The following is a 57671-nucleotide window of genomic DNA, read 5'->3' on the forward strand; positions in this document are numbered from 1 at the left end:
CTTTTTATAAAGAAGTCTTGCGGTATCTTTATCAGTTCCTGGAGCTCTACCCAAGCCTAAATCAATCCTATCTTTGTAAAGATTATTAAGACAGGCATATCTTTCTGCCACTTGGAATAGGCTGTGGTTGGGAAGCATTACACCGCCTGCACCAATTCTTATATTTTTTGTATGTGCCAAAATATATGAAATAACAACTTCTGTTGCTGAAGAAATTACTGCGGGAGAATTGTGATGCTCTGTTAGCCAATATCTCTGAAAATTATTTTTATCTGCAAATTGAGCTAATTTTAAGGCTCTGTCATAGGCATCTTTATAACTTTCACCTAAATATTTAGGAACTAAGTTTAAAATTGAAAGTTTAGTCATAAATCCTCCTTAAATAAGTATAGTTAGCCGGAATAATCCGGCTATTAATAAAATTATGAAAATTTTGCAAGTGAGCCCATTGGGTCCCATGGTTCTAGTTCAATAGGTTTTTCATCAAGTGCTTTTAAAATATCTTTTGATAGATGTTTTTTGTTTATTAAAACTTGGTATAAATATTCATCAAACCACTCATCACTCATCACATAAAATCCCTTGCAACCGGCATCTTCTCCCCAGGAATTTTCAACTTTATATCTATCTATTTTATTTTCTTTTTCATCATAGTTAAGACCCATAAATACCATAGCATGAGTCATAAGAGATTCGTGGGCATCAAGTCTTGTTGCTTTATCCATTTTAAAGTCAATGCCAAATAAATCGTCAACTCTAACTGAAGTTAAATCCATTCTGCCATTATCTCTATCTAAAAATTGTGTTACATCACATCCAAACCAAACTGGCTCGTTATCTTTTAATTGATTTAAAACAGCCTTTTTCAACTCTTCTATTGGTAGATTAATATAAGTTACAGGATGGCCTTCTAATACATTTCCTAAATATTTTACAGTATAAGATTTATAGAAAGGCTTATCTTTTGTAGGAGAATTAATTAGTGATACATAATCATCTAAATTCATTTTCACATGGTCTTTTAAAAATTCTTGTGGGCTTATATTTTTGTAGGAAATAAATTTGTTGTCTTTATCTCTACATTCAAAATCAAATTTTTCTGGCGGAGTTCCCAAAGAAATACATAAAACTTTAAATATTTCTTCTACATATGCTTCAACCATTTTTTCAAGTTCTGAAGAAGATTTTCCATTTTTGTGAGCTCTTCTAAGTTCCATTGCATCATTTCTTAACAATTTTTGCAGATATTCATCAAGAAGAGCAGTGTTTGATGAATTGTAACTTTCTACCATAGCGTATTCAGGAACTAAACCATATTTATTTATTATATTTTTTAACATGTCCCATTGTCCGCCGTCAGATAATAAGTCAGTGGACATCAAATGGCTTAGTAATCTGCCGTTAACTTCTTCATCCATAGTATTTAAAATTGTATTTAAGAAATAGTTTGCTCTTTCTAATTTATCAAAAAACAAAGTATAATTTTTAGATAATTTAAAGTCGTCTAGATTATAGTTTTCCATAAGTTTATATCTCATAACATTTAAAGCAGCAAACATCCAACATCTGCCAGATTTTTTTTGATCTGCTACTTTAGTTTTTTTAAGACTGATATTAAATTCATTTAGATTTGTTTTATTATTGTCATAGTGTAAGGATGCCTTAAAAATTCCATTTGTAGTAGCTGCATTTTGTGCGACTCTGTTAGCTCTATCCTTACTAAAATTATTTTTTAATTCTTGTAATTTTTCTAAAGTTATCTTCATAAAAACCTCCTTAATTATTGATACCCATTATATATTAATTATCCTAAGCTTTTAATTTTTTTATTGCTGAAAAAATTTCATCTTCATCTTTGAGATTCAAATAATTTTTTATATTATTTAGCATATCCAATTTTTTTCTATAATCTTTATAAGCTCCAGTACCAGAAGCTATGTTAATTCTAATTCCATTTAAAGTTTTTGTAACATTTTTTATGATTAAAAATCCAATTTCTCCAGTTCTTTTTAAAGAAGGTCCATCATAGTCAATTTCTCCCAAACGAAAAATGTTTATACTTCCATCTTTATTTTCGACCTCTAAATTGGATGTGATTAGATAATTAGAAAGTTCTTCTAAGTCTGCAATGCTTTTAAAACTAATATCTTTGTTTAATAAATTGATATAAGAACCTGATGGTTCAACCTTATATTTATCTATTTTTAAATTGTTATCTGATAAAATTAATAATCTTAAAATACCTATGGCTAAATTATCTTGCATAAGTTTTAGACGATTTTCCCAATCAATTTTTATATTTACACTTTTTTTCGATGTATCAGAAATTTCAATATATTCTTTGCCACTTGGTTTGTAAAAGTTACAAGGAGAATTATCCACTGTGAAAATATCTCCTTTGACATTATTTGTTCCCAAAAAACATGGCTCATCAACTAATTTTGCATAAATATGGTTATTTATATTTCTGATGTGGTCTATATCCACTATATAGTCCTTTAAGTAGGGTGAGTCTATATAAATTTTTCCCATAAAAACCTCCTGAAATATTTTAACATATTTACTTAAATATGAATATAAAGACTTGAATTATGGCAATTTGTTGAGAAAAATAATATAATAATTTATATGATTATGTATCTTTTAATAGTTATTAGTGCAATTATTTTAGGAATTTTTAGCAAAAATCTATACATATATTTTATTATAAGTCCCTTAATTCTTTTTATTAAGGAAAATAAAATTAAATATTTATATATCTTATTTATTTTAGTGCTTGTAAGTACAGCCCTTAGAAAACCAGCGGATGTAAATTTTTACGGTAATATTCTCGGCAAGGTTATTTCTACAAAAGAGGACAGATTTGTAGTAAAAACACATAAGATAAATAATAAAAAAATCAAGAAAAATATAGTTTTTTATGGTAAGGAAAAAAATGGGAGATTGGTTTCTATTGACGGAGTTTTTAAAAGACCCTTGGGTCAAATGAATCGAGGCAATTTTAACAAGAGATTAAACTATCTTTCTGAGAATATAAACTATATTGGACAAATGTATCATGAAAATGTTTTAAAAGAGGGAGATTTGATTTCTACATTTGTCTATAATTTTCGGGAAAAATTAAAAGATAATATATATGAGAATCTCCCCAAAAAAGAAGCAGGTATATTATCCTCAATTTTATTATCTGATAGGGCATATTTAGATGAAGATGACTTAGATAATTTTTCCTATTTAGGTATCAACCACATATTAGCATTATCAGGATTTCATATAGCCATACTTGCAATTTTTTTAGAGAAAATATTTTTAAAATTATCTTCTTCAAAAAAATTAAGCGATTTTCTGAGCCTCTTTCTTATAGGATTTTATATATTTTTAGTGGGTTTTCCTGTGGGAGCTTTAAGGGCATATAGTTTTTTATTTTTTTATAAGCTAAGATTTTATTTGAGGTTAAATATAGATAGAAAGGAAATTTTGCATATTACTGGTCTTATAATGCTTCTGATTAATCCATTTTCTTTATTTTCTCTATCTTTTTTAATGTCCTATGGAGCAGTAATAGGAATATTTTATATTTATCCCAGATTAATTATAAAATGCCCAAAGAAAAATTTTGTTATAGAATCTTTTGTCTTAACTTTTTCGGTTTTACTTGTAATTTTTCCTATAATAAATACATATTTTTCAGGGGTCAATATTATAGTTTTTTTAGCTAACTTAATTATTATTCCTCTTTACTCTCTTGTAATTATTTTAGGATATTTTTTATCTATAGGATTTAGTTTCTTATCAGTATTTATTGATATATTATTTAAGTCTATTTGGGGTTTAGAAAATTTATTGATGGTAATTGCGAATTTAAAGATTGAAATATTTGCCCTTGATTTTAACCATATTTTTCTATATTACATCTTGCTATATTTTCTATTTATCTATAGTAAATATATTAAGATATTTTATGGAGCTAGAAAATTTTTCTATATTTATATGGCTTGGCTTATGATTTTTTCTTGTGTATCCTTTTATAAGTCCTACAATTCTTTGAAGGAAATCCATTTTTATATAGGTCAGGGTGATGCTTCATTAATTTCTTATAGGGGTAAAAATTTTTTGATAGATGTAGGTGGAGCGAGGAGGGAAAATAAAATTTTTGAAAATTTCCTATATCCCGCCTTAAAAAACTTGGGAATAAAAAAAGTTGATGCAATTTTTATTTCTCACTTTGATGAGGATCATGCTGGGAATTTGGACAAGGTCTTAGAAAATTTTAAAGTGGGAAAAACTTATTCATCTTATGATGATAATATTCATAGGCTAATAATTTTGAAAAAGGGAGATTTTTACAGGTATAAGGATTTGATTTTTAAAGTCATATCTGATTCAGAAAAATTCCAAAGTCCCAATGATAAATCTATGGTTTTATTAGTAGAATTTATGGGAAAAAGAATTTTATATACTGGTGATATTTCGCAAGAGGTGGAAAAAACTTTAAAAGTTAAGGCTGATATTTTGAAAGTGGCTCATCATGGGTCAAGAGGCTCATCATCAAGTGAATTTTTGAAAAACTTAAAAGCAAAAGTCGCAATAATATCTTGCGGGATAGATAATGAATATAAGCACCCTCACAAAGAAGCTATAGATAGGTTAAGAGAAAATAAGATTAAACTTTTCACCACTCAAAATCACGAAGTAGATGTGATAATAAATAAAAACTTTTTATGGGTTGGGAATTATGGTAAAGTAAATATTGATGGGGAGCTTTTATATAATTTTATATTTGCTCTTTTATTGGGAGTGTTGTTAAAAAAATATGAATTACAAGGAAATTTATAGAAAAAAAGATTTAAGTGGTGCTTTTTTATTTTCTGGTAAAGAAAAACTACTCATGGAAAACACCTGTACCTATCTTATAAATTTATTCACAAAAGAAGCCATGAGATCTTTTAATTTAATATATTTTAAGGCAGAAGAGTGTTCTCTTGCAAATATTGAAGAGGCTTGCCAAACTTTTCCGCTGATGGATAAAAAGAAAATTGTAATAGTTAAGGATAGCTTAAATTTTATCAACTTAAACAATCTTGAAAAAAGTTTTTATGATTTTTTGGACAATTTGCCTGATTTTATAATTCTTATATTCCTAGAAAGAGATGCAATAAATAAGACAACAAAATTTTATAAATATTTTTCTAAAAAAGGTACAAATGTTGATTTTGCAAAACTCACTCCGCAAGAAGTAAGTAGGTTCGTAAATTCTTATTTTTTGCGTAAAAATAAAAAAATCAAACCTGCACAGATATCTTATTTTTTGTCCCTAACTTCATATAATTTGAAAAATTCCAATGTAAGTTTACTGGATTTAAAAAATGAGATGGATAAAATTATAGGTTTTTCAAAAGATGAATTCATAAATAATTCGGACATTGATTTATTAACCGATAAAGTTGTAGATGCAAATATTTTTAAACTTTTAGATGGTCTTTACGCAAGAGATAGAGATTTTGCATTAAATGAACTGAAGAATTTATACGATGAAAACGAGCCTATGGCTAAAATTTTTGTTATGATAGTAAGACAAGTAAGGCTTTTATTGGCATACAAGGTTTTAAAAAACAAAAACTCAAGCTCTAGTGATATTATGAATAAATTATCCATAAAAAAATTTGAGTTTTCAAAACTTCAAAATTATTCTTCGAATTTTAAAATGGAATTTTTGAGAGATTTTTATGATGAACTTTTAAAAAGTGACAGAATTTTAAAATCAACAAATATTGACCCACTTCTAGAAATGGAGAATTTAATAATAAAATACACAAGAAAATAATCTCAATTTATGATGAGTAAAGCAAAAATTGATTTTTGTTTATAAATATCTTGCAAAATTAGCCGTAATCTGTTAAAATCTTATAAGTATTTAAAGAAATCAATAGGAGGTGTAGAAATGGCAAATATTAAATCTGCGATTAAGAGGATACAAGTTGCAAAAAGAAATGAATTACAAAATAAATATAGAAACACTCAAGTAAAAACAGCTATTAAAAAGTTTAACCAAGCTCTTGATTTAGGAAAGTTAGACGAAGCAAAAGAACTTTTAAAGGACGTTGATAAAAAGTTAAAAACTGCTGCAACAAAAAATGTAATTCACAAAAATCAAGCTTCAAGAAAGATTTCAAGACTTACAAAGAAACTTAATAATAAATTAGTAGGATAATAGAGATTTTGAAAGGTCTCTATTTTTTTTTATTAAAATTTCTGCCGATATTAATTTCTATGCTATAATATTTTAGAGGTTAATATGAAAAAGGCAGATTTTTTAGTAATCATAATAATTTTACTTATTTCTGGGCTTGTTGCGTTTATTACAGGCAAGAATGAATTTGTTGATAATAAACTTGGTAAAAAAGTTATAATTACTGTTAATGGAAACGTTTATAAAGAGATTGTTTTAAACGAAAAAACGGATGAAAAGATTAAAATAGATAATGAATTTGGTCACAATGTTGTTGTTATTAAAGATCAAAAAGTTTATATAGAAGAATCAGATTGCAAAGATAAGATTTGTATGAAAAAAGGAAAAATTTCTCTTGTGGGAGATTCTATTATATGTCTTCCCAATAGACTTCTGGTAAAAATTGTTTCTGATAAAGAAAAGGGATTGGATGTGATTTTACGATGACAAATAGAAAACTTATTTTCCTATCTCTTTTAACAAGTTTTGGTATAATTTTGGGTTTGTTTGAGTCACAGATTCCTCTTCCCGTAGCAATTCCAGGAGCAAGACTTGGCTTATCAAATATAGTTGTTTTAGTAACAATTATTTCTATAGGTTATAAAGAAGGTTTAATAGTTGCTCTTTTAAAAACTGTAATTTTGGTTCTTGTTTCAGGACAAGTGACAGCTTTTTTTTATTCTTTTGCAGGAGCCTTATTGTCTTGTTTTTCTATGATTTTATCCCATAAATTTTTATCCAAATATTTATCTCTTGTGGGCATAAGTGAAATTGGATCTTTTTTTCATAATTTAGGTCAAATACTTGTGGCATCACTTATGTTAAAATCATTAACAATTATGACTTATTTGCCCTTACTTGTAATTATAGGGATTTTTACCGGATATTTTGTGGGAATCAGTACAATTTTTATGGAAAAACATTTAAATAAAATTAAATTCAAGGTGGTATAAATGCGTGAAATTATTTTAGCTTCACAATCTCAGGGCAGGAAAGAAGTTTTGGAGAAATATACGAAGTTTAAAGTTGTTCCTTCAAATATCTATGAAAATAAAGATTATAAAGATATAAAAATTTTAACTATGGCATTATCTTTTGAAAAAGGCATTAGCATAAGCAAAAATTATGCAGATAGTATAATTATTTCAGCAGATACGATGGTTGATATGGATGGAGAAAATATAGGAAAACCAAAAGATTATGAGGATGCTTACAGAATACTTAATAAATTAAGGGGAAAAAAGCACAGAATAGTTACAGGATTTTCTATAATTTCATTAGCTGATAATTTTAAATATACTTCCTGCCAAGAAAGTTATGTTGAATTTAAAAATTTTACAGATGAAGAGCTTAAGGCATATTTAGATTCTTATGAATTTGAAGGAAAGGCTGGTGCCTATACAATTGGTGGTAGGGGAGGACTTTTAATTTCTTCCATTAAAGGAGATTATAACAATATAATCGGTCTTCCTATTTATAAGATAAATGAAGTTTTGTATAAATATTTAAATGTTAATTTTTTATGGAGTGGAAATGGAAAAAAATAAATTTACTATAAAAGATATGACAGAAGAAGAAAGGCCCCAGGAGAAATTACTACACTTGGGGCCTAGTGCTTTGACAAATGCAGAGCTACTCGCTTTAATAATTAGAACAGGTACAAAAGAGCTAACGGCGGTAGAGTTGTGCGAAAAAATTTTAAGAGAATTGAAACGTGAAAATAACAGCAGTTTACTTTCAGGTTTAAGAATAGCCAGCATGGATAAATTAACTGCAATTAAGGGAGTTGGTCAAGCAAAAGCTGCAATGATAATGGCGGCATTAACACTAGCAGAAAGATTAAATTCTTCTTCCATATACGATAAGAAAAAAATCACAAGTCCAGAAGATGCGGCTAAATATGTGATGGCATCTATGAGAGATTTGGAAACAGAAGTTTTTAGAATAATTATTTTAAATACCAAAAAAGAAATAAAATATATAAGAGAAATTTCTCATGGAATAATAAATATGACTGTGGTTCATCCCAGAGAAGTTTTTAGACAAGCAATTTCAGATGGGGCTCACAGTATAATTTTATTACATAATCATCCAACAGGTGATCCCAGTCCATCACAAGAGGACAGAAATTTGACAAGAAGACTTGTGGAAGTTTCAAAAATTGTTGGCATAGATATTTGTGACCATATTATCATTGGAGATAACACTTTTTTTAGCTTTTTAAAGGAGGGAATTTTGTATTGAATATTTATGGAGTTATTTCTGCTAATTTTTCAAAAGAATTTCTTTGTGGTTCAGTACTTTTGAGCAAAAATTTAAAAAATTCTCTTTTGATTGATTCCTATAATGGTTTTAGAAATCTTGATATTTTAACGGGAATTACTGATTCAATTTATGACATTAATGATTTTTTGACTATGGGAGAAGATGTTATAAGAAAAAACCAAAACTTTGATTATATTCCCGCATCTTATTCTAAGGAAGTATCTGATTTTGATTTTAAAATCTTTAATCAAAAACTCAATGAATTGACTTATGAAAATGTAGTTATTTCTATTCCCTTATTTATGGAATACATAAATAATTATTTAAATGATTTATCAGGACTTGTAATTTTTACTCATAAAGATAATCTGTCTTTGAGAAATACTGAAAAAATTTTACTTTCATTGGTTAAGAAGAGAAAACTTACAAAGACCTTTGTTATTTTTACTGATTTGATAGAAGACCTAAATTTAGAAGATGAAGATTTAAAATTTTTACAAAAACCAAATATCCAAGTCATAAAATCAGGAAAAATTAGAGAAGATTTCCTTAATGACAGGGATTTTATCAAGGTCATGGAAAGCTTGACAAGGCTAATGGAAGGCGAAGAAGGTCAAATTAATTTTATAAAAAATAAATCTATTATTGAAAGGATTTTTAAAAAATGAAAAATAAATATTTAGCCTTGGGGGATTCAATAGTTGAAGGATATAAACTTCAAGGCAAGTCATTTGTTTATTATTTAAGTAAAGATTTTGATATTGCAAATCGTGGGATGAATGGTTTATCTTCAAATCTTTTAAAATACTATAGGGGTGATTTAAAACCATTCACCCATGTAATTGTCCATATTGGAATTAATGATTTTTTGCAAGGTTATGAAAATGCTCAAGTTGAAAAATCTATTATGGAATTAGTGGACATATTTAAGTCAGAAGATTTAAAGATAATATTTTTAAAACCTGTAATAATAGCACAAGAGGCTTGCGATTATAATTGGTGTTCAAAAACTTATTACCCACTTATTAAAGAAAGATTAATAAATTATAGGAAATTTTTGGATAAATTAGGAGAAGAAGAAGATTTTCAAATAATTGATCTTATGGATACAACAGGTATTGATGTTTATGATAATTTAATGGATGGCATTCACCCTAATCTCAAGCTTTCTAAGGCAATGGGAAAATATATAGGTACCAAACTTTTACAAGAGGTATGAAATGGAAAGTTTTGCCAAGAAAATCAAACTAAGAAAATTATCAAAAAGAGAGAGTCTACTTTTGACAGTTTTTCTATTAGTTTTAATTCAGTTTATCCTATATTTTTTTATAATCAATCCCAAAAAAACTGCTTATGACAATTTAGTAAATAAAGATTTTAAGGATGAAATTATTATTAAAAATAAGCCTTATACTGGCTTAAGAGATTTTAATAAGGACTCTATTGATAAATTTTTATTGGAAAATAATATTGCAAAAGAAAATATAAATGAATCAACAAATCATAATTTAGATATTTTGCAGGTTCAAAAAGATATTAAAGTAGATGAACTAGCAAATCTAGAGAAGTTAACAAAATATTATGGTTATTCAAATATTAATTTACATAGAAAAAATCAAGATACTTATGATTTAATCCTAAGAGCAGAGAAAGAAACAGAAAAAGTTTCCTATGATGATATAAGAAAAGCCTATTTTAAAACTGATGAGAGATCTGATGCTAATAATAAAGAAGAAATAAAACAAAATGTCCAAAAAGTTTCCATAAAAGAAAATAATAATTCATCGGCTAAAGTTGGTGGGAAAGTTTCGCAAGTAAGAAAAGAAAAAATTAATATTGAACCTAAAAAAGCTCTTAAAAAAGAAAAAAAGACTGAAAAAATTAAAGAAGTTAAAGAAATTAAAGATATTAAAGAAATTAAAAAAATTGATATACCAGTAGAGGAGCTTTTTGTTCCATCAAAAGGCCAAATAGATGAATTAAAATCTGATCCTTTTTCAATAGATTTGAAAGGACTTACAAGTATTAATGATAATTGCAAACTGACTTATATTGCTAACATTTATTGCCTTTCAATATATTATAAAAATTCTAAGACTGAGCCTATAATTCTTGATCTAGCTAATGAAGAAGATTATATTTCATTTGATGTTTTGTACACAAAAGATTTCAAAGGTCGCATTGGAGTTATTACAAAAAATAATGAATTTGTCACTTATGATGATATCGAGGATGATAAAGATAAGAGTTTAGATTTTGGACAATGGATAAGAATGGAATTTAAGGAAGAAGATATAAAACAAATTTTTATTGAAGATACAAGTGAAGACGAAAATATTATTCTAATCAGGGATTTACGCCATGAAAATTATGAAAACAAAAGCTTATAGTCTAGTTGAACTGGTATTAGTTTTAGCTATTATGAGCATTTTAATTTCAGCTATTTCACTAAAAGCTGAAGTTATTGAAAATTACAAGGCAAAAAATCAAATTAAAAAATTAGTATTAGACTTAAATTATGTTAGAAATTTTGCTCAAAAAACTAACACAAGGACAAGTTTAATCATAGGAAATGAAGGTTACTCTTTTGATCTTTTAGGAGAAAAGAAAGAAGTAAAATTTTCAAAATTGATTGAAATAATTGATACAAATTTGGACACAGTTAGTTTTACAAATCTGGGGAAACCAGCTTTTCTTAACGGGTCTAGCACAAGTGGGCATATAATTTTTAAGATAAAAAATAAGACTATGGGCATAACAATAGCGCCGGTGAGTGGAAAAGTAACTTATTATGATAATTATAACTATGATGAGAAAGATTGAGAGAAAAAAAGCAAAGGGTTCACTGATGATAGAAGTAATTTTTTCTATTGTTTTAGTGGGTCTTGTGGCCGCTACAATATTGAATAATTTATTAAGTATTAATAAGGCAAGTGAAAAGTTAAAGTCTTATAACAAACTCGTTGACTATGGAAATTCAAAGATGGAAGAGCTTATCAGTCAAAGTTACAGGGGAGAAGATATTTATTTAAATAATTCCTCTGAGAAGAGTTATTCATCAGAAGTTGAAATTGAAAATCTATCAAAATTCAAACGTGTGATTTTAAAAGCAAGGGATAATGAAAATGGCAAGGAAATTAAATTTGAAGTTTACCTTAAAGACAAAGGCATATTCACTAATTGAATTAATTTTAGCCTTAGCCCTTTCATCTATTTTAATCTTATGTCTATCATCTATCTTTAACATTGGACAGCTGAGCCTTTCAAAATCATTTCTTGAGAGAAAAAGTGGAGAAGAAAATTCTTTTGTACTTGATTATATAAAAGATGAAATATCAAAGGCAAAATACTATTACAAAACTGATGCCGATTCATCCATAGTTATTGTAAAAGATGCTGTGAATAATATTTCAACTAAGGGCAAGTATGAGCATATTTGTTATATAAATTATAACAAAAATATTTACAGAATAACTTTTCAAGCCTCCACTTTGCATAAAATTAACGTGAATAATTCAAGCTGTGATGGTAAAAATAAATTAGCAGAAGGCGTCAGTTTAAAATCAAATCTTGATGGAAATTTGTTGACTTTAGAAATACGAGATGAGAAAAAAACTCTAATTAAAAAAGAAATAGCTCTTAGGTGTATAGAGGTGCAAGAGTGAAGAATAAAGGTTTTATATACATATTTACTATTATCATTATAAGCCTTTTGGCTGTTATATTTTATTTTATCTACCAAAGCTCTTATACTTCTATTCAAGTTGCAAAAAATAGGCAGAAGAAAATTCAAGCCGATTATTATGCCGAATCTTTAATAAATTTAGCATTAGGTCAAGATAATTTTTTAGAAAATTTAAAAAGTTATTATGAAGAAGCAAAATCTCACAAGAAAGGTATTGAAAAGCGTATAAATCCTACCATAGATATAAGTGATTTGAACGATGAAAGAATAATTTTGAAATTATGGAAAACAGGAGAGTTCAAATTGGAATCAGAATGCACATACAAGAAAATAAATTCAAAGTATGGACTAGAAGGGACTTATATTAACCAAGCATATAAAAAGAAAAAGGCAATATTAAATTCTTCAAATATTAAAAATGAAGATTTAAATGAAATAGTTCAAGGTTTTGAAAAAATAAAAAACTCTCAGGCAGATTTAAACTGTAAAATTTTTGAAATAGAGGGAAATTATAAAATAAAAGATATGGGGCCATTTTTTAAATTATATGAAGAAATTGAGCTTGACAATTTAGAGAAGGAAGAAGTAACAAAAGCACTGATAAGTTATAGGGATATTATTTATCTAAAAAATGGAAGTATAGAAATTGTTGGGAAAATAAAATTTAAAAATTTATTTATAGTAAATGGTAAAATTTATAATGATAATTTCAGAAATGAAGGTGTCATATATTTAGATAGAGAGGGTCAAATTAATAGTCCCACAAATCTTAAAGGATATTTGATAGACCCCTTTGACAGAGCTGGGTCAATTAGTGTAAAATTAGATGAAACTATTATAAATGATTATGATAAAATTTTACCGGGATATTTTAAACTCCAAATAAAAAATTTACGTAGTTTTGGAGAATAATATATATATTTTTATCAAATAATGGGTAATTTAAGAATGTTAAGATTTAGGAGGAATTTATGATTACAGCAGGAGATTTTAGAAAGGGATTGACTTTTGAAATGGACGGGGATGTCTATGAAGTAGTTGATTTTCAACATGTTAAGCCGGGTAAGGGAGCAGCTTTTGTAAGAGCTAAAATAAAATCTGTACTTACAGGTTCAATCAAAGACTCAACTTTTAATCCGTCAGAAAAATTTGAAAAAGCCGTTATTGAAAATAAAGATATGCAATATTTGTACAATGATGGCACCTTATATTATTTTATGGACACAGAAAGCTATGAACAAATTCCACTTGAAAAGTCTATGGTAGAAGATGCCTTGAATTTTATTAAGGAAAATGATATGGTTAATATCAATTTCTTCCAAGGCAAAGCCTTTAGAGTATCTCCTGAAAATTTTGTAGAATTAGAAGTTACAGCTACTGAACCAGGAGTAAAGGGTGATACATCAAGCGGTGGTTCAAAACCAGCTACAGTTGAAACAGGTTTCACATTAAATGTGCCACTATTTGTAAACAATGGTGATAAAATCAGAATTGACACTAGAACTGGTGAATATATGTCTAGAGTATAATTATTGGAGGTAAAAATGGAATACTTATTAAAAAGAATTGCCTACTTAAAAGGCTTAGCAGATGGTTATGATTTAGATTCTGAATCTAAAGAAGGAAAAATTTTATCTGAACTAATTGATGTAATTTCTGACATGGTTGATGAATTTAAAGAAGCCAATGAAGAAATGGAAGATTATCTTGATATGGTTGATGAAGACCTTTCTAATTTAGAAGATTACGTTTATGATGATGAAGATTATGACTTTTATGATGATGACGAAGACTTTGACATTGATGATTACGACCTTTATGATGATGAAGGTTCTTGTGAATGTAATGGGGAATGTGAAAGTTGCGAAGACGAAGATAAATAATTTGCATAAAAAAATGTGGGAAACAAAAATCCCACATTTTTTTATGCAAATTTTTATAAAATTTTTTCATAAACTCTATAAATTTTATCTTTAATCGCACCAAATTTTTCTATATCATTTATCATATCTTTGTTGTAGTCCCAAATTGTTGAACCTTCCAAAATTGTATATCCTTTTTTTACTGCATTTTTAAATACATGAAAATAAATTGAAGATGTTACACCCTTATTTCTATATTCAGGTACAACCATTAGAACAAACATCCTAACTCTTTTTATTGAATTTTTTTTCAATAAAAATTTAATTTTATTGAAAAGGTTAAGCTTACCTTTAAAGTCTTTTAAAATTTCGTTATAATCAGGAAGCGTTAAGGCAAATCCAATAGGTTCGTCTTGGTAATTTCTTGCTATAACAATCAAATCTTTTACAATTAAGCTTTTCATCTGTTCAAAAATTGAATAAACATCAGATTTTTTTACAGGTATAAAATCTTCCCAACTAGGAGGAAGAGCTAAGTCTAAAATTTTATAAACATCTTCTAGCTCTTTTTCCATATTTTTTGTATCTAATACAGAAGTTTTGTAGGAATAGCGTTTTTGTACTTGTGGAAGCAGTCTTGAAAGCTTGTCAATTTTAGCAAGTAAATCATCTTTGTTTGCCTTATAGGCAAAAACATCGTGATATAAAGAAAAACCATAATTTACGAATTGGTCATTGTAATATTTTTTGTTGTAGACGTTCATGACTGAAGGATACTTATCAAAAGCGTTTATTAAAAAGCCCCTATTATCATCGCCGTCAGGTAGAGAAACAGGACCTCTCATTATTTTTATATTTAAAGATTTAAAAAATTTACTGCAAGCGTCTAATAAAGCCTTTGAAACTTCTTCATCTTCTATACATTCATATTGAGAAACATATCCTACACTGGAACTATGATATTCATTTAATTCTTCATCTACATAGGCTAGAATTCTTCCAACTATTTTATTATCCTTGCTTGCTAAAAATAATTTATGTGGGCAAGAGATTAGTCTGTTATTTACACCCTTTAGAGAATTTTTATAATCATCGTAGATGGGGTAAACAAAATAATCGTTATTTTCATAGATAGAGTAAACTAGATGACAAAACTCATCTAAATCCTTATCTGTTTTTACTTCTTTAATTTCTAACATATTCAAACCCTTTTAAAAGAAAATTTGCCATTTTCTATTGAATCTATAATTGCTAAGGAATATAAATCATAGCCCAATTTTCTTACATAATCTCCGCCACCTTGATAGCCCTTTTCAACAGCAACAGAGATGCCTTCAATGTTTGCACCTGCTTTTTTGCTTATGTCAATTAATCCTCTAAGGGCATTACCTTCGGCTAAAAAGTCATCTACAATTAATAAATTATCGTCTTTACCTATAAATTCTTTTGATACACTTATCATATAGTCTTTTTTTGTTGTGTAAGATTTTACATGACTTTGCCAAAGACTATCGCCAATATTTAAAGTTTTTTTCTTCTTAGAAAAAACCACTGGAATATAGTTCATATTTTCACTAATAACTGTAGCAAAGGCTATTCCTGATGCTTCAATAGTAAGAATTTTATTGATTTTTTTATTTTTAAAATATTTTGCGACATCTTCTGCTAATGTATTTAAAAATTTAATGTCTAATTGATGATTTAAAAAGGAATCAACTTTAATGATATCCCCTTCAAGAATTTTTCCATCTTTAATTATTCTATCTTCTAAAAGTTTCATAAAAACCTCCACCACTATTATTACATTTAATTAAAAAAAATAAAAGTCTTAGTAAAATTTTATATGATATAATTATTAAAGGTGATATTATGTTTTTAGATTTAGCGAAAAAAAGAAGAAGTATAAGAAAATTTACAGATAAAGAAGTTACAGATAAGGAGATTAAAGAAATATTTGAAAGCGTCTTGAGGGCACCAACTGCTGTTCACAGAGATGTTATGAAATATATCCTAATAAAAGATAAAAAATCTCTGGAAATACTTTCAAAATTTAAAAAATCAGGAGCAGAATTTTTAAAGGGTTCAAGTCTTGCTATTGCTGTAATTTCTGATAAATCTTCAGCGAAAAATACCTACCATCAAGATGCTTGCATAGGTGCAACTTTTATTCAGCTTGCTTGTGTTGACTTAGGTTTGTCATCTACATGGGCAAATGTGACCGATGCAAAAAATGAAGAGGGTAAAGCCTCCCAAGAATATTTACACGAACTTCTAAACCTCGATGAAAAATTTAATGTCGAATGTATTATTGGAATAGGTCATGGGGCAGAAGAAAAGTCAGAAAAAGAAGCTTGGGATTATGATACACATGTAAAGGAAATTGTTATAAAATAAATGGAAATAATTTTAGATTCTTTAGAAAAAACAAAAGAATTTGGATTTTTATTAGGACAACTTTGTAAAGGTGGAATGGTCCTTTGTTTAAATGGAGATTTAGGAGCAGGAAAAACTACTATTACAAAATCTTTGGCAGAAGGTTTGGGAATTAAAGCAAATGTTACAAGCCCAACTTTTACTATTGTCAATGAATATAGGGGCAAAACTAACCTATATCATATTGATACCTACAGACTAAATGATGGAATAGATACTCTTTACTTGGGTTTTGATGAGTATTTTTATTCTGATGGGATAACAGTAGTCGAGTGGGCTGATAAAATTAAAAATTCTTTACCGGAAGAATATATGACAATATCTATTAAGGTAGAAGATAATATCAGAAAGCTAGAAATAACTTATATTGGCGATAAATATAAAGTTGTAGAGGAGAAATTATATGAAAGTTTTGGGATTTGATACCTCAACAATGACTACATCAGTCTCAATAATTGAAGATGAAAATATGTTAGCCTTGTATTCATTGCAAGGCTCAGTTTATCACAGCGAATCTTTAAGCGACATGGTAAATAATATTTTAAATAAATTTGACTTTGACCTATCACAAATAGATTTAATATCAGTCGGCATCGGACCAGGTTCCTTTACTGGGATAAGGATAGGGCTTACTTTTGCAAAAGTTATGGCACAAGTTTTAAAAAAAGATATTGTTGCAGTTTCATCACTTAAAGCCTGTGCAATTAAAGAAGATGGACTTGTAGGCTCAATTATTGATGCAAGACGAGGCCTTATTTATGCCTGCCTTTTGGAAGATGGGAAAGTTCTTATGGATGATACAATAATAGAGCTTGAAAAATTCAAAGATATTGTAGGAGATAGAAAGATAACACTACAAGGTGTGGATGCAAAAAAATTTATCCATGAATTTAAAAATGCAAAATTAGGAAAAGAACTACAGATGAATGCCTACTATATTGCCTTACTAGGTCTTAAAAAATTTAAAGAAGTAGGTGGAGATGATTTTTATAAATTGGTGCCTAATTATTTAAAACTTTCTCAAGCGGAGAAAAATTATGCAGACAAAAATAAGACTTGCTGAAACTGGGGATGCAGATGATATTTATCAAATAGAGAAGCTTTCATTTGAAAATCCTTGGTCAAAAAATTCTTTAATTAATTTAATAGAAAAGGATAAATTATCAGAAATTTTAGTTTATGAAATTGACAATAAAGTAGTTTCTTATATCTCTTATATGAAAATTTTTGATGAGATCCATATTGCAAATGTAGCAACACATCCAGATTATAGAAATAAAAAAATTGCTGGGGAGCTTTTTAAATATTTTGTTGCCTACGCAGAAGATAATAAATTAAGCATAACCCTAGAAGTGAAAACAACCAATGAACACGCCCTAAGTTTATACAGAGCTTTTAATTTTAAAATAAAGGGCTTTAGAAAAAATTATTATGGTATAGATAAAGATGCTCTTATTATGTGGAGAGAAATATAAAGAGGTGAGAGAATGAAAACTTTAGCGATAGAATCATCTTGTGATGAAACTTCAGTGGCTATTTTGCAGGACGGTAGAGAAGTTCTTGCAAATATTGTAGCCTCACAAATAGACACTCACAAAAAATATGGTGGAGTAGTTCCGGAAATAGCTTCAAGACAGCACGTTGAGGCAATAAATACAGTCATCGAAGAAGCTTTTGAAAAATCAAAACTTAATTATTCTGATATAGATTTAATTGCAGCTACTAGAGGTCCAGGATTAATTGGTGCTTTGCTTGTTGGTTTGAGTGCCGGCAAAGCAATGGCACTTAGTTTAAATAAACCATTTTTAGGAATAAACCATATAATGGGCCATGTTTGTGCCAATTATATAAGTCACAAAGAATTAAAACCACCTTTTATTGGACTGATAATTTCCGGTGGACACACTTATTTGATAGATGTTAAAAATTTTGTGGATTTTGATTTATGCGGAACAACAGTTGATGATGCGGCTGGCGAAGCTTTTGATAAAGTTGCAAGGGCTATGGGACTTTCATATCCTGGTGGACCTGTTATAGATAAATTAGCAAAAGAAGGTAAAGAAACAATTGAATTTCCAAGAGTTATGATAAACGAAGGATATAATTTTTCTTTTTCTGGTTTAAAAACGGCAGTCATAAATTATATGCACAATAATGAGCAAAAACATCAAGAGATTATAAAAGAAGATGTGGCAAAATCTTTCCAAGAAGCAGTTGTCGATGTTTTATTAGAAAAAACTTTCAGATTGCAAAAAGAAAAGGGCTTAGAAAAGATAGTATTAAGTGGAGGAGTTTCTGCAAATTCAAGGATAAGAGAAGCCTTCGAAGAAAGAGGAAAAAAAGAAGGAGTAGAAATTTATTACCCAAGCATTTCACTTTGCACAGACAATGCAGCTATGATAGCTTCATGTGCCTATTATCTATATAAGTCAAAAACCTATGATGGAAAAACTTTTGCTGATCCAAATTTAGGTTTATAAATTAAAAAAATGTAAATGAAAAACTCTCAAGAATACTTTTGTATTAGTGAGAGTTTTATTTATTAGTTATAAATTTAAAATTTTAATTATTTTTTAAAAGTTCTTGACCTATTTCATAAACATTTCCAGCGCCCATAGTAACGACTGTATCATCATCTTTTAGATTTTCTTTTAAATATTTTATTATATCTGAAAATTCCTTTATATAAATAGCATTTTTATGGTGATTTGAGATTGCATCTACTAAAGTTTTAGAGTGTATATCACCATAGTCTTTTTCTCTTGCTGCATATATATCTGTTATTATTATTACATCACTTTGGTCAAAAGATTTTGCAAAGGAATCTAAAAGAAGTTTAGTTCTTGTGAAGGTGTGTGGTTGGAAGACGGTAAATAGCCTTTTTTTGCAAGATTTTTTTATAGCTGATATGGAAGATTTTATTTCTGTGGGATGGTGGGCATAATCATCCATGACTCTTGAATTTTTGTAAAGACCTTTAAATTCTAACCTTCTGTGAACACCCTTATAATCACCTATACCTTTTATACATTTTTCAAAATCAATTCCATTTTCATGGCAAGCTCCTATAGCTGCAAGGGTATTATAAATATTATGGTAGCCAAGGATTGCAAGTTCAACTTTTCCTATATATTTATCCTTATAATATAAATCATAATAAGGACGTCCATACATATCAAAATCAATATTTTTAGCCATATAATCTGCTTTTTTGTCTATAGCGAATGTGATTAATTTTGCATTGTCAATGGGTAATAGTTTTCTAGTATTTTCATCATCAATATTTATTATGCAGTAATCATCTTTATTTAATTTTTCTGTAAAACCTTTGAAAGTTCTAATAATATGGTCAATATTGTCAAAATAATCTAAGTGGTCTTCGTCAATATTTAAAATAACAGCGGTTGTAGGAAATAATTTTAAAATATTTGCCTTATATTCACAGGCTTCTGTCAAAAATAATTTTTTTTCTTTACCAATTTTTATGTTTCCATTTATATCATCTAGCTGACCACCAAGCATTATTGTGGGGTCGGTATCTAAATTTTTAATTATTTCTGCTACCATAGAAGTAGTGGAAGTTTTTCCGTGAGTTCCTGAAATAGCTATTGAGATATTATAGCTTTTCATTATTGCTCCTAGAAAACTTGCTCTATCAATTATGTCTTTTTTTTCGACAATAGCTTCCTTTAGTTCTTCATTATCCATACTTATAGCATCAGTATAGATTATTAAATCCATGTCTTTAATATGTTCTTTTTTATGCTCATAATAAATCTTAGCACCCTTAGATTCTAGCTTTTCTGTTTCATAAGATTTATTTTTATCACTACCAAAAACCTTATATCCGTTATATATCATAAGTTCTGCAAGGGCTGACATTGATATGCCACCTATGCCAATAAAAAATATATTTTTATACTTGTGAGCTTCTATATTAAAATCAAACAAAATTCTTCCTCCAATTCTTAAAATATTATAACATATATGTAAAAAAATTTTTATAAAGTGACCTAAAGATTTTACATTATAAATATTACATTTTTTATTGTATTTAGGGTATAAAAATTACATAGTATAAATTAATTCTTTACAAAAACTTTACAATGCAAGGTTAGAATTTATTTGAAATAGTTAGGGGTTAATAATGAATTATGCAATAGTTGATATAGGTTCAAACACAATTAGACTTATTATTTTTGAAATTTACAAAAATCAGGAAAGGAATATATTTGATAAGAAATATACTGCTGGTCTTATAAGTTATGTGGAAAATGGAGCTTTAAGCACTAAGGGAATTAAAAAATTGATAAGAACTCTTGAATCTATAAAAAGAATTGTGGATTTAATTGGTAATTGCAGTTTCAATCCTTTTGCAACAGCTTCTTTAAGAAATTTATCTAACAGGGATGAGGTTCTAAGAGAGGTTAAAGAAAAGCTTGATATTGATATTGATGTGTTAAGTCAAAAAGAAGAAGCTCTCATGGGTAATGTAGGGATTTTTGAAGATTTTAATATTGATAAGGGACTTACAATTGATATTGGAGGTGCCAGTACAGAAATTGTATCTTTCAAAAAAAATAACGCTAGTGAATTTTTAAATTTGCAAATAGGCTCTTTACTTTTATTTTCTCAATATGTTTCACTAGTTATTCCTAAGAAAAAGGAAATAGATATAATTCAAAAAAAAGTATTGAAGGAAATAAGTTCCAAGAATTTTAAAAATACTTATAATACGCTTATTGGAATCGGTGGTACAGTCCGTGCCTGCGGTAAAGTAATTAGTGAGCTATATGGAAAAGATGAAAAATGTTTCAGCCTAAATGAGCTTGATAATTTATTATTAAATATAAAGAATAAAGATAAAGAAACAATAAGAACAATAATTAAGGTAAATCCATCGAGGATTCATACCCTTGTTCCAGGACTTATTATTTTATTTACAGTATGTAAATATCTTCACATCGAAGATATACAAGTTTCAAACAAGGGAGTGCGTGAGGGTTACTTGCATTTAAGAGTATTGGAAGGAAATTAAATGAGCGAAAAATTTTTTCAAAATAGAGAGTTATCTTGGTTGAGGTTTAATGAAAGAGTATTAGAAGAAGCGGTGGAAGATCATGTTCCGCTACTAGAAAAATTAAAGTTTGTAAGTATATTTGTTTCTAATTTAGACGAGTTTTTTATGGTAAGAGTTGGCTCTTTGCACGACTTATCACTGTTAAAAAAAGAAGCTCGTGATAATAAAACTGGTATGAACGCAAATGAACAAATTAATGCCATACTTGAAATGCTTCCTCCTATGTATGCAAAAAAAGATAAGATATACAAAGAAATCACTGAAAAGTTAAGAAACTATAAAATTAGAAATTTAAAATATGAAGAAGCAAATGAAGAACAAAAAAATTTCATTGATGATTTTTATCTAAAAAATATTGATCAATTAGTTTCGCCTCAAATAGTAGACTTAAACCATCCTTTTCCATTTTTGGAAAATAATAAATTATATATAATTTGTTATTTGGAAAAAAATGGAAAAAATGTTTTTGGCATTGTTCCCGTAAGGAAATCTTATGTTACATACTTACTATTACCGGGACAAAACACAGATTATATTTTAATGGAAGATATTTTATTAGCTCAAATGGAAAATATTTTTAAGGGCTATAAAATAATTAGCAAGAATGTTTTTAAGACGACCAGAAATACAGATTTTACAGATGATAGAGATACACTGGAAGAATTTGACGATTACCAAGCCTATATGAAAAATATTTTAAAAAAGAGGAAAAGGCTTGATGTGGTAAGAGTTGAATCCTGTGGAAAATTGCCGGAACCGGTGTTAGAATTTTTACTTAAGCAGCTAAATATTAAAGCAAAACAGGTTTTTGAACTGAATTCCCCCCTGCTTATGAAATATGTATTTACACTTATTGATGATATTCCAGGAGCAAGGAAAAATGAACTTCTTTACAAACCATTCATCGCCCACAATCCATTAGGACGAGATAGCTCAATTATTTCTGCTATTAGGGAAAAAGATAGGCTTTTGTCATATCCTTATGAAACGATGGAAACATTTTTGCAGCTATTAAAAGAGGCGTCTAAGGATTCTGAATGTAGGTCAATTAAAATAACAATTTATAGGCTGGCAAAGAATTCTAAAGTAGTTAGATATCTTTGCGATGCAGCTCAAAATGGGAAAGAAGTAACTGTTTTTGTTGAATTAAAAGCACGATTTGACGAAGAGAGTAACATTAACTATGCAAATATGCTTTATGAAGAAGGCTGCAATATAATTTACGGCTTTAATGCTTATAAAATACATTCAAAAATTTGTTTGATAACCTTTAGAGATAAATTTGGAAATCTTTCATATATAAGCCAAATAGGGACGGGTAACTATAACGAATCAACAGCTAAACAATATACGGATTTTTGTTTTATGACTGCAAATCCAGATATAGGTCTTGACGCTACAGACTTTTTTAAAAATATGTCCATGGGAAATTTGAATGGTAAATATAAGTACCTACTACAATCTCCCACATCTTTAAAAACAGGCTTAATGGATTATGTTAATATGGAAATTAATAAGGGAGAAAAGGGATATATTTGCTGTAAATTTAACTCTCTGACTGATAAAGAATTTATTGAAAAATTTGTTGAGGCTAGTCAAAAGGGCTGTAAGGTTGATTTGATAATTAGAGGAATTTCTTGTCTAATACCGGGTATAAAAGGCTACAGTGACAATATCACTATAAGGTCAATCGTAGGAAGATTTTTGGAACACCCAAGAATTTATGTTTTCGGAAAAGATGCCCAACATGTGTATATATCTTCAGCAGACCTTATGACTAGAAACACAGAAAAAAGAGTTGAAATCGCAACTCCTATACTTGATCCTGATATAAAAAAAAGAATTTTATCTTATATAGATGTGCAACTAAAGGACAATGTGGGAGGGAGGCTGATGAACTCCGGTGGAGAATACGAAAAATTTGACACAGACGGGGAGAAAATTTCATCTCAAGAGTATTTTATTGAAAAGGCAGAAAGGGAAGAAAAAGTTAAACAAGAAAATATTTATAGGCAATATGAAGATATTGTGGTGGAAAGAGAAGAAAAAACAAGTAAAGTTGGATTTTTCCAAAAGTTAATAAATTTATTTAAAAATTAATAATGCCTCCTAAGTTTTAGACTCCTTAAATATAAAGGGAGTCTTTTTTCAAGAAATTATTTCTAAAAAAAGTTAATAAATTTAATGGAGATTAAAACTTTATTTTTCTAGTGTGAACAAAAACTTATGAAAATTTAGGATAATCTTACTTAAAAAGTTATTGACTTTTAATAATATTATTGATACTATGACTGTACGAGAGCTCATGAAAGTGGGCGAAAGCGTGCCTAGGGATCCGAGATTTATCTAAGGACCGAGCGGTACGAGTGCCGTAGGCATTACACCATAGGGACAAAAGCCCAGGGGGATAGGTTTCGCTAACCTATCTCTCGGGCTTATTTTTTTTGAGAAAGGATGTTTTAAGATGGAAGTTACTTACAGAGGAAAGACAAAAAACTTATTTCAAGAAGATGGAAAATTTTTTATGCAATTTAAGGATGATATGACAGGAACTGATGGTGTTTTTGATACTGGCGGAAATCAAGTAGCAGGTTCAGTTGCAGGTGCAGGTCATGAATGTATTAAAGTTTCAAAATATTTCTTTGAAAGACTTAAAGAAGAAGGAATAAAAACTCACTATATAAATGCTGATCTTGAAAAAAATGTTATGGAAGTTAAAAAAGCTTCAGTTTTTGGCAAGGGTATTGAAGTTATTACAAGATTTATTGCAGTTGGATCTTTTATTAGAAGATATGGTTCATATATTGAAGAAGGAAAACCACTTAATAATTATACAGAAATAACTCTAAAAGATGACGATAGAGATGACCCTCTAATTATCGAAGATGCTTTAGTTCAATTAGGAATTTTAAAAGAAGGGGAATATGATAAAATTTGCCAAATGAATATTAAAATTTCTAATATCATTAAAGATATACTAAAGGAAAAAGGACTTGACCTTTACGATATTAAATTGGAATATGGTCGTTTAGCAGGTTCTGATGAAATAGTTTTAATTGATGAAGTTTCTGGAGGAAATATGAGAGCTTACAAGGATGGTAAGTATATTAAACCTCTTGAACTTTCAAAATATATGGGAATTTAATCAGAAATTATTTGTAGAAGGAAAAGATTGTTTTTACATTAAAAGTATTTTACTAGATATGATTTTCTTTTTTGTAGGACTTCTTTTCCTTAAATATGTTATAGGGTAAAAATTTATTAGGAGGTAAAATTGAGAGTTTCAATAATAATGGGTTCAATTTCCGATAGAGAAATTGCGGACAAAGTTGTAAAAAAACTTAAGGAATTTGATGTTCATTATGAAGTAAAAGTTATTTCAGCTCATAGGGCACTTGATCTTTTAAAAAATTATGTAGAAAATGCCCAAGAAGAATCTGAAGTATTTATTGGAATTGCTGGAAAAGCAGCTCACTTAGCTGGAGTAATTGCAGGTATAACAACAAGACCTGTAATTGGAATCCCTGTTAAGTCTTCTCTTATGGATGGACTTGATTCACTTCTTTCAACAGTTCAAATGCCAAGTGGCGTGCCTGTTGCTACAGTCGCAGTTAATGGCGGAGAAAATGCAGCAATTCTTGCAGTTCAAATGCTTGCTTTAAAAGATCAAGAACTTCAAAGAAAGCTTGACAATTTCAAAAAAACGATGGCTGAAAAAATTAAAAATACAGAATATAGATATGAAGGTTAAGATATGAGCGGAATATTTGGAGTATTTTCAAGCAAAAAAAATGTTAATGTTTTTCCTACAATTTATTCAGGTTTATTTGCCCTCCAACACAGGGGTCAAGATGCAATGGGAGTTTCATTATTAGAAAATGACAAACTTTCAGAAGTCAAGGGCAAAGGACTTGTAACGGATAACATTAAATTTGATAACATAAATAGATTAGAAGGATATGTGGGTTTATCTCACGTTAGATATCCATTTTCTGATGATGATAAAACCCTTTTACCTATGCCTTGGGTGTTTTATCCAGGAACTGAAGGGGAAAAAGCTTTAATAGCTATTGATGGAAAGTTTATTAATAAAGTTGAAGCCGAAGAAATCTCAGAAGTTTTAAATAGAAGTATGGATGATATTATAGAATTTATTTCTTATTTGAAGGGAGCTTATTCTATTTTATTTGCCAAAGAAGATAAGATGATTGCCATTCGTGACCCTTATGGAATAAAACCTCTTGTAATTGGTCACAAGGGTTGTGAAACTATAGTTTCAACAGAAAGTTGTGCTATAGAAGCTAATGGTGGTCAAGTGGATCACTTCTTGCAAGCTGGTGAAATAGTCGTTATCGACAAAAATGGTTATAAGTCTTATTTTGCCAAAGAAAGAGCTTATTGCCCATGTATTTTTGAAATGGTTTATACAGCAAGACCAGATTCTATAATTGATGGAGTTTCAGTATATGATGCTAGACTAAAAATGGGAGAAATACTTTATAGAGAAAATCCTGTTAAGGCAGATATAGTTGTTGGCTCTCCAGATTCAGGTCTTATTGCTGCTATTGGATTTGCCAAGGCTAGTGGAATAGAATATGAAAATGCCATCGTTAGAAATAAATATATAGGAAGAACTTTCATCCTACCAACAGATGATATGAGAAAAAAAGATATAAAAATTAAACTTAATCCGATTAAGAAATTTTTAAAGGGAAAGGATGTAGTTCTTGTTGATGACTCTATAGTAAGAGGAAATACTATAAAAAGAGTTATAGAAATATTAAAGGATTCAGGAGTCAATAAAATTCATATAAGAATAGCATCTCCTCCAGTAATTAATTCTGGTTCTTTAACCTTTGATATTCCAAAAGAAGAAGAACTTATTTCTCATGACAGAAGCATTGAAGAAGTTAGAAAACTAATAGGTGCCGATTCTTTAGGATATATTAGTTTAGAAGGCTTACGTGAAGCTTGCGGTAATAAAAATTACTATGAAAAATGTTTTGGGGGCAATGACCCATTTAAGGAGTAAGATAAATGTCAATTAATTATAAAGATGCTGGCGTTGATGTAGCAGCCGGTCAAGAAGAAGTTAAACTAATTAAAACTATTGTTGAAAAAACTCACGATTCTAATGTACTTTCAGCTATTGGAGGTTTTTCAGGTCTTTATGATATAAATTTCAAAAATATCGAAGAACCAGTTTTAGCTTCAGGAACTGATGGAGTAGGAACTAAGGTAATAATAGCTCAAAAGATGAAAAAAAATGACACTATTGGCATAGATTGTGTAGCAATGTGTGTAAATGATATTTTGTGCCAAGGTGCTAAACCTTTATTTTTCCTTGACTATATTGGAGCTGGTAAACTTGTGCCTGAAAAAATGGCAGAAATTGTTAAGGGTGTAAGTTTAGGATGTAAGATTGCTGGAGCTTCTTTAATTGGTGGAGAAACTGCAGAAATGCCAGGTGTTTATAATATTGACGATTATGATTTAGCAGGCTTTGCAGTAGGAATTGTTGATAAGAAAAAAATTATAGATAAATCTTTAATAAAAGAAGGGGATATTCTTTTTGGACTATCCTCTTCAGGCATACATTCAAATGGTTATTCACTGGTTAGAAAAATTGTATTTGAAGAAAATAACTTTTCCCTAGATCAAAAATTTCAAGGACTAGAAAAAAACTTAGGTCAAACTTTACTAGAACCGACAAAAATTTATGTTAAAGAGATGCTACCCCTTGTGGAAGAAGGTCTAATTCATGGAATGTGCCATATCACAGGTGGAGGTTTCTACGAAAATGTGCCGCGTATGATTCCAAATGGATTTTGTGCAAAAGTTGATTTAAGTAAAGTTAAAAGACCTCAAATTTTTAATTTATTACAAGAATGGGGAAATCTTAAATTAGAAGATATGTATGGAACTTTTAATATGGGTATAGGTCTAATTTTTGCAGTGGATAAAAATGATGAAAAGAAAGTAATGGATCATTTTAAAGATTATGATTCAATTTATAAAGTTGGTAGTGTAGTAAAAGGGGATAATAAGATTGACCTCAAATATTAATATTGCAGTTTTTATTTCAGGTGGCGGCACTAATCTTGCCGCCTTAATAGAAGGACAAGACAAAAACGTTTTTAAGGGTAAAATTAAGCTTGTTTTATCTAACAAAAAAAGTGCCTACGGCTTAGTTAGAGCTCAAAATGCAGGCATAAAAAATATTGTAGAAAAAGACAATGAAAAAATTTTTAGAATTTTGCAAGATGAAAATATTGATTTAATAGTCTTAGCAGGATATTTGAAAATTTTACCGGATTTTATTATTAAAAACTTTGAGAATAGGATTATTAATATCCACCCTTCTCTAATACCATCTTTTTGTGGAGATGGTTTTTATGGTATAAAGGTTCATGAAAAAGTTATTGAAAGTGGAGTTAAGCTAACAGGAGCAACTACTCATTTTGTTACGGCTGAAACTGACATGGGACCGATCATTATGCAAGAAGCTGTAAAGGTTAATTTTGAAGATAGTCCAGAAGTTTTACAAAAAAGAGTTTTGGAAGTTGAACATAGAATTTTAGTAGAAAGTGTAAGACTTTTTTGCCAAGGGTCTTTAAGAGTTATTGAAAACAGAGTGAAAATAGAAAGGTAGTATTATGAGAGCTTTAATTTCGGTTTATGACAAAGAAAATATTGTAGAATTTGCAAGAGAACTTGTAGCTTTAGATTGGGAAATTATCTCTACTGGAGGGACATTTAAAACACTAAAAGAAAATAATATTCCTGTTAAAGAAGTTGAAGAAGTAACAGGACAAAGAGAGATATTATCAGGCAGAGTAAAAACCCTTCATCCTAAAATTCATGGTGGTATTTTATTCAGAAGAGATAATAAAGACGATAAAAAAACTATAGAAGAAGAACAAATAAAGCCAATTGATATGATAGTTAATAATCTTTATCCCTTTGAAAATTGTCTTAGAGAAGGTAAAGACCATGAAACTTTAATAGAAAACATAGATATAGGTGGTCCATCAATGATTAGGGCTGCAGCAAAAAATTATAAGGATGTACTTATTGTTACAGAACCGTCAGATTATAAGAGCATAATAGAAGCTCTAAAAGAGAATAAAATTGATATGACTTTTAGAGAAACATTAGCCAGAAAAGCTTTTTCATTAACTGCTCATTATGACTCAGTTATCTGTAATTATTTTCAAGAAAAAGCAGAAGAAAAATTTCCAAAATATATCAATAAATCATATACCTTCTCAAATAAGTTGAGATATGGAGAAAATTCTCATCAAGAGGCAGCTTATTACCAAGGAAAAATTTATGCACCATATAAAAAATTACATGGAAAAGAAATTTCCTACAATAATCTTTATGATATGTTTGCAGCAGTTAAAGCAGCTCGTGAATTTGATGATATAACAGTTGTTGCAGTAAAACATACAAACCCTTGTGGCATAGGAAGTGGAAAAAGTGTTAAGGAAGCTTTTATAAAAGCAAGAGATTGTGATGATGAATCAATTTTTGGTGGTATAATTGCAATAAACCATATTGTAGATAAAGAAGCAGCCGAACTTTTGCATGAAATTTTCTTGGAAATTGTTGTAGCACAAGGCTTTACTTCTGAAGCTCTTGAAATCTTGGAAAAGAAGAAAAATATAAGACTTATTGAGCTTAAAGATTTCAATAACTTTGAATTAGACACATCTTTTAAAGAAGTTTTAAATGGGATAATTGTTCAAGATTATGATGATATTTTATTAGATGAAGATAAGTTGCAAATTGTTTCAAAAAATAAACCCACAGAAAAAGAAATGGAAGATTTGAAATTTGCCTTTAAGTGTGTAAAATATACTGCTTCAAATTCAATAGTAATTGCAAAAGATGGAGCAAGTCTTGGGATAGGTCAAGGACAAACAAAGAGATCTTGGGCAGTTGAGGAAGCAATTGAAAGGGCTGGAGAAAAAATTAAGGGAGCAGTTTGTGCATCTGATGGATTTTTCTTTAGAGATACTATGGAACTTTTAAATAAGGCTGGAGTAAGGGCTATTATACAGCCAGGAGGCTCTGTAAAAGACAAGGAAGTAATTGAATATGCAGATGAACACGAAATGGCAATAATTTTTACAGGAATCAGACATTTTAGACACTAGGAGGAATATGAAAGTATTAATTATTGGAACAGGCGGAAGAGAAAATGCTCTTGCTTGGAAAATTTCTAAATCAAAAAATATAGATAAGATTTATATGGCAAAGGGCAACGGAGGAAGTCAAGATTTTGCTACAAATGTTGATATTTCCCCTACAGATATTGATGGATTATTAGATTTTGCCAAAAAAGAAAAAATTGATTTAACAGTTGTGGGTCCTGAAGATCCACTTTGTGCAGGAATTGTAGATAAATTCAAAGAAAATAATTTAAAAATTTTTGGACCCGATAAAGCTTGTGCAAGGTTTGAAGGGTCAAAAGAATTCACCAAGAAATTTTTGGAAAAATATAATATCCCTACTGCAAAATATAAATCTTTCATAGATTATGACAGTGCAAAAAATTATCTAGGAGAATTTTCCTATCCCTTAGTTATTAAGGCTGACGGTTTGTGCTTAGGTAAAGGTGTATTTATATGCCAAGATAAAAAAGAAGCCTTGGAATCTCTGGAAAAAATTTTTATAGATAAAATATTTAAAGACCAAGGAAAAAAAGTAGTAATAGAAGAATATCTAAAGGGTTTTGAAGCATCGCTACTGTGCATAGTTTCAAATAATAAATTCTTCCCATTACAAACTTGCAAGGACCATAAGCAAATATTTGACGGCAACGTGGGACCAAATACAGGGGGAGTTGGCACATATTCGCCAGGCGATAAATTTTCACAAAAAACCGAGGAAGAGATTAGAAAGATTTTAAAAGGCATAGAAATAGGATTTAATAAAGAAAAAATATCCTACTATGGAATTTTATTTATTGGTTTTATGATTGAAAATGATATTCCAAAAGTCTTGGAATTTAATGTGCGTTTTGGAGATCCAGAAACAGAAGTATTGATGCCAAGATTAAAAGGCGATTTGCTGGAAATTATGATGAAAACTTTAGATAATACCTTAAGTGAAGATGATATAAAGTGGAAAGATGAAGTTTCTTTAACAACAATTTTATGCTCAGGAGGTTATCCAAACTCCTATCAAAAAGGTAAAGAAATTACAGGACTTGATAAAGTTGATGGAGATGTAATTATTTTCCATAATGGAACAGTAAAAAAAGATGGAAAGTATTATACTGATGGTGGAAGAGTTTTATCAGTAACAAGCCTTGGAAAAGATTTAATAGAAGCAAGGAAAAAAGTATATAAAAATATTGAAAAAATAAATTTTCAAGATATGTACTACAGAAAAGACATAGGTTTAATATAAAAAAATATAATATTTAAGAATTTGAAACAGTCCAAGAGGGCTGTTTCTTTTTTATTTTAAAAAACAGGAGAAAATTTATTTTTATTTTCCGAAAAAATATATTGTAAGAGCAATAGAAAAGTTATTAAAAATCTATTGACATAGTTATTAAAACAATATAAACTATTTAAAGAAATTAAATAAAATAATTATAAAAAGGAGAATAATTATGACTTTTGATAAAATTAAAAATATTATTGTAGAAAATTTAGGAGTTAGCCCTGAAGAAGTTAAGCTCGACTCGCTTCTTTCTGATGATTTAGGAGCTGATTCTTTGGATGCGGTCGAAATTTCTATGGCTATTGAAGAAGAATTTGGTATAGATATTCCTGATGAAGTTTTGGAAAAGTTTAAAAAAGTTTCAGATATAGTAAACTTCGTAGATAAAGAAAATGAATAATTTTGACACTATCTTTGATAAATTTATAAATTCAAATTTGTCAAAATTAAAATTTAAAGATAATAATTTTGAACTTTTTTTAGAAAAGGGTGGAGAAAAAGCGGAAATTGAAATAAAAAATACAGAGACACCTTTAAAAGAAACTCATGAAAAGACTTTTGAAGAGATATGTTCTCCAATTGTCGGTGTTATTTATTTATCACAGGGACAGGGTAAGGAAAATTATGTTTCGCTAAATTCCAAGGTTAAGAAGGGTCAAGTTTTATGTATCCTAGAAGCAATGAAAGTTTTTAACGAGCTTAAGGCACCCTTTGACGGAATTATAAGAAAAATTAACTTCAATAGCGAAGACTTGGTTGGCCAGGGAGATGTAATTTTTGAGATGGAAAAATGTTAAAAAAAGTATTAATTGCAAATAGGGGAGAAATTGCCCTGAGAATTATTAGAGCTTGTCATGAAATGGGAATCAAAACTTGCGCAGTTTATTCCAAGGCAGATGAAAATTCATTGTTTGTAAAACTAGCTGATGAAAGTTATTCAATTGGCGAGGCTTTGCCGGCTAAATCATATTTAAATGTTTATAAAATTTTGACTGTGGCAAAGGCAAGAAATTGTGATGGTATTCATCCAGGCTATGGATTTTTATCAGAATCATATTATTTTGCAAATCTTGTCAGGAAAAATAAAATCAAATTTATAGGACCGGACCCAGAAACTATTAAAAATATGGGCAATAAATCTCTTGCTATAAAAACAATGAGAGAAAATGGAGTGCCAACAGTTCCTGGTTCTGATGGGAATGTAAAAAGTGTTGAAGAGGCTATAAAAATAGCCGAAAAAATTTCTTATCCCTTGCTTTTAAAGGCATCTAGTGGCGGTGGTGGCAAAGGAATAAGAAGGGTAGATTCTAGGGAAGAATTGGTGGAAAAATTTCCTCTAGTTAAAATGGAAGCCAAGGCATCTTTTAAAGATGATTCAATATACATGGAAAAATTAATAGAAAATCCTCGACATATAGAAGTCCAAATACTTTGTGATGATTTTTCTAATATTTTATGTTTAGGTGAAAGAAACTGCTCTATACAAAGAGAAAATCAAAAAATGATTGAGGAATCTCCATCACCTGGCATATCCCAAGGCTTGAGAGAAAAATTATATGATGCAGCAAGAAAATCTGCCAAGGCTTGTGCATATAAAAATGCTGGGACTGTGGAATTTTTAGTTGATAAAGATGAAAATTTTTATTTTTTAGAGATGAATACAAGAATTCAAGTTGAGCATCCGATTACAGAAATGGTTACAGGTGTTGATTTAGTCAAGAGCCAACTTAAAATAGCATCTGGTCTTGATATAAAAAATTTAAAAGTTGAACTTAAGGGCCACGCTATTGAAGCAAGAATTATAGCTAAAGACCCCCTAAATAATTTTTCAGTTTCCTGCGGACGAGTAAATTTTTTTCATGAGCCTGGGGGAGTTGATACAAGATTTGATTCAGATTTATTTACTGGATCAGAAATTTCACCTTATTATGATTCTATGGTCGGTAAATTAATTGTCAAGGATAGGACAAGAACTTTAGCTATAAAAAAACTTAGGAGGGCCTTGGAAGAAACTTTCGTTTCTGGAATTTCAACAAATATCTGGTACTTATACACAATTTGCCACGATTTTTCCTTTATTAAAGGTAATTATGATACGTCCTTTATAAAAAATAATGAAGAAAATATATTAAAAGTAATGAGGTCTTACTATGACAAGTTTTTGGAATAATAGAAAAAAACTTTTAGCTGATATAAGGTCTGGAAGAAATTTAGCAAAGATTAAGGCTAGAGGTAAAAAAATCCGAAAATGTCCCATCTGCAACAAGTATATATCAGAGGAAGAATTAGAAAAAAATTCCTACATTTGCAAATGCGGTGGATATTTTCCCATGCCAGCCTTAAAAAGAATTGATGAAATTATGGATGCCTCCTATGAAGTCATTGATTTTGATATTTCATTTTCAAATAAAATAAATTATCCCAATTATGATAGAAAATATTTAAACGCTCATATAAGAACTGGTTTAAAGGAAGCTGTGGTACTAGCAAAAGGGAAAATTTTATCCTATCCTTGCCTTGTTTTTGCAATGGAAAAAGAATTTTTTATGGGTTCAATGGCATTAAATACAGGTAAAATTATCAGAAAAGCCATTGAAATCGCACAAGAAAACTCCCTTCCTTTGATTTCCTTTGCCCTAAGTGGGGGTGCAAGAATGCAGGAGGGGATTTTTTCTCTTATGCAGATGGCAAATACTGTCAACGCTTTATCAAAATTTTTGCAAAAAAATTTATACATTTCAGTTTTGACAAATCCCACAATGGGTGGTGTAACGGCAAGTTTTGCAAGCCTAGGCGATATAATCGTTGCTGAAAAGGATGCTCATATTGGTTTTTCAGGTCCAAGAGTTATAGAAAAAACTTTAAATATTAAATTATCTGAGGATTTTCAAAGTGCTGAGCTTCTTTTAGAAAATGGTTTTGTAGATGAAATTTTATGTAGAAAAGAAATACGTCAATATTTAGGAAAAATTTTATCATTTCATGAGGATATGTATGGCAATTAAAGATATATTTGAAAATTATTACAGAAAATTAAATAAAGATATAGATATGCAAAGCTACAAAAAATATATGGAAAATAAAATTTCTAACATTTCCATCAGCTCGACTGATAGGCTCTATCTTGCTAGAGAAAAAAACAGACCGACATCTATAGATTTTTTAGATAATATTTTAGAGGATAAGCTGATTTTTAAAGGTGACCGCATAGGTGGAGAAGACTCTTCAATAATTTCTGGAATAGGTAGAATAAAAGACTTAAATATTTCTTTCGTAGCTATAGAAAAAGGAAAAACTTTTCAGGAAAAAGTAGAAAACAATTTTGGTATGGTTAGCCCTGAAGGTTTCAGAAAAGCTATAAGAATTTTTAAAGAAGCAGAAAAATTTAATAGACCTGTACTAACAATAATTGATACTCCAGGAGCTAATCCCTCACCAAAATCAGAAGAAAATGGTCAATCTCAACAAATTGCCAATTCTCTTTTAACGATGTCTTCTTTAAAAGTTCCTATAATTTCAATAATTATTTCTGAAGGATATTCCGGAGGAGCCTTATCTTTAAGTCTTTGTGATTATTTAATTATGCTTGAAAATGCAATATTTTCCATTCTTTCACCTGAGGGTTTCGGTTCAATAATTTTTAGAGATTCAAGTAAAGTAGAAGAAGCTGCAAAACTTTTAAAATTTACTGCAAAGGATATGAAAGATTTTGACATCTGTCAGGAAATAATTCCGGAGAAAATTGATCCATCTTATGAGTATTATAAAGAAATTTTTTCTTATTTACAAAAAGATGTATATGAAAAATTTAAAGATTTACAAAAATTTTCATCAGTAGAATTAATAGAAAAAAGACACGAGAGGTATATGAATTGGGATTAATTATAGAAAAAGCTTCAAAAATTGATTTAGAGGATAAAAGAGATAATTTTTATTTTGAAAAAAGACTGGATACTACAGATGAGTGGATAAGAAAAAGAACAGGAATAAAAGAAAGATTTATATCCCATACTCCTCTTTCTGAAATGGCTACAGATGTGGCTTTTAAATTAAACTTAAGTCAGGAAGAGAAAGAAAGAATAAAAATACTAATAGTTTCAACTATTGGTGGGGACTATATTGTTCCATCTTTAGCTTCTTATGTTCATGGAAAATTATCTCTTCCACAGGAAGTTTTAGCCTTTGATATAAATATGGCTTGTTCAGGTTTTGTTGGAGCAAGCATCTTATGCGAAACTTATCTCAAAGAAAATGAGCTAGCTCTTGTAATTGGAGCTGAAAAATTATCAGATTTTACGGACATGGCAGATAGGTCTACTGCGATAATTTTTGCCGATGGTGCAGGAGCAGTTTTGTATAAAAAGGATTCATCAAAATTTTATAAGGACTTAGGGACAATTTTTGATAGTAAAAATTTGACTTTAAAAAGAAATTCTTATTTAAAAATGAATGGTAGGGAAGTTTTTAAATTTGCTATCAATGAAGTTCCCAAGTCTATAAAGAAACTTTTGCAAGAATCAGGTCTAAAAGATGAGGATATAGATATATTTTTACTTCATCAGGCAAATGAGAGAATAAAAAATTCAGTAGAAAAACATTTTAAAGGATATTTTTATTCAAACATAGAAACAATGGGCAATACATCTTCGGCTTCTGTGGCAATGAGCCTGGGAGATTTGTATGAAAAAAATATATTAAAGGACAAAAAAATTCTTCTCTGCGGTTTTGGAGGAGGATTAAATTATCAAACGTGTATAGTTAGGGGTTAAAATGAATTTAGAAAAAATTTTAAATATAAAATATCCCTTTATTCAGGGAGGGATGGCAAATATTTCTAAGGGAAAGTTTGCAGCAAGCGTATCTGAAGCTGGTGGATTAGGTTTAATAGGTACAGGTGGGATGAGCCCAGAAGATCTGCTTAAAGAAATAAAAATCGCAAAAGAAAATACAGATAAATTATTTGGAGTTAATCTTCTTTTGCTAAATCCTCAAATTGATGCCTTGGTTGATATTGTGATTTCACAAGGAATAAAATTTCTAACTACAGGAGCAGGAAACCCTGGCAAATATATGAAAAGATTTAAAGAAAATAAGATCAAAGTGTTTCCAATAGTATCATCCATAGCCCTTGCAAAAAGAATGGAAAAGTTAGGTGCTGATGGAATAATTGTTGAAGGCGAGGAGGCGGCTGGCCACATAGGAGATATTTCAACAATGGTACTTCTTCCTCAAGTAGCACAAGCAGTAAATATTCCTGTAGTAGCAGCCGGTGGTATAGGATCAGGTAGGCAAATTTTTGCTGCGGAAGTTTTAGGAGCAAGTGGAATTCAGTTTGGCACAAGTTTACTAGCAACTTTTGAATGCCCAATCCACCAAAATTATAAGGAAAAAATAATAAAATCAAAATCTTCTAACATAACAGTTATAGGACTGACAAATGCTTATAAAACAAGAGTAATAAAAAATAAGATGGCAAGGACTTATCTTGAAATTGAAAAAACAAATAAAGATAAACTTGCTCTAGAAAAACTTACCTTAGGAGCCTTGAAAAAAGCAGTTGAGGTTGGTGATATGGAAAATGGGTCAATTATGGCAGGAGAAGTTGTCGGGCAAATAAATGAAATACTCTCTATCAAGGACTTATTTGAAAAATTTTACCATGAATATAAAGAAGTTCGAGAATTTTATGAGAATAGAAGATAAGGTAAAAATACCAATAATCCAGGGAGGAATGGGAGTAGGAATTTCTCTTTCAAAACTTGCAGGAAGTGTTGCATCATTAGGCGGCATTGGAACAATTTCAGCAGCTGATATTGGCTTTAAAGAAAAAGATTTTTTTAAAAACAGAAAGACTGCTAACTATAGGGCAATTTTTCAGGAAGTTAAAAAAGCTAAAGAAATTTCTAAAGGCAAAGGTATTATTGCCATGAATATTATGTATGCCACCTTAGATTACGATGAGATTGTAAAAAAATCAATTGAAGCTGGTGTAGATTTGATAGTTTCTGGGGCAGGACTTCCTTTAAATTTAGCCGAGCTGACAAAGGGGAAAAATGTCTTAATCGGTCCTATTGTTTCATCTCTAAGGGCATTAAGAATAATTTTAAAGAGATGGAAAAAAGTTGATAAAGTTCCAGATCTAATAATTGTAGAAGGTCCTTTAGCTGGTGGCCATCTCGGCTTTAAAGATGTAAATAAAGCTAAAAGCCTAAGAGAAATTACAAAAGAAATTTTAAATTTTTTAAAAGAAGAAAATTTACAAATCAAAGTTTTTCCAGCAGGCGGCATAAGAAATAAAGAAGAAGTCCAAGAATTTTTATCCATGGGAGCTTATGGAGTTCAAGTTGCAACACCCTTTATAGCAAGTTACCAGTGTGATGCTCATGAAAATTTCAAAAAAGAAATCATAAGGGCAAGAGATGAAGATTTATCAATAATAAATTCTCCAGTAGGAATGCCCGCAAGGGCAATAAAAAATAAGTTTCTTTATGATATAGAAAAAGAAAATATCAAGAAAAGAAATATTTCTTGCATAAGATGCATAAAAACTTGTGACTCAATAAATATGAAATACTGTATTTCAGAATATCTAATAAAATCTGTCCTAGGCTTTGAGGGACTTGTATTTTCAGGAGCAAGAATAGATCAAATAAATAAAATTAGAAATGTAAAAGAAATTATAGGAGATTATTTTAATATATGAAAGCATTACTATTTGCTGGTCAAGGCTCACAAATAATGAATATGGGTCTTGATTTTTATGAAAATTCTAAAGAGGCAAGAAGTTTTATTGATAATTTAAAAGAAAAAGATGAAATTTTAAAAGTTCTTAATATGGATGAAGAAAAACTTAAAGAAACAAAAAACACCCAGCTTGCCCTTATAGCTTTCCAAACAATGGTATCTTTTTTGCTAAGAGATATAGATTTTGATGGCTTTTCCGGTTTATCTATTGGAGAATACTCTGCCCTTTATAAGTCAGATGTAATAAGCATAGAAGATACAATTAAAATTGCAAAATATAGGGGGCAAAGGATGCAGGAAGTTTCCAAAAAACTTGACACATCAATGTATGCCTTGATGACAAATAATTATATCCTTGTAGAGGAAGTTTTAAAAAAATTAAGCACAAAAGAAAATTATGGACAAATTTCAAACATCAATACTGATGGACAGATAGTAATTTCTGGGTCTAAGGATAATTTGCAGGAAGCAGTAAAAATATTTAAAGATAGGGGCATTAGATCTATTTCCCTTAAAGTTTCAGGTCCTTTCCACACATCTTATATGAATCCAGTGAAAGAAGATTTGAGAGATTTTTTTGAAAATATTGAATTTAAACCACCCCAAAAAAGTCTTTACCTAAACCTAAGCGGACAAAAATATGAGGGTGGAGATTTAAAAGAAATAATGGCTTTTCAAGTAGCAAGCCCAGTAAAATTTAAAAGTATAATTGAAAATATGATAAATGATGGAATTGATACATTTGTAGAGATAGGATTTTATAATGTTCTTTCAAAGTTTGTCAAAAAAATTAATAAAAACGTAAAGACTTATGCGATATCAACTTACAAGTCTTATGAAGAATTTAGGAGTAAATATGAATAAAGTAGTCCTGATCACGGGAGCAAGTGGCAAGATTGGTCTAGCTTGTGCTAGAAAATTTAAAGAAGAAAATTATAAGCTTGCACTGGCTTATAGAAGTGAAGAAAAATTAATAAATTTATGTGAATTTAAAGATGATAAGGATGTAATTTTCCTTAAAGGTGATTTAAGAAATTCATCCGATTGTAAAAATATTGTAGAAAAAACCATTGAAAAATTTGGTCAGATTCATGTCCTTATTAATAATGCTGGAGTCACAAGAGATAAACTTCTATTGACAATGAAAGATGAAGATTTTTCCTATGTTATAGAAAGCAATTTATATTCAGCCTTTTATATGTGTAAATATGCCTTGAAAAATATGATAAAAAATAAATATGGAAAGATTATAAATATTTCCTCTGTGGTAGCCTTAAGAGGTAATATTGGTCAGGCAAATTATGCAGCATCAAAAGCAGGACTTTTGGGTCTAACAAAATCTTTAAGTGCAGAAGTTGCATCAAGAAATATAAATGTAAATGCCATATGCCCAGGTTTTATAAAAAGTCAAATGACACAGGGCTTAGAAGATAAATATGTAGATAAAATTTCAGCCAAAAGATTGGGAGAAGCAAAAGATGTTGCAAGTCTTGCATATTTTTTAGCAAGTGAAGATTGCTCTTATATTCATGGACAAGAAATTGTAGTTGATGGAGGATTATTATGAATAGAGTCGTAGTTACTGGAATTGGTTTTATATCTCCCTTGGGAAATACCATAGATAAGCTTACAAAAAATTTAAAAATAGGCAAGAATGCTTTAAATGAAATTTCACTCTTCGACAACAAAAATTCTAAAGTAAAATTTGCATGCCAAGCTGATATAAATCTTGAAGATTTCTTTTCAAAAAAAGAATTGAGAAGGATGGATAGGGTCAGTGCCTTTGGCATTTTGGCAGCAAGAGATGCATTAAAAGATAGTAAACTTTCAAAAGAAGAAATAAAAAACGCATCAATAATTATAGGGACAGGAATTGGTGGACTTACAACAATAGAGGAAGAAAGCGAGAAAGCAAATACCAAGGGATATGAAAAAATTTCTCCATTTTTTATTCCAAAGTCAATAGCAAATATAACATCTGCCATGATAGCAATAGATTTAGGTATTCATGGATACTCCTCCACAAGTGTAACAGCCTGTGCTTCATCACTAACAGCAATTTTAGATGCCTACAGGCATATAAAAGATGGTTACAATAATATAGTTATAGTTGGTGGAAGTGAAGCATCTATTAATAGATTAGGAATTTTTGGTTTTGAATCAATGAAAGCCTTGAGCACTTCAGATGATATAAATAGAGCCTCTATTCCCTTCGATAAAGAACGACAAGGATTTGTGATGGGAGAGGGAGCAGGAATTTTAGTTTTAGAAGAATACGAGCAAGCTAAAAAAAGAAAGGCAAAAATTTATGGAGAAATTATAGGAGCAGGAGCAACAACAGATGCCTATCATATAACTGCTCCCTTAGAAAGTGGAGAATTTGCCAAAAAAGCCATGGAAGAAGCCTTAGCTTCAGCTAAAATTGATGCCACAAAAATTGAATATATAAATGCTCACGGAACTTCAACTAAGTTAAACGACAAAGTGGAAAGTAAAATTTATAAAGAACTTTTTACTCATGCAAATATTTCCTCCACAAAATCAATGACAGGTCATCTCTTAGGTGCAAGTGGAGCCTTAGAAGCAATAATTTCTTTAATAGCCTTGGATAATAATTTCATTCCTCCGACAATTAATTATAAAGAAAAAGATGATGAGTGCCCAATAAATATAAATACCAAAGCCCTAGACAAAAATTTGACCTATGTAATGACAAATTCACTTGGTTTTGGCGGTCATAATGTTTCAGTAATTTTTAAGAAGGTAAAAGATGAAATATGAAATAGAAGAAATTTTAAAAATTCTTCCCCACAAATATCCCTTTGTATTAATAGATAAAATAATAGATGGTGAAGAAGGTAAATGGGCATTAGGGGTAAAAAATCTCACATACAATGAAGAATTTTTTCAGGGACATTTTCCAGATAGACCCATAATGCCGGGGGTTTTAATAATAGAAGCCTGTGCACAAACAGGAGCAATTGCAATTTTATCAGCAAATAAAAATAAACTTGCAGTCTTTACGTCTATAAAAAATGCAAAATTTAAAAGCCAGTTGAAGCCAGGCGACACAGCATATATAAAAACTCAGCTTGTAAAAGAAAAATTAAATATAGGCATAGCAAAATCACAAGTAAAAGTAGAAGATAAGATAGTAGCCACTTGCGAATTTTCCTTTGCCCTTATAGATAAATAAAAAAGTGTAAAAATTCATATTATATTTTACTTTAGTAACATTTAAACTTGAAATTTAATGTACTTTTATTATGAGTAAATTGTCCAATTCTATTTTTCTATATATTTTTATAGATATTATAGACCATTGTTAAAAATAAAATATAATTATTAATTATAGACTAAAATTTTATCCTACTATATAATTACAAGGAAAGTGCTAATATTTATGCCTATCACTATTTATGAGTATGGTAGAGAAATTCTAAATTTATTGTTTTAGAATAAGTTTTACTTTATTTATAAATTATTTTGTGCATAAAAAATAATAACAAGTTTTAAAATATAGAATATTTTCTTTAGCACTTTAAAAAATATGGAAAAATATTATAAATTATTAAAATCCTATAAAAATTGCAGGTGTAAAATGAGTTTTGAAATAAAAGGAATAGAAAATTTAAACAATGAAGAAAGATTAAAATATATGGTTAGTTTTGCCAAAGCAACAATAGAAATTGAAAGTGATTTTGTTGCAATGATGGCAAATTTATCTTCAGTAATAATGGCAACAATAAAAGATCTTAATTGGGCAGGATTTTATATAGTTCGTAAAGACCAGTTAGTTCTTGGACCTTTTCAAGGATTGCCAGCTTGCACTAGACTAAAAGATAAGGGTGTATGTGTAAGTGCTTGGCAAAATAAGTCTATTATAAGAGTAAAAAACGTGCATGAATTTAAGGATCATGTAGCTTGTGACAGTTCATCAAATTCTGAAATGGTTCTTCCTATAAAAATACATGGAGAGGTGATTGCGGTTTTGGATTTAGACTCGCCAAAAATTGCAAGATTTGGAGAAGTTGAAGAAAAATATTTTGCAGACTTAGTAAAACTTATGGAAGACCAATTAGAAAAAACATATGAAGAATTAAAAAATATTTAATTTTGCATTAAGCATTTATATAATTTATTATAATTACTACAGGTTTTTATTAAAAAATTTTTCTTGTTTATATTAACTCTGTGTGAATTTCAATTGACAAAAATTTATCATAGTTATATTATAGTAGAAGTTGGGCGATTTTTGTCTAAGAAAACTATGAATGGAGTGTGAATATGAAAAAGAAAGTTAATTTTTTTGATAGTCTTGTTTTTAAATTAATTATTGCAATAATTATAGGTATTTTTCTTGGGCAGAGTATCAATGAGAATTTAGTAGGAGTTGTTGATGCCATAAAAAGAATATTAGGAGATTTTATTGGCTATATGGTTCCTCTAATAATACTTGGTTTTATTTCACCTTCTATTGTTAGTTTGAAAGATTCAGCAGGAAAGATTTTATCTGTAACTTTAGCTATTTGTTATATATCCTCAGTTGGAGCTGCTACTATGTCTTTATTTGCAGGAAGAATTATTATTCCTCATTTAAATATTGCTGAAAATGTAGTAAGTGCTAATGAACTTCCTAAAGCTATTTTTAATCTTGAAATAGCACCTATTATGCCTGTAATGACTGCTCTTATAACATCAGTCTTGATTGGACTGAGCGTCTTATGGACAAACTCAAAAACTTGGGAGAATCTTCTTTTGGAATTTAATAAGATTGTTTTAGCTATGGTTGATAAAGTCGTTATTAGATTTTTGCCTTTTTATATTGGTCTGACTTTTACCGAACTTTCTTATGAAGGTGTAGTTATACATGAACTTCCAGTATTTTTAAAGATAATTTTAATTGTTATAGTTGGTCATTTTATATGGATGGGTTTTCTATATTCTATTGGAGGTTTTATTTCTAAGGCAAATCCTAAAGAAGTTTTTAAACATTATGGTCCGGCTTATTTTACAGCAGTGGGAACTATGTCTAGTGCGGCAACTCTTCCTGTAGCCTTAAAATGTGCCAGAAAATCTAAGGTTTTAGATGCCCAGATAAGAGATTTTGTCATACCTATTTGTGCTAACACACATCTGTGCGGCTCAGTTTTAACAGAAACTTTTTTTGTTATGACTGTATCTCAAATTCTTTATGGTGCTATGCCTAAAATTCCTACTATGATTTTATTTATTTTGCTTTTGGGTATTTTTGCAATTGCAGCTCCTGGAGTTCCAGGAGGGACTGTTGTAGCATCTCTTGGTTTGATTACTAGCGTTTTAGGTTTTAACGATACAGGCACAGCCCTTATGTTGTCAATTTTTGCCCTTCAAGATTCTTTTGGAACTGCTTGTAATATAACTGGAGATGGAGCTATCGCTCTTATTGTTACAGGTATTTTTAAAAAAGTTCCAGGGAAAAATGAAAATTCTATAAATGTGAAAAATAATAATTAGTTAATTGGAAACTTGCTTTGTTCAAGTTTCTATTTTTTTATTTGACAAAATGAAAAATGAGTAATATTATAAGTGGGAATTCGCAAAAGAAGGAAAGTGGATGATATGATTATTGATTACAGAAGAGAAAATATGGCTGAATCTTTCCGCTTGGCAGTTTTATTGACATTAACGGGTGGATTCCAAGATGCATATTCATACTTTGCCAGAGGAGGAGTTTTTGCAAATGCCCAAACGGGTAATGTGGTTCTTTTGGCTAAGCAACTTGTTACAGGAAATCTTGAAGGTACAATAAAATACTTAATTCCTATAGGAGCATTTTTTATAGGAGTTTTTGTAGCTGTTTTTATTGAAGAAAAATTAGCCGATAAGTTAAAATTTAATTGGCGACAAATGATTTTAGGCTTTCAAATTCTTATAGTTATTTTTTGTGGCTTTATGCCCGAAAAATATAACAGTATTGTTAATGCACTCTTGTCTTTGTCTTGTTCTATGCAGATTACTGCTTTTAAAAAAATAAAGGGACTTTCTACAAATACCGCTATGTGTGTTGGAAATATTAGAAATGCTAGTGATCACTTGGCAAGGTTTTTATTTTTAAAAGAGAGAGGATTTTTTAAAAATGCTATTCATTATTATACAATCATTTTTGTATTTGCTATTGGCGCAGCTTTTGGTTATACCTGTGTTAGCAAATTTTCTTTAAGAGGTGTTTGGGGAGCTTTGATTTCTTTAATTATTGCTTTTATTCTATTTTTCCTTGAAATTGATGAGGATGAAAGGGAAGAAGATATTAAAGAAGGAAAGTTAGTTAAGTAAAATTTTATATTGTTTTAATAAATAAGGGAACTTCAAAAAATGAAGTTCTTTTTTTGTTGACTTTAAATGTTAAAAACTGAGAGAAATTTCATATTATCTATATATTTTAAAATACCAATAAATTTTTTTATTTTGCTCAATGACTGATAAAAAAACAAAGTTTTATATAAACTATAAAAATGTATTGACAAACGGAACTGATGTTTTTAAAATATATTTAAACAAATGTTTGGGGGGTTTTTATGGATATATTACATGTGGATATGAACAGTTTTTATGTTTCTTGCGAACTTATAGACAAGCCAAATTTAAAAAGTCAACCCGTTGCTGTTGGTGGAGATGAAAAGTTAAGACACGGGATAATTCTTGCTAAGACTCCTATGGCAAAAAAGTTTGGAGTTTTAACTGGTGAACCTATATGGCAAGCTAAAAAGAAATGCCCAAATCTTTTAATTTTCCCACCAAATTATGAGAAATACATAAGAATTTCCAAGGCTGCTCAAAAAATTTATTATTCTTATACAAATCAAGTTGAACCTTACGGTATGGATGAGTGTTTTTTAGATATCACGGGAAGTAAAAAACTTTTTGGAAGTCCTGAAAAGATTGCCTTTGAAATTAAGGAAAGAATAAAAACTGAGCTTAAAGTTACCGTTTCTGTGGGTCTGAGTTTTAATAAAGTCTTTGCTAAATTGGCAAGTGATATGAGAAAACCTGATTATTGCACTTTTATATATAAGGAAAATTATAAAAAAATTGTATGGCCTTTAAAGGTTCAGGATATGATAATGATTGGACCTCAAACTACTAAAAAGCTAAATAAAATCAATATAAAAACCCTAGGAGATTTAGCGGAGGCTGACCCTGAAATTTTGAGAAAAAATTTGGGCATTAATGGGATAAAAATTTATAATTGGGCAAATGGTATGGATAATACTAGGGTTAAGGATTATTATCAGATTATTCCAATAAAAAGTATAGGCCGTTCTATAACTTGTAAGGAAGATCTTTTAAATTATGAAGAGGTGAGGGCTGTAATTCAAAAGCTTTGTGAAGATATATCTAAAAGGTTAATAGAGAATAACTATCTGGCAAGGGGTGTTAATGTTGGTTATAGAAAAAATAATTTATCTCACGAGAGTTCAGATGTTTTATTAGATTATCCGTCAAATTCCACCCTGGAAATTTCAGCTAAGGCTATGGATGTTTTTTTGAAAAACTTTACTTTTAAAGATGATGAAAAAATAAGGGCCTTATATATAAGGGCTATAAAGCTTATACAAAATAGAGAGGCTATTCAGGTGGATTTATTTAATGATGTAAAAAAACATTTCAAATACTTAAGTCTGGAAAAAGCTATTTATAATATAAGAAATAGATATGGTAAAAATTCAATAACTTATGGGAATTTGATAGGGGATTTAAAAATGCCTAATGATGGTAGGGAACTTGTGACAATGCCGACTTCGTTTTGGATTTAAGAAAAATAAAGAGAAATTATGTAGATAAGATTAGAGGTTTTTATAAACTGATAAATTTGATGCAATTTCTAAGGTAAATTTTATATAATGAGGCGGATCTATTTTACTATTATTTGAAAAATATATTAATTTCTGCTAAAATCTTTGATGTTGGTTCGAAACCATCCCAACTAAAAAAAACTAAGGAGGACAATTTAATATGAAAGTCAAAGACTTAGCCAAAAATGCTATATTAATTGCAGTTTATATTTTAGCAGTAAATATAAACCCTATAGGATTTATGGCTATTCAATTTCGTGTAGCTGAAGCACTTTCAGTTATACCATTTTTTAATCGCAAGTTTGTACCTGCCCTTATTATAGGTGGAGCTTTAGCAAACTTATATTCACCACTAGGATTAGTAGATATGGCTGTGGGGGGAGCATGTGCCATTATAACTTATATTTTTAGCAAGTACATCGAAAATAATTATATTAACTCATTTATTTTTGCACTTGCATCAGGCATACTTGTATCTCTAGAATTATATTATACAGCAGGAACACCGTATTTTTTAACAGTTCTAACAGTTGGACTGCCAACATTTGTAATAACTTGCCTTTCAGTTTATATTATTGAGCATACAAATCTTAAAGATATTATAAAAAGAGCATAAAAAAAAGCAAGCCTAAGCTTGCCACAGGTCCTATTATAGGGCCTGTTTTTTATATTCATTAGGAGTTAAGCCTACATACTTTTTGAAAGTTGTAGAGAAGTGAGATTGAGAAGAAAATCCGCAATCAAATGAAATAAATTCAAAAGTTTTCTTATCTTCTTCTATTAAAGCCTTTGCTTTGTTTACCCTTTGTAAATTAATATACTCGCAAAATTTATAACCTGTTTTAATTTTAAACAAATGGCATAGGTAATTTCTTGAGATATGTAATTTTGAGGCAACTGATTGAAGAGTAATTTTTTTTGTATAATTTTTATTTATATATTCTAAGGCGATTTCTACAAGTTCATGGTCATTTTCTTTTAAAGCTAAGGAGAAATTGTTAGAGTATCCTATAAGCATTTTTTCTCCTATTGCACGAAGTTTTTCAGGACTATTTTCCTTGGTAAATAATTTTGAACATTTTAGTGCATAGCTTTCAAGGTCCTTATTATATTGAACAAGAAAATATGTGTATAGAAACATATTAAGTTTAGATAAGTATAATTTAAGTTCTTTAGCAGAGCGTTTAAAGTCTTTTATGTTAGACTCATAAATATCTAAAGCCATATTTATTGAATTAGACTTTAAATTCTTAGCAATATTTAAATGATTTATCATTTCATACTCCTTTTTTAAAGATATTATATTAATTTTTTATAATTTATTGACTATACTTATATTATAATAGGTATGAGATTGATAGTCAATATCAAAAAAAGTTAAATAAATGGAGGATGAAAAAATGAGCAAAGTAAATGTAATTTATTGGTCAGGAACTGGTCATACTGAAGCTATGGCTAATGCAATTGTTAAGGGAGCTGAAGGAGCAGGAGCAGAAGTTAAATTAATTCCTGTTGGTCAAGCAACTGAAGACGATGTAAAGGAAGTTGAAAATATAGCATTCGGTTGCCCAGCTATGGGTTCTGAAGAACTAGAAGAAACTGAAATGAGACCATTTATGGATAATGTAAATTCTTTATTATCAGGTAAAAAAGTTTTATTATTCGGTTCTTATGAATGGGCTGACGGTGAATGGATGAGACTTTGGCAAGAAGAAGTTGAAGGAACTGGAGCTAATTTAATAGCTGATGGTTTTGCTGCTTATGATGATCCAGATGAAGATGCTCTTGAAGAATGTGAAGCTTTAGGAAAGGAATTAGCTAACGCTTAATTAATTCTATCAATGTATAAAAAATTTGTTATAGATTTTTACAAACATATCAAAAAATTTGATGATTTTGAATATCTTGTAGCAATTTTACAAGCACAAATTGCCCCCACTTCAAAAAACTTGAAGCTGGGGACAATGTTAAATTTGAGGAACGGTAAAAGACCTACAAGGGATTATTTTTTACTTTATAAGGATTCTATAAAGGAAAAACTTGACATAGATTTTTGCGTATTGCGCTCAAGTGATGAGAGTGTTTTAGTATATTTTTATAAGGCAAAAAGGCTTTTGAAAAAGTTACAAGAAAAAAAGATCATTAATTTTCTTAGTCCTTTGGGCTATGAAGATTGTAAAAAAATTGGAGATTACTTAGAAAAATTACAGGAAAGATTCACAGGGGCTTGTCCTGATGAAATCGGAATATTTTTAGGCTATCCCCTAAAAGATGTAATTGATTTTAAAAATAAAGACAAAAAAAATTGCAAATGTGTAGGATATTGGAAGTGCTTTAATAATATTGAAAGTTCCAAAAAAGCTTTTGCAAGATATGACAAGGTAAAATATGAAGAAATAAAAAAAATAGTGAGTTCTATGTAAGATAAACATAAAAGTTCACTATTTTTTTATTTATTAATTTAATTATTATAATATAATTTTTTATAAATCTCTAACCAAATCTCTGTGGCATTTAATTTTGTTGTTCTCAATAAATGTTATAGGCATTCTGTAATTTAAGTGGTCTATAAAGGAAAGTTCAATATCTCCTGTAAGCTGACATAAATCAAAAGCACTTATCTCCTCATCACCATCTTTTCCCAATAAAACAGCTACATCATCAATTTTACAATCAATACCTGTAGCATCTACCATAAACTGGTCCATGCATATATTACCAATTTGTGGGCATTTTTTTCCACCGATAAGGACACTGAACTTGCCTGATAAGATTCTAGGAAATCCGTCTGCATATCCAAGAGGTATGGTTACAACTTTTGTATCTTTTGTAGCTATATATTTGTGACCGTAACTTACTCCTTGACCTTTTTTAATAGTTTTTATATTGGCAATCATTGCAAAAACTTGCAAATCTTTTTTTAAAGGGAGTTTTTCATCCTTAAAAAATCCTTTATATAAACCGTGCATTATAGCACCTGGTCTAACCATATCAAGATCATATTCTCGGTGTTTTAAAATAGAGGCAGAGTTTGATATATGTTTTAAACCTAAATTTACTCCTGCATTTTCGATTTCTTTAGTGAAAGATGTGAATGTGTCAAATTGTTTTTTTGTGAAATCTTCATCTACATCAGCTTTAGCAAAATGTGAAAAAACTCCATCAATTTTGATGTTGGAAAGTTTTGAAATTTTTATAATATCAAAAAAAGCTTCCTTTCCAGGAATAAAACCGACTCTATTCATGCCTGTATCAATGGACAAGTGAATTTTTCCAACTTTTCCATATTTCTTACATATTTCGTTATAGTCTTTACAATTATCGTATGAATAAATATTAGGCATTATATCATACTTACACAAGTCTTCTAAAAGATAGGAAGGAGTATAACCCAGTATCAAGATATTAATATCTTTAAAATGTTTTCTCAGAGAAATACCTTCACTAAGAGTTGCTACTCCAAAATAATTTATTCCAAATTTTACCGAAGCTTCAGTTAGTTCTAAAGCCCCTGCTCTATAACCGTCACTTTTAATGACGCACATAATTTTGCTATTTTTATTTATAATTGATTTAATATATTTTAAATTACTTATATAATTATCTAAGTTAACCTCTACCCAAGCACTTCTCGTGGGATTTTTATACATATTCTTTCCCCCTTTAGAATATTATATCATAGGGGAAAAAGCCTTTAAATAAAAAATATTTGAAAAATATTTAGGCTTATTTATAAAGTCTTTTGATATTTTTTAAGAAACATTATATTTTTTAATGATTGTATGTTTTCTTATTTTTTATAAGTATGCAAAATTACCTTTACTTTAAATTTTTTATATTTTGCCATCAAAAAACCCCAAAATCTTTATAGCGGATTTTGAGGTTTACTTAAATAAGCTAGATTAATTTTTTATTTTTCAGTTTGATTTCTTAAATATTCATCAATAGATTTTGCAGCTTTTTTTCCTGCGCCCATGGCAAGAATTACTGTAGCTGATCCAGTTACGGCATCTCCACCTGCAAATATATTTTCACGACTTGTAACTGCCTCTTCGTTTATAACAATACCACCTTTTTTATTTATTTCTAAATTTTTAGTAGTATGAGCAATTAATGGATTAGGGCTTGTTCCTAAAGCCATTATTACAGTTTGAAAATCTGCTAAAAACTCTGAACCTTCTATTGGGACAGGACTTCTTCTTCCTGATGCATCAGGTTCTCCCAATTCGTTTCTTACACATTTTAGAGATTTTACCCAACCTTTTTCATCAGCAATTATTTCAGTTGGAGCAGTAAGCATTTGAAAATCAATGCCTTCTTCTTTAGCATGGCCGACTTCTTCAATTCTTGCTGGAAGTTCTTTTTCAGTTCTTCTGTAAAGAATTGAAACATCTCCACCGAGTCTTTTTGCAACTCTTGCAGCATCCATTGCAACATTACCGCCACCTATTACTGCAATTTTTTCTCCAACATTTACAGGAGTATCATATTCTTTGTCAAAAGATTTCATTAAATTATTTCTTGTTAAAAATTCATTGGCTGAGTAAACTCCATTAAGATTTTCTCCAGGTATTCCCATAAATCTTGGTAGACCTGCACCTGAACCTATAAATATAGCTTCAAAGCCTTCATCTATTAAAGAATCTATAGTAACAGTTCTTCCAACTATAACATCATTTTCAATTTTTACTCCCAAATTTTTTATATTTTCAACTTCTGCTTCAACTATTTTTTTGGGAAGTCTAAATTCAGGGATACCATAGACAAGTACACCGCCACTTTTTTGTAAAGCTTCAAAGATTGTTACTTGATAGCCCATTTTAGCAAGTTCGCCAGCACATGTAAGTCCGGCAGGACCTGCACCAATAATTGCAACTTTTTTGTCAAGTTTCTTTAAGCTTTGATTTAGTTTAACATTGTTTTCTCTAGCATAGTCTGCTGCAAATCTTTCTAGTTTTCCAATTGAAACAGCATCACCTTTTTTTGCTAGGACACAACCTTTTTCACATTGAGATTCTTGAGGACAAACTCTACCGCAAACTGCTGGAAGAGCAGTATACATTGATAAAACCTTAGCTGATTGTTCGAAATTAGCATTGGCAATTTCTTTAATAAATCCTGGTATGTCGATAGAAACAGGACATCCCTTAACGCAACCAGGAACCTTACAATTTAAACATCTGCTTGCTTCAACCACAGCTTCTTGTGGAGTATATCCCAAGCAAACTTCATCAAAGTTTTTATTTCTAACATTTGGATCTTGTTCAGCTATTGGTGTTCTTTTCCACCTATCTTTTGCTTTTTCTATCTTAACATCATTTATTTTTTTATTTTCTAAATTTGCATCTGTAACATTAAGCCCATCTAAATTATTTTTGTGTTCAGAAAGTTCTTTTGTCTTGAAATTATCTATATATTGCTTTGATCTTGACATTGCACTGTCCCAATCAACTAGATGGCCATCAAATTCAGGACCATCAACGCAAGCAAATTTTGTTTTTCCGTCAACAAGGCAACGGCAAGCTCCGCACATGCCAGTTCCATCAACCATAATAGGATTTAATGAAACGATAGTGGGAAGATTATATTTTTTAGTAGTAAGACAGACAAATTTCATCATTATCATTGGTCCGATACATACACATTGGTCATATTTTTTCCCTTGATTTTCATAAAGATCATCAAGCCTAGCTGTAACCATTCCCTTAAATTCATAAGAACCATCATCTGTACAAATATAAAGATTATCACAGACAGACTTTAATTTTTCTTCAAGAATAACAAATTCTTTATTTTTTGCACCAAGAATTATGTCACAATGAAGTCCATGTTCTTTGAAAAATCTCGCTTGAGGATATACTGGAGCTGTTCCAACCCCACCTGCAACAAAAAGATATTTTTTATTTTTTAGTGTATCTAAATCCATATTGCAAAATTCTGAAGGTCTTCCCAGTGGACCCACAAAATCTTTTAAGTAATCACCCTTATTGAGTTTGCATATCTTCTTTGTAGATTGACCTGAAGCTTGCACTACAATTTGAACTGTACCTTTTTCTAAATCATAATCAGAAATTGTTAAAGGTATTCTTTCAGAATATTCATCAGCAATAACTATTACAAATTGACCGGGCAGCGCTGATGCAGCGACCCTTGGCGCATATATATCAAGTGAAAATATATTTGGCGCCAATTCTTTTTTTTCAACTATCTTATTCAATCTTACTCCCTCCATCAATTAAATTATAGCATATTCCACATAATAAAAACATAAAAAAGAAAGCTAAGTTTTAATTTATTACTTAGATAACAAATTAAGCATATATCAATTATTTACTCAGTATGAATCCTTGCTTTTCGATGGATTTTAAGATATCTTTTCTTTCAATAAAACTTTTTTTAGCTTGGGTAATTACTTGATTGGTATAGGAATCAACTCTTCTATTAGCATCTCTTAAATCATAATAAGTTTGCATAATATTATCATATTCTTTAAAAGTTTCCAAATAGTCATCATAAATCTTATAAGAATTATCGAATACCTTATTTTCTAAATTCATCCTTGGTTTAACTTGTGGATTTTGGTCTATTATGCCAATGCCTAAGGCTATTACAGGAAAAGTGAGTTTGGGTAATTTTAAAATTTCTATGACCTTGTCTATGTCGTTAAAAATATTTCCAAAGTAATTAGTGCCGTATCCTAAAGATTCAGCAGCCACAACTAAATTTTGACAAGCTATATAACAATCACCGATAGATTGAAAAAGCATTTCAAAGGAAGTAAATAAAGACTCATTTTCTCCTTTTTCTTTTGCAATTTGTGCATTTCTGAAAAGGTCAGCTATAAAAATAAAAAGTTCTGTGGTATCTTTCATATAAGATTGTTTGCCTATTTGTGAGAGCTTATCTTTTATATTTTTATCTGTAACATGAATTATTGAATATTTTTGTAACCCATTGGCTGAAGGTGCACGATTAGAGGCTTCAAGCATCATTTTTAAATCTTCATCTCTTATTTTATCTTTAGTAAATTTTCTTATTGTTCTGTGCTTCATTAATAAATTTATAGTTTCATTCATAATTTACTCCTTTTAATAATTTTAATTAAGATTTTATTTTATAAAATCAACTTCTACAATGTTTGAAAGGTCCCTGCCTTTTTTACTTAGGCATATTTTTTCCTCCTTAACTTCTATAAGACCATCTTTTATATGCTTATCAATTTCTTTTTCATAATATTTAAAAAAATTAGTTGAAAAAATCTCTTCGAAATTTTTGGTATCAATTCCTGAATTTAGCCTTATTCCCATAATAGAAAATTCGTTCATCCTATCTTTTTTACTTAGGATTTCAGAAAAATCTATAGGCTTTTTTTCCTTATCCAAGGACTTATAATAAGAAGAAAAAGAGCAAGTATTTGTAAATCTTTTGTCACGAAGATTAGACGAAGCGGAGAGTCCAAAACCTAAATAGTCTTTAAGTGTCCAGTAGGATAAGTTGTGCTTGCATTCAAAAGATTTCTTTGCAAAATTAGAAATTTCATATTGGTTATAACCAATTTTTTCTAAGTTATCTACAAGGTAATGATACATCTTTCTATCCATATCTTCTGATGGGAATAGAGATGAATTTTTATCATATAATTTTTTGATATTAGTATTATCTTCAATTATCAGCGAATAATATGAAATATGATTTGGATTTAATATTTTTAAAATTTCTACAGATTCTTCTATATCTTTTAAAGTTTGGTAGGGCAGGGCAAGCATTAAATCTATATTAAAATTTGTAAATCCAGCTTCTTTAATTTTTTCCACTGTTTTAAAAATTTCTTCTTTATTATGAATTCTTCCTATTGTTTTTAAAATTTTATTATTGAATGATTGTGCACCGATTGAAATCCTATTTATATTAAAATTTCTATATTTTTTCAGTTTTTCTAAGGATATTGAGTTTGGATTTGCCTCTATTGTTATTTCGATGTCTTTAGAAAAGTTAAAATTTTTAAATTCTTCTAATATTTGTCCTATGAAAATTTCATCAATTGAAGATGGAGTTCCTCCTCCTATAAATATTGTAGAAATTTCTCTACCTTCAAGTATATCTTTATATAAATGTATTTCTTTTTTTAGATATTTAATGTATTTTTCTACTTGTTTTTCATCTATAACAGAAGAGCAGAAGTCGCAATAATGACATCTGCTCCTACAAAAAGGTATGTGAATATATATAGATATTTTATTTTTCTTCATCATATTTTAACACCGCCAAGAAGGCATCTTGTGGTATTTCAACATTTCCTACTTGACGCATTCTTTTCTTACCTTCTTTTTGTTTTTCAAGAAGTTTTCTCTTTCTTGAGATATCTCCACCATAGCACTTGGCAAGTACATCTTTACGAAGAGCCTTTATTGTTTCTCTAGCTATAACTTTTGTGCCTATTGCAGCTTGAATTGGGATGGCAAATTGTTGTCTTGGAATTACATCCTTAAGCTTTTCACAAATTTTTCTTGCACGATTGTAGGCACTAGCTTCGTGAACGATCATTGAAAAGGCATCTACAAGTTCACCATTAATTAAAATATCCAGTTTAACTAGACTTGATTCTTTGTATCCTGTAAGCTCGTAATCATAAGAAGCATAACCTCTAGTCTTTGATTTTAAGGCATCGAAGAAATCATATATAACTTCATTTAGAGGAAGGTCATATTTAATAAGAGTTCTTGTTTCTTCTAAATAAGTCATGTCAATAAAAATGCCACGTCTGTTTTGACAAAGATCCATAACAGGACCTACATAATCTGTTGGACACATTATTTCTGCCCTAACAATAGGTTCTTCCATCTTATCTATTTCTGTAGGCTCAGGCAAATTTGTTGGATTTTGAATATCTAAAATTTCTCCATCTGTTTTTTCAATTTTATATATTACTGATGGTGAAGTGGTTACAATATTTAGGTCGAATTCTCTTTCCAATCTTTCTTGAATAATATCCATATGAAGAAGACCTAAAAAACCACATCTAAATCCATAACCCAAGGCTTTTGAAGTTTCCTTTTCAAAAACTAAAGAAGCATCATTGACTTGTAACTTTTCAAGGGCATCACGAACTGATGAATACTCTTCACCTTCTCCTGGATAAATCCCACAAAAAACCATAGGAACAACTTTTTTATATCCAGGCAAGGCTTCCTTGCATGGATTTTTTACAGAAGTAATCGTATCGCCAACTCGTGCATCACCTACAACTTTTATTGAAGCACAAATAAAACCTACATCACCAGCCGAAAGTTCATCGGAGGGTATATGACCATTAGCGGTAAAACCAACTTCAACAACTTCAAAAATTTTTCCTGTAGCCATCATTAGAATTTGATCGCCTGCTCTGACTTTCCCGTCCACAATTCTTACTTGGCAAACTACACCTCTATATGAGTCATAAATTGAATCAAAGATCAAAGCTTTAAGTGGTTTGTTTTCATCTCCACTTGGTGGTGGGAAATTATCTACAATACCATGCAAAACTTCATCAATTCCAATTCCATTTTTTGCAGAAATAAGTGGTGCATCTTGGGCATCAATTCCTATAATATCTTCAATTTCTTTTTTTACTTCTAAAGGATGGGCTGAAGGCAGATCTATTTTATTTAATACAGGTAAAAGCTCTAAGTCTTGGTCAATTGCTAAATATACGTTGGCAAGAGTTTGAGCTTCAACTCCTTGGGTGGAATCTACCACTACAACAGCTCCCTCACAAGCCGCTAAAGACCTTGAAACTTCATAATTAAAATCCACATGGCCAGGAGTATCTATTAAATTTAAAATATATTCTTTTCCATCTCTATCATCTTTATAAATTAGCCTGAAAGCTTTTAACTTAATTGTGATACCTCTTTCACGTTCCAAATCCATTGAGTCAAGAACTTGTTCTTCCATTTCTCTTTTTGTCAGCATACCGGTAGACTCTATCATCCTATCGGCAAGAGTAGATTTTCCGTGGTCAATATGTGCAATTATACAAAAATTTCTAATGTTTTTTTGATTTCTCATGTACACCTCATCTATAAACTATAAATAAAAATTTTCATCTACTTATTAATAATTACTTAAATTTTATCATAAAAGGCAAGAAGTTAAAATATTGGCTTAATTTTCCTTTATTTTTGAGATTTAAAATTATTTTTATTAATTTGAAACAAAATCCTACAGGCATGCAAAAAATATGCTCATAAAATAATTATGTAAATTTGGTGATTTTTTAAATTTTTCTTGACAATAACAAATATTTATCGTACTATATATACAGATGGTTAGCACTCAATAAGAATGACTGCTAACAAAGGAGGGAATTATGGACAGGAGAAAAGTTGAAATTTTAAATGCCATAATAAGTTCATATATAGTTGATCCTATACCAGTTGGTTCGAGGACTTTGTCAAAAGATTATGAGCTGGGCATTTCCTCTGCAACAATTCGTAATGAAATGGCAGATCTTGAAGATTTGGGCTATCTCAACAAGCCTCATCAATCTGCAGGAAGAATTCCATCCTATAAAGCCTATAGATTTTTTGTTGATGAAGTTTTTTCATCAGGGAAAATTATTTATGATAAAGAAATTATTAGTCAAGTAAAAGATAGGATTTTGCAAGAAACAATAGATAGTGGAGGAATTTTTAAATCTGTTGCTAAAATCTTAGCTGATTTTTCAAATTGCACTGCTTATATTGTGGCTCCGCAAAAGGCTGACACCACTATAAAAAGAATAACACTTATGAAAATCGAATCTAATCTTATACTCCTATTGATTATAGGAAATAAAGGAGTAGTCGAAAGGCATTTCATTGAACTTTATGAGGATATAAATGAAGATGAATTAGAACAGATTGAAAATATTATTTCTAAGGAAGTTAGTGGGATTGATTTTAATAAAATTGACCAGGTTAATATTACTTTAAAGGGTCCAATGGTTTCTTATAAGTATTTAATAGCTGAGATTTTTAAAAGACTTAAGGGCTTTAATAACAAAGTAAGTGCCATTGAATTATATTATGACGGTCTTACAAATATCTTTAATTTTGAAGAATACAAAGACCCCAAAAAAGCTCAAGAATTTATGAGTTTTATTGAAGATAGAGATTCTCTTATGGAGATTCTTTCAAACAAGAACTTTTCCAAAAATTTGGATGTTCTTATTGGAGATGAAAATAAAGCGGATTTGATGAAAAATAATTCTATTATAAGAGCTGTTTTTGTTAATTCAAATAATTTAAATGGTTCTTTGGGTCTTATTGGCCCAGCTAGGATGGATTATAAAAAACTTATCAAAACTGTTAGTATTTTTAAAAATGCCGTTGAAAAGGTACTGGAGGGAATGTAATGGTGGATAAAAATAAGAAAAAAGAGGATGAAAATATCTTTGATAAGAATATAAAAAATGAAGAAAATATAAAAGACGAAGATTATATCAATGAAGAAGATAAGGATTTTTCCGAAGATTTAGAAGAAAGTTTTAAAGAGGAAGAAGCTGAAATAGAAGTAGAAGAGGAAAAAGAAAAAGGTGATGATAAGTTACAAAATTTGACAGATAAGTTTATGCGACTTCAAGCAGATTTTGTAAATTTTAGAAGGAGAACAGAAAAAGAAAAGGCTCAATATGTAGACCTTGGAATTACAAAACTTGCAAATTCAATTTTGCCTGTTATAGATAATTTTGAAAGGTCAATGGATGCCCAAACAGATCATGATGGTTTTTTTGAGGGAATCTGCCTTATTAAAGACCAACTCATTGATGCTCTAAAGGCAAATAATATTGTAGAAATGGATGCAAAAGGTAAGAAATTTGATCCAAACTTTCATCATGCAGTCATGACAGAAAAATCTGACGAATATGATGAGGGTATAGTAACAGAAGTTTTTCAAAAAGGTTATTTAATAAATGATAAAGTGCTAAGACCTGCAATGGTTAAGGTTTCTGAATAAGGAGGAATATATTATGAGTAAAATTATAGGAATAGACTTAGGTACAACAAATTCAGCAGTAGCTGTTATGGAAGGTGGCTCACCGATTATAATACCAAATATT

Annotated in this window: 64 protein-coding genes and 1 riboswitch (2 of these 65 cut by a window edge); of the genes, 52 read left to right on the forward strand and 12 right to left on the reverse strand. The window is 29.5% G+C overall.

All coding sequences use genetic code 11. From position 1 onward, the window contains the following. The 3 genes in view from F594_RS0104500 to F594_RS0104510 are tightly spaced (at most 53 nt apart) and all read right to left on the reverse strand, a layout consistent with a single transcriptional unit that may run on beyond the window. Nucleotides 1-369, reverse strand: partial view of an MsnO8 family LLM class oxidoreductase gene (locus tag F594_RS0104500; protein ID WP_019034700.1) — the start only. Its footprint begins 621 nt before the window's first position; only the first 369 of its 990 coding nucleotides appear in the window; it begins with the start codon at nucleotides 367-369; the stop codon falls past the left edge of the window. A 53-nt stretch (nucleotides 370-422) separates the two neighbouring features. Then, complete coding sequence (locus F594_RS0104505) at nucleotides 423-1766, reverse strand: C1 family peptidase (protein WP_019034701.1); 1344 nt, start codon at nucleotides 1764-1766, stop codon at nucleotides 423-425. A 43-nt stretch (nucleotides 1767-1809) separates the two neighbouring features. Next, entirely contained in the window at nucleotides 1810-2532 is a 723-nt protein-coding gene (locus F594_RS0104510) for an alanyl-tRNA editing protein (protein ID WP_019034702.1), read from the reverse strand. 102 nt (nucleotides 2533-2634) lie between these two features. Between F594_RS0104510 and F594_RS0104515 the strand changes: the two genes are divergently transcribed. The 16 genes from F594_RS0104515 (at nucleotide 2635) to F594_RS0104590 (ending at nucleotide 14062) form a co-directional block, all read left to right on the forward strand. After that, nucleotides 2635-4836, forward strand: a complete 2202-nt coding sequence (locus F594_RS0104515; RefSeq protein ID WP_115354475.1) for a DNA internalization-related competence protein ComEC/Rec2 — start codon at nucleotides 2635-2637, stop codon at nucleotides 4834-4836. Next, nucleotides 4814-5824 carry a DNA polymerase III subunit delta gene (gene holA, locus F594_RS0104520; protein ID WP_019034704.1) on the forward strand — a complete coding sequence of 337 codons (1011 nt, stop codon included), beginning with the start codon at nucleotides 4814-4816 and terminating at the stop codon, nucleotides 5822-5824. Before F594_RS0104515 ends, holA begins: the two co-directional genes overlap by 23 nt. 117 nt (nucleotides 5825-5941) lie before the next feature. After that, nucleotides 5942-6211, forward strand: coding sequence for a 30S ribosomal protein S20 (gene rpsT, locus F594_RS0104525; protein WP_009346404.1), 270 nt, complete (start codon nucleotides 5942-5944; stop codon nucleotides 6209-6211). Nucleotides 6212-6295: 84 nt separating this feature from the next. Continuing rightward, nucleotides 6296-6676 (forward strand): NusG domain II-containing protein, encoded by a 381-nt coding sequence (locus F594_RS0104530; protein ID WP_019034705.1) that lies wholly within the window; start codon nucleotides 6296-6298, stop codon nucleotides 6674-6676. Further along, nucleotides 6673-7182 (forward strand): Gx transporter family protein, encoded by a 510-nt coding sequence (locus F594_RS0104535; RefSeq protein ID WP_019034706.1) that lies wholly within the window; start codon nucleotides 6673-6675, stop codon nucleotides 7180-7182. Before F594_RS0104530 ends, F594_RS0104535 begins: the two co-directional genes overlap by 4 nt. Beyond that, nucleotides 7183-7776 carry a nucleoside triphosphate pyrophosphatase gene (locus F594_RS0104540; protein WP_019034707.1) on the forward strand — a complete coding sequence of 198 codons (594 nt, stop codon included), beginning with the start codon at nucleotides 7183-7185 and terminating at the stop codon, nucleotides 7774-7776. Continuing rightward, a complete protein-coding gene (radC, locus tag F594_RS0104545) occupies nucleotides 7763-8473 on the forward strand; it encodes a RadC family protein (protein WP_019034708.1) in 711 nt (236 codons plus the stop codon). The genes F594_RS0104540 and radC overlap by 14 nt, the downstream gene beginning before the upstream one ends. After that, entirely contained in the window at nucleotides 8470-9162 is a 693-nt protein-coding gene (locus F594_RS0104550; RefSeq protein ID WP_019034709.1) for a P-loop NTPase family protein, read from the forward strand. Before radC ends, F594_RS0104550 begins: the two co-directional genes overlap by 4 nt. Beyond that, nucleotides 9159-9713, forward strand: a complete 555-nt coding sequence (locus F594_RS0104555; RefSeq protein WP_019034710.1) for an SGNH/GDSL hydrolase family protein — start codon at nucleotides 9159-9161, stop codon at nucleotides 9711-9713. Before F594_RS0104550 ends, F594_RS0104555 begins: the two co-directional genes overlap by 4 nt. A 1-nt stretch (nucleotide 9714) precedes the next feature. Then, a complete protein-coding gene (locus F594_RS0104560; protein WP_019034711.1) occupies nucleotides 9715-10884 on the forward strand; it encodes a hypothetical protein in 1170 nt (389 codons plus the stop codon). Then, a complete protein-coding gene (locus F594_RS0104565) occupies nucleotides 10856-11317 on the forward strand; it encodes a pilus assembly FimT family protein (protein ID WP_019034712.1) in 462 nt (153 codons plus the stop codon). The genes F594_RS0104560 and F594_RS0104565 overlap by 29 nt, the downstream gene beginning before the upstream one ends. After that, nucleotides 11301-11678: a type IV pilus modification PilV family protein gene (locus tag F594_RS0104570; RefSeq protein ID WP_248612681.1), complete on the forward strand. Its 378-nt coding sequence runs from the start codon at nucleotides 11301-11303 to the stop codon at nucleotides 11676-11678. Before F594_RS0104565 ends, F594_RS0104570 begins: the two co-directional genes overlap by 17 nt. Continuing rightward, a complete protein-coding gene (locus F594_RS0104575; protein ID WP_233428278.1) occupies nucleotides 11620-12159 on the forward strand; it encodes a prokaryotic N-methylation domain protein in 540 nt (179 codons plus the stop codon). The genes F594_RS0104570 and F594_RS0104575 overlap by 59 nt, the downstream gene beginning before the upstream one ends. Next, on the forward strand, nucleotides 12156-13091 hold the full coding sequence (locus F594_RS0104580) for a hypothetical protein (RefSeq protein ID WP_019034715.1): 936 nt from the start codon (nucleotides 12156-12158) through the stop codon (nucleotides 13089-13091). The genes F594_RS0104575 and F594_RS0104580 overlap by 4 nt, the downstream gene beginning before the upstream one ends. Nucleotides 13092-13150: 59 nt before the next feature. After that, complete coding sequence (gene efp, locus F594_RS0104585; RefSeq protein WP_004826063.1) at nucleotides 13151-13708, forward strand: elongation factor P; 558 nt, start codon at nucleotides 13151-13153, stop codon at nucleotides 13706-13708. A 15-nt stretch (nucleotides 13709-13723) separates the two neighbouring features. Continuing rightward, nucleotides 13724-14062 (forward strand): CD1247 N-terminal domain-containing protein, encoded by a 339-nt coding sequence (locus F594_RS0104590; RefSeq protein ID WP_009346198.1) that lies wholly within the window; start codon nucleotides 13724-13726, stop codon nucleotides 14060-14062. A 53-nt stretch (nucleotides 14063-14115) separates the two neighbouring features. Here the strand turns inward: F594_RS0104590 and F594_RS0104595 are convergent, their stop codons facing one another. Next, entirely contained in the window at nucleotides 14116-15240 is a 1125-nt protein-coding gene (locus F594_RS0104595; RefSeq protein WP_019034716.1) for a hypothetical protein, read from the reverse strand. A gap of 2 nt (nucleotides 15241-15242) precedes the next feature. Beyond that, nucleotides 15243-15821 carry a xanthine phosphoribosyltransferase gene (locus tag F594_RS0104600; RefSeq protein ID WP_019034717.1) on the reverse strand — a complete coding sequence of 193 codons (579 nt, stop codon included), beginning with the start codon at nucleotides 15819-15821 and terminating at the stop codon, nucleotides 15243-15245. An 89-nt stretch (nucleotides 15822-15910) separates the two neighbouring features. Here F594_RS0104600 and F594_RS0104605 point away from each other — a divergent pair, with 89 nt between their 5' ends. Genes F594_RS0104605 through tsaD form a run of 5 tightly spaced genes read left to right on the forward strand, consistent with a single transcriptional unit; the run spans nucleotide 15911 to nucleotide 18954 of the window. Beyond that, nucleotides 15911-16435 (forward strand): nitroreductase family protein, encoded by a 525-nt coding sequence (locus F594_RS0104605; protein ID WP_019034718.1) that lies wholly within the window; start codon nucleotides 15911-15913, stop codon nucleotides 16433-16435. After that, on the forward strand, nucleotides 16436-16897 hold the full coding sequence (gene tsaE, locus F594_RS0104610; RefSeq protein WP_019034719.1) for a tRNA (adenosine(37)-N6)-threonylcarbamoyltransferase complex ATPase subunit type 1 TsaE: 462 nt from the start codon (nucleotides 16436-16438) through the stop codon (nucleotides 16895-16897). Then, complete coding sequence (gene tsaB, locus F594_RS0104615) at nucleotides 16878-17537, forward strand: tRNA (adenosine(37)-N6)-threonylcarbamoyltransferase complex dimerization subunit type 1 TsaB (protein ID WP_019034720.1); 660 nt, start codon at nucleotides 16878-16880, stop codon at nucleotides 17535-17537. Before tsaE ends, tsaB begins: the two co-directional genes overlap by 20 nt. Further along, nucleotides 17512-17949, forward strand: coding sequence for a ribosomal protein S18-alanine N-acetyltransferase (rimI, locus tag F594_RS0104620; protein ID WP_004826116.1), 438 nt, complete (start codon nucleotides 17512-17514; stop codon nucleotides 17947-17949). Before tsaB ends, rimI begins: the two co-directional genes overlap by 26 nt. Before the next feature lie 12 nt (nucleotides 17950-17961). Continuing rightward, nucleotides 17962-18954, forward strand: a complete 993-nt coding sequence (gene tsaD, locus F594_RS0104625; protein WP_019034721.1) for a tRNA (adenosine(37)-N6)-threonylcarbamoyltransferase complex transferase subunit TsaD — start codon at nucleotides 17962-17964, stop codon at nucleotides 18952-18954. An 82-nt stretch (nucleotides 18955-19036) separates the two neighbouring features. Here the strand turns inward: tsaD and murC are convergent, their stop codons facing one another. After that, the gene (gene murC / locus F594_RS0104630) at nucleotides 19037-20425 is read right to left on the reverse strand and encodes a UDP-N-acetylmuramate--L-alanine ligase (protein WP_019034722.1); all 1389 of its coding nucleotides are present in this window, start codon (nucleotides 20423-20425) and stop codon (nucleotides 19037-19039) included. 196 nt (nucleotides 20426-20621) lie between these two features. Between murC and F594_RS0104635 the strand changes: the two genes are divergently transcribed. The 26 genes from F594_RS0104635 (at nucleotide 20622) to F594_RS0104760 (ending at nucleotide 46208) form a co-directional block, all read left to right on the forward strand. After that, nucleotides 20622-21512: a Ppx/GppA phosphatase family protein gene (locus tag F594_RS0104635; protein ID WP_019034723.1), complete on the forward strand. Its 891-nt coding sequence runs from the start codon at nucleotides 20622-20624 to the stop codon at nucleotides 21510-21512. Beyond that, nucleotides 21513-23654 (forward strand): polyphosphate kinase 1, encoded by a 2142-nt coding sequence (gene ppk1 / locus F594_RS0104640; protein ID WP_019034724.1) that lies wholly within the window; start codon nucleotides 21513-21515, stop codon nucleotides 23652-23654. It abuts the gene before it with no gap. A gap of 364 nt (nucleotides 23655-24018) precedes the next feature. Next, nucleotides 24019-24699 carry a phosphoribosylaminoimidazolesuccinocarboxamide synthase gene (locus F594_RS0104645; RefSeq protein ID WP_009344989.1) on the forward strand — a complete coding sequence of 227 codons (681 nt, stop codon included), beginning with the start codon at nucleotides 24019-24021 and terminating at the stop codon, nucleotides 24697-24699. A 129-nt stretch (nucleotides 24700-24828) separates the two neighbouring features. Further along, entirely contained in the window at nucleotides 24829-25305 is a 477-nt protein-coding gene (gene purE / locus F594_RS0104650) for a 5-(carboxyamino)imidazole ribonucleotide mutase (RefSeq protein ID WP_009344986.1), read from the forward strand. A gap of 3 nt (nucleotides 25306-25308) precedes the next feature. After that, nucleotides 25309-26586: an amidophosphoribosyltransferase gene (locus F594_RS0104655; protein WP_009344988.1), complete on the forward strand. Its 1278-nt coding sequence runs from the start codon at nucleotides 25309-25311 to the stop codon at nucleotides 26584-26586. 5 nt (nucleotides 26587-26591) lie between these two features. Beyond that, nucleotides 26592-27620, forward strand: coding sequence for a phosphoribosylformylglycinamidine cyclo-ligase (purM, locus tag F594_RS0104660; RefSeq protein ID WP_009345033.1), 1029 nt, complete (start codon nucleotides 26592-26594; stop codon nucleotides 27618-27620). Then, complete coding sequence (gene purN, locus F594_RS0104665) at nucleotides 27604-28206, forward strand: phosphoribosylglycinamide formyltransferase (protein ID WP_019034725.1); 603 nt, start codon at nucleotides 27604-27606, stop codon at nucleotides 28204-28206. The genes purM and purN overlap by 17 nt, the downstream gene beginning before the upstream one ends. Nucleotides 28207-28210: 4 nt before the next feature. Further along, nucleotides 28211-29716 (forward strand): bifunctional phosphoribosylaminoimidazolecarboxamide formyltransferase/IMP cyclohydrolase, encoded by a 1506-nt coding sequence (gene purH / locus F594_RS0104670; protein WP_019034726.1) that lies wholly within the window; start codon nucleotides 28211-28213, stop codon nucleotides 29714-29716. A gap of 7 nt (nucleotides 29717-29723) precedes the next feature. After that, nucleotides 29724-30974 (forward strand): phosphoribosylamine--glycine ligase, encoded by a 1251-nt coding sequence (gene purD / locus F594_RS0104675; RefSeq protein ID WP_019034727.1) that lies wholly within the window; start codon nucleotides 29724-29726, stop codon nucleotides 30972-30974. A 208-nt stretch (nucleotides 30975-31182) separates the two neighbouring features. Further along, nucleotides 31183-31413, forward strand: coding sequence for an acyl carrier protein (gene acpP, locus F594_RS0104680; protein WP_004825905.1), 231 nt, complete (start codon nucleotides 31183-31185; stop codon nucleotides 31411-31413). Continuing rightward, nucleotides 31406-31810: an acetyl-CoA carboxylase biotin carboxyl carrier protein gene (locus F594_RS0104685; protein ID WP_019034728.1), complete on the forward strand. Its 405-nt coding sequence runs from the start codon at nucleotides 31406-31408 to the stop codon at nucleotides 31808-31810. The genes acpP and F594_RS0104685 overlap by 8 nt, the downstream gene beginning before the upstream one ends. Continuing rightward, nucleotides 31804-33183, forward strand: coding sequence for an acetyl-CoA carboxylase biotin carboxylase subunit (locus F594_RS0104690; RefSeq protein WP_019034729.1), 1380 nt, complete (start codon nucleotides 31804-31806; stop codon nucleotides 33181-33183). The genes F594_RS0104685 and F594_RS0104690 overlap by 7 nt, the downstream gene beginning before the upstream one ends. Then, entirely contained in the window at nucleotides 33164-34018 is an 855-nt protein-coding gene (locus tag F594_RS0104695; protein WP_019034730.1) for an acetyl-CoA carboxylase carboxyltransferase subunit beta, read from the forward strand. Before F594_RS0104690 ends, F594_RS0104695 begins: the two co-directional genes overlap by 20 nt. Next, nucleotides 34008-34895 (forward strand): acetyl-CoA carboxylase carboxyltransferase subunit alpha, encoded by an 888-nt coding sequence (locus F594_RS0104700; protein ID WP_019034731.1) that lies wholly within the window; start codon nucleotides 34008-34010, stop codon nucleotides 34893-34895. Before F594_RS0104695 ends, F594_RS0104700 begins: the two co-directional genes overlap by 11 nt. Further along, nucleotides 34886-35782 carry a 3-oxoacyl-[acyl-carrier-protein] synthase III C-terminal domain-containing protein gene (locus F594_RS0104705; RefSeq protein WP_019034732.1) on the forward strand — a complete coding sequence of 299 codons (897 nt, stop codon included), beginning with the start codon at nucleotides 34886-34888 and terminating at the stop codon, nucleotides 35780-35782. The genes F594_RS0104700 and F594_RS0104705 overlap by 10 nt, the downstream gene beginning before the upstream one ends. Before the next feature lies 1 nt (nucleotide 35783). Beyond that, nucleotides 35784-36716, forward strand: coding sequence for a nitronate monooxygenase (locus tag F594_RS0104710; RefSeq protein WP_019034733.1), 933 nt, complete (start codon nucleotides 35784-35786; stop codon nucleotides 36714-36716). Continuing rightward, entirely contained in the window at nucleotides 36700-37716 is a 1017-nt protein-coding gene (locus F594_RS0104715; protein ID WP_004825978.1) for an NAD(P)H-dependent flavin oxidoreductase, read from the forward strand. Before F594_RS0104710 ends, F594_RS0104715 begins: the two co-directional genes overlap by 17 nt. Continuing rightward, nucleotides 37713-38621 (forward strand): ACP S-malonyltransferase, encoded by a 909-nt coding sequence (locus tag F594_RS0104720; RefSeq protein WP_019034734.1) that lies wholly within the window; start codon nucleotides 37713-37715, stop codon nucleotides 38619-38621. The genes F594_RS0104715 and F594_RS0104720 overlap by 4 nt, the downstream gene beginning before the upstream one ends. Further along, the gene (locus tag F594_RS0104725; protein ID WP_019034735.1) at nucleotides 38614-39324 is read left to right on the forward strand and encodes an SDR family oxidoreductase; all 711 of its coding nucleotides are present in this window, start codon (nucleotides 38614-38616) and stop codon (nucleotides 39322-39324) included. The genes F594_RS0104720 and F594_RS0104725 overlap by 8 nt, the downstream gene beginning before the upstream one ends. After that, nucleotides 39321-40538 carry a beta-ketoacyl-ACP synthase II gene (fabF, locus tag F594_RS0104730; protein WP_019034736.1) on the forward strand — a complete coding sequence of 406 codons (1218 nt, stop codon included), beginning with the start codon at nucleotides 39321-39323 and terminating at the stop codon, nucleotides 40536-40538. The genes F594_RS0104725 and fabF overlap by 4 nt, the downstream gene beginning before the upstream one ends. Further along, complete coding sequence (fabZ, locus tag F594_RS0104735) at nucleotides 40528-40953, forward strand: 3-hydroxyacyl-ACP dehydratase FabZ (RefSeq protein ID WP_019034737.1); 426 nt, start codon at nucleotides 40528-40530, stop codon at nucleotides 40951-40953. Before fabF ends, fabZ begins: the two co-directional genes overlap by 11 nt. 405 nt (nucleotides 40954-41358) lie before the next feature. Continuing rightward, entirely contained in the window at nucleotides 41359-41871 is a 513-nt protein-coding gene (locus F594_RS0104740) for a GAF domain-containing protein (RefSeq protein WP_019034738.1), read from the forward strand. Nucleotides 41872-42044: 173 nt separating this feature from the next. Beyond that, a complete protein-coding gene (locus F594_RS0104745) occupies nucleotides 42045-43253 on the forward strand; it encodes a dicarboxylate/amino acid:cation symporter (protein WP_019034739.1) in 1209 nt (402 codons plus the stop codon). Between the two features lie 105 nt (nucleotides 43254-43358). Next, nucleotides 43359-44072: a YoaK family protein gene (locus F594_RS0104750; protein WP_019034740.1), complete on the forward strand. Its 714-nt coding sequence runs from the start codon at nucleotides 43359-43361 to the stop codon at nucleotides 44070-44072. 242 nt (nucleotides 44073-44314) lie between these two features. Next, nucleotides 44315-45553 (forward strand): DNA polymerase Y family protein, encoded by a 1239-nt coding sequence (locus tag F594_RS0104755; RefSeq protein WP_019034741.1) that lies wholly within the window; start codon nucleotides 44315-44317, stop codon nucleotides 45551-45553. Nucleotides 45554-45697: 144 nt separating this feature from the next. Further along, a riboswitch (PreQ1 riboswitch) is annotated at nucleotides 45698-45743 on the forward strand. Between the two features lie 9 nt (nucleotides 45744-45752). Then, complete coding sequence (locus F594_RS0104760; RefSeq protein WP_019034742.1) at nucleotides 45753-46208, forward strand: QueT transporter family protein; 456 nt, start codon at nucleotides 45753-45755, stop codon at nucleotides 46206-46208. A gap of 33 nt (nucleotides 46209-46241) precedes the next feature. Here F594_RS0104760 and F594_RS0104765 read toward each other — a convergent pair whose 3' ends face one another. Beyond that, nucleotides 46242-46868, reverse strand: coding sequence for a helix-turn-helix domain-containing protein (locus F594_RS0104765; RefSeq protein ID WP_004825910.1), 627 nt, complete (start codon nucleotides 46866-46868; stop codon nucleotides 46242-46244). Between the two features lie 124 nt (nucleotides 46869-46992). Between F594_RS0104765 and F594_RS0104770 the strand changes: the two genes are divergently transcribed. Continuing rightward, complete coding sequence (locus tag F594_RS0104770) at nucleotides 46993-47421, forward strand: flavodoxin (RefSeq protein ID WP_009345007.1); 429 nt, start codon at nucleotides 46993-46995, stop codon at nucleotides 47419-47421. A gap of 12 nt (nucleotides 47422-47433) precedes the next feature. Next, entirely contained in the window at nucleotides 47434-48015 is a 582-nt protein-coding gene (locus tag F594_RS0104775) for a DUF3793 family protein (protein WP_004826059.1), read from the forward strand. 60 nt (nucleotides 48016-48075) lie between these two features. Here F594_RS0104775 and alr read toward each other — a convergent pair whose 3' ends face one another. The 5 genes from alr to lepA all read right to left on the reverse strand — a co-directional run bounded on the left by alr (nucleotide 48076) and on the right by lepA (nucleotide 55639). Further along, nucleotides 48076-49242: an alanine racemase gene (gene alr, locus F594_RS0104780; RefSeq protein WP_019034743.1), complete on the reverse strand. Its 1167-nt coding sequence runs from the start codon at nucleotides 49240-49242 to the stop codon at nucleotides 48076-48078. Between the two features lie 260 nt (nucleotides 49243-49502). Then, nucleotides 49503-51809 (reverse strand): bifunctional dihydroorotate dehydrogenase B NAD binding subunit/NADPH-dependent glutamate synthase, encoded by a 2307-nt coding sequence (locus F594_RS0104785; protein WP_019034744.1) that lies wholly within the window; start codon nucleotides 51807-51809, stop codon nucleotides 49503-49505. Between the two features lie 109 nt (nucleotides 51810-51918). Beyond that, nucleotides 51919-52668, reverse strand: a complete 750-nt coding sequence (locus F594_RS0104790; RefSeq protein ID WP_019034745.1) for a nitroreductase family protein — start codon at nucleotides 52666-52668, stop codon at nucleotides 51919-51921. Between the two features lie 33 nt (nucleotides 52669-52701). Further along, nucleotides 52702-53841, reverse strand: a complete 1140-nt coding sequence (gene hemW, locus F594_RS0104795; RefSeq protein WP_456107135.1) for a radical SAM family heme chaperone HemW — start codon at nucleotides 53839-53841, stop codon at nucleotides 52702-52704. Then, nucleotides 53828-55639, reverse strand: a complete 1812-nt coding sequence (gene lepA / locus F594_RS0104800) for a translation elongation factor 4 (RefSeq protein WP_019034747.1) — start codon at nucleotides 55637-55639, stop codon at nucleotides 53828-53830. The genes hemW and lepA overlap by 14 nt, the downstream gene beginning before the upstream one ends. A gap of 301 nt (nucleotides 55640-55940) precedes the next feature. Between lepA and hrcA the strand changes: the two genes are divergently transcribed. The 3 genes in view from hrcA to dnaK are tightly spaced (at most 13 nt apart) and all read left to right on the forward strand, a layout consistent with a single transcriptional unit that may run on beyond the window. Next, the gene (hrcA, locus tag F594_RS0104805; RefSeq protein WP_009345008.1) at nucleotides 55941-56966 is read left to right on the forward strand and encodes a heat-inducible transcriptional repressor HrcA; all 1026 of its coding nucleotides are present in this window, start codon (nucleotides 55941-55943) and stop codon (nucleotides 56964-56966) included. Further along, the gene (gene grpE / locus F594_RS0104810; protein WP_019034748.1) at nucleotides 56966-57568 is read left to right on the forward strand and encodes a nucleotide exchange factor GrpE; all 603 of its coding nucleotides are present in this window, start codon (nucleotides 56966-56968) and stop codon (nucleotides 57566-57568) included. The genes hrcA and grpE overlap by 1 nt, the downstream gene beginning before the upstream one ends. 13 nt (nucleotides 57569-57581) lie before the next feature. Continuing rightward, nucleotides 57582-57671, forward strand: partial view of a molecular chaperone DnaK gene (dnaK, locus tag F594_RS0104815; protein ID WP_019034749.1) — the 5' end (the start) only. It continues 1749 nt past the right edge of the window; the window shows 90 of its 1839 coding nt (coding positions 1-90); it begins with the start codon at nucleotides 57582-57584; its stop codon lies off the right edge, out of view.

It is taken from the genome of Peptoniphilus lacrimalis DSM 7455, from assembly GCF_000378725.1.
GTDB lineage: Bacteria > Bacillota > Clostridia > Tissierellales > Peptoniphilaceae > Peptoniphilus_A > Peptoniphilus_A lacrimalis.

Bases quoted from the DNA above. Each gene is read 5' to 3' on its own strand.
- hemW (WP_456107135.1), bottom strand. From the start codon at position 53,841: ATGAAGAAAAATAAAATATCTATATATATTCACATACCTTTTTGTAGG.
- F594_RS0104560 (WP_019034711.1), top strand. From the start codon at position 9,715: ATGGAAAGTTTTGCCAAGAAAATCAAACTAAGAAAATTATCAAAAAGA.
- F594_RS0104685 (WP_019034728.1), top strand. From the start codon at position 31,406: ATGAATAATTTTGACACTATCTTTGATAAATTTATAAATTCAAATTTG.
- F594_RS0104555 (WP_019034710.1), top strand. From the start codon at position 9,159: ATGAAAAATAAATATTTAGCCTTGGGGGATTCAATAGTTGAAGGATAT.
- tsaB (WP_019034720.1), top strand. From the start codon at position 16,878: ATGAAAGTTTTGGGATTTGATACCTCAACAATGACTACATCAGTCTCA.
- F594_RS0104695 (WP_019034730.1), top strand. From the start codon at position 33,164: ATGACAAGTTTTTGGAATAATAGAAAAAAACTTTTAGCTGATATAAGG.
- radC (WP_019034708.1), top strand. From the start codon at position 7,763: ATGGAAAAAAATAAATTTACTATAAAAGATATGACAGAAGAAGAAAGG.
- F594_RS0104740 (WP_019034738.1), top strand. From the start codon at position 41,359: ATGAGTTTTGAAATAAAAGGAATAGAAAATTTAAACAATGAAGAAAGA.
- F594_RS0104595 (WP_019034716.1), bottom strand. From the start codon at position 15,240: ATGTTAGAAATTAAAGAAGTAAAAACAGATAAGGATTTAGATGAGTTT.
- F594_RS0104755 (WP_019034741.1), top strand. From the start codon at position 44,315: ATGGATATATTACATGTGGATATGAACAGTTTTTATGTTTCTTGCGAA.
- F594_RS0104760 (WP_019034742.1), top strand. From the start codon at position 45,753: ATGAAAGTCAAAGACTTAGCCAAAAATGCTATATTAATTGCAGTTTAT.
- hrcA (WP_009345008.1), top strand. From the start codon at position 55,941: ATGGACAGGAGAAAAGTTGAAATTTTAAATGCCATAATAAGTTCATAT.
- grpE (WP_019034748.1), top strand. From the start codon at position 56,966: ATGGTGGATAAAAATAAGAAAAAAGAGGATGAAAATATCTTTGATAAG.
- F594_RS0104590 (WP_009346198.1), top strand. From the start codon at position 13,724: ATGGAATACTTATTAAAAAGAATTGCCTACTTAAAAGGCTTAGCAGAT.
- F594_RS0104530 (WP_019034705.1), top strand. From the start codon at position 6,296: ATGAAAAAGGCAGATTTTTTAGTAATCATAATAATTTTACTTATTTCT.
- tsaE (WP_019034719.1), top strand. From the start codon at position 16,436: ATGGAAATAATTTTAGATTCTTTAGAAAAAACAAAAGAATTTGGATTT.
- fabZ (WP_019034737.1), top strand. From the start codon at position 40,528: ATGAAATATGAAATAGAAGAAATTTTAAAAATTCTTCCCCACAAATAT.
- rpsT (WP_009346404.1), top strand. From the start codon at position 5,942: ATGGCAAATATTAAATCTGCGATTAAGAGGATACAAGTTGCAAAAAGA.
- F594_RS0104565 (WP_019034712.1), top strand. From the start codon at position 10,856: ATGAAAATTATGAAAACAAAAGCTTATAGTCTAGTTGAACTGGTATTA.
- F594_RS0104710 (WP_019034733.1), top strand. From the start codon at position 35,784: ATGAATTTAGAAAAAATTTTAAATATAAAATATCCCTTTATTCAGGGA.
- F594_RS0104715 (WP_004825978.1), top strand. From the start codon at position 36,700: ATGAGAATAGAAGATAAGGTAAAAATACCAATAATCCAGGGAGGAATG.
- tsaD (WP_019034721.1), top strand. From the start codon at position 17,962: ATGAAAACTTTAGCGATAGAATCATCTTGTGATGAAACTTCAGTGGCT.
- alr (WP_019034743.1), bottom strand. From the start codon at position 49,242: ATGTATAAAAATCCCACGAGAAGTGCTTGGGTAGAGGTTAACTTAGAT.
- F594_RS0104540 (WP_019034707.1), top strand. From the start codon at position 7,183: ATGCGTGAAATTATTTTAGCTTCACAATCTCAGGGCAGGAAAGAAGTT.
- F594_RS0104765 (WP_004825910.1), bottom strand. From the start codon at position 46,868: ATGATAAATCATTTAAATATTGCTAAGAATTTAAAGTCTAATTCAATA.
- F594_RS0104790 (WP_019034745.1), bottom strand. From the start codon at position 52,668: ATGAATGAAACTATAAATTTATTAATGAAGCACAGAACAATAAGAAAA.
- F594_RS0104775 (WP_004826059.1), top strand. From the start codon at position 47,434: ATGTATAAAAAATTTGTTATAGATTTTTACAAACATATCAAAAAATTT.
- F594_RS0104700 (WP_019034731.1), top strand. From the start codon at position 34,008: ATGGCAATTAAAGATATATTTGAAAATTATTACAGAAAATTAAATAAA.
- rimI (WP_004826116.1), top strand. From the start codon at position 17,512: ATGCAGACAAAAATAAGACTTGCTGAAACTGGGGATGCAGATGATATT.
- F594_RS0104720 (WP_019034734.1), top strand. From the start codon at position 37,713: ATGAAAGCATTACTATTTGCTGGTCAAGGCTCACAAATAATGAATATG.
- ppk1 (WP_019034724.1), top strand. From the start codon at position 21,513: ATGAGCGAAAAATTTTTTCAAAATAGAGAGTTATCTTGGTTGAGGTTT.
- acpP (WP_004825905.1), top strand. From the start codon at position 31,183: ATGACTTTTGATAAAATTAAAAATATTATTGTAGAAAATTTAGGAGTT.
- F594_RS0104645 (WP_009344989.1), top strand. From the start codon at position 24,019: ATGGAAGTTACTTACAGAGGAAAGACAAAAAACTTATTTCAAGAAGAT.
- F594_RS0104725 (WP_019034735.1), top strand. From the start codon at position 38,614: ATGAATAAAGTAGTCCTGATCACGGGAGCAAGTGGCAAGATTGGTCTA.
- F594_RS0104515 (WP_115354475.1), top strand. From the start codon at position 2,635: ATGTATCTTTTAATAGTTATTAGTGCAATTATTTTAGGAATTTTTAGC.
- purM (WP_009345033.1), top strand. From the start codon at position 26,592: ATGTCAATTAATTATAAAGATGCTGGCGTTGATGTAGCAGCCGGTCAA.
- F594_RS0104510 (WP_019034702.1), bottom strand. From the start codon at position 2,532: ATGGGAAAAATTTATATAGACTCACCCTACTTAAAGGACTATATAGTG.
- F594_RS0104770 (WP_009345007.1), top strand. From the start codon at position 46,993: ATGAGCAAAGTAAATGTAATTTATTGGTCAGGAACTGGTCATACTGAA.
- purD (WP_019034727.1), top strand. From the start codon at position 29,724: ATGAAAGTATTAATTATTGGAACAGGCGGAAGAGAAAATGCTCTTGCT.
- F594_RS0104635 (WP_019034723.1), top strand. From the start codon at position 20,622: ATGAATTATGCAATAGTTGATATAGGTTCAAACACAATTAGACTTATT.
- F594_RS0104535 (WP_019034706.1), top strand. From the start codon at position 6,673: ATGACAAATAGAAAACTTATTTTCCTATCTCTTTTAACAAGTTTTGGT.
- efp (WP_004826063.1), top strand. From the start codon at position 13,151: ATGATTACAGCAGGAGATTTTAGAAAGGGATTGACTTTTGAAATGGAC.
- F594_RS0104655 (WP_009344988.1), top strand. From the start codon at position 25,309: ATGAGCGGAATATTTGGAGTATTTTCAAGCAAAAAAAATGTTAATGTT.
- F594_RS0104600 (WP_019034717.1), bottom strand. From the start codon at position 15,821: ATGAAACTTTTAGAAGATAGAATAATTAAAGATGGAAAAATTCTTGAA.
- fabF (WP_019034736.1), top strand. From the start codon at position 39,321: ATGAATAGAGTCGTAGTTACTGGAATTGGTTTTATATCTCCCTTGGGA.
- purH (WP_019034726.1), top strand. From the start codon at position 28,211: ATGAGAGCTTTAATTTCGGTTTATGACAAAGAAAATATTGTAGAATTT.
- lepA (WP_019034747.1), bottom strand. From the start codon at position 55,639: ATGAGAAATCAAAAAAACATTAGAAATTTTTGTATAATTGCACATATT.
- F594_RS0104575 (WP_233428278.1), top strand. From the start codon at position 11,620: ATGGCAAGGAAATTAAATTTGAAGTTTACCTTAAAGACAAAGGCATAT.
- F594_RS0104750 (WP_019034740.1), top strand. From the start codon at position 43,359: ATGATTATTGATTACAGAAGAGAAAATATGGCTGAATCTTTCCGCTTG.
- holA (WP_019034704.1), top strand. From the start codon at position 4,814: ATGAATTACAAGGAAATTTATAGAAAAAAAGATTTAAGTGGTGCTTTT.
- F594_RS0104745 (WP_019034739.1), top strand. From the start codon at position 42,045: ATGAAAAAGAAAGTTAATTTTTTTGATAGTCTTGTTTTTAAATTAATT.
- F594_RS0104570 (WP_248612681.1), top strand. From the start codon at position 11,301: ATGATGAGAAAGATTGAGAGAAAAAAAGCAAAGGGTTCACTGATGATA.
- F594_RS0104690 (WP_019034729.1), top strand. From the start codon at position 31,804: ATGTTAAAAAAAGTATTAATTGCAAATAGGGGAGAAATTGCCCTGAGA.
- F594_RS0104505 (WP_019034701.1), bottom strand. From the start codon at position 1,766: ATGAAGATAACTTTAGAAAAATTACAAGAATTAAAAAATAATTTTAGT.
- F594_RS0104605 (WP_019034718.1), top strand. From the start codon at position 15,911: ATGTTTTTAGATTTAGCGAAAAAAAGAAGAAGTATAAGAAAATTTACA.